The sequence below is a fragment of the Pseudomonas sp. C 49-2 genome (genome assembly GCF_003970195.1).
GTDB classification, from domain to species: domain Bacteria; phylum Pseudomonadota; class Gammaproteobacteria; order Pseudomonadales; family Pseudomonadaceae; genus Aquipseudomonas; species Aquipseudomonas canadensis.
Genome location: NZ_RXYG01000001.1, coordinates 286,466 through 342,503 on the forward strand (window position 1 = coordinate 286,466; position 56,038 = coordinate 342,503).

Below are 56,038 nucleotides of genomic sequence, written 5' to 3' on the forward strand. Positions count from 1 at the left end.
CGCTGCCGTGCGAAGGCAACATGGTGTTTCGTTACGCCTACGTGTTGGCCCAAGGCACCCTGGATGACCGCGAGATCAGCCTCGGCTACCCCTTTGCCGAAGGCGAGGCGGGCTATCAGCAGTCATTCATTTCCGGCTACCGCCGCGACTTCATCAATGGCCAGTTCACCCTCAAGGACCTGCCCAAAGACTGGAACAAAATCATCGCGCCGTTGATGCCGAAAACCGACGCCAAGACTCCGCTCAAGCCGATGCTGTACTTCATCGGCAAGTACGAAGTGACTGCACGCCAGTACGCCCAGGTGATGTCCCAGGCGCAGTCGTTGGCCAGTGGTGAACCCGCGCCTGCGTGCGACGCACCCACCGGCATGGCCGGGCGCTTGCCCAAGGTGAAGCTGTCGCGCTTTGAGGCCGAGCGTTTTTCGGCGGTGTACAGCGCCTGGTTGATGAAATACCACCGTGAGTTGCTGCCGGTCAGCGGACGCGGCTCTTCGGCGGACGACGGCGGCTTGGGTTTTGTGCGCCTGCCCACCGAAGTGGAGTGGGAATTCGCCGCGCGTGGCGGTCATGCCGTCAGCCGCCAGGACCTGGAAGGGCGGCTGTTCCCGCGCCGTACCGAAGGCAGTGACAGCGACGGCCCGCTCGGCGATTACGCCGTGTTCAACCAGGTCGCCGGCGGTACCGGCCAGGCCGCGCGCCTGATGCCTATCGGCACCAAATTGCCCAACCCGATCGGTCTGTTCGATGTGATCGGCAACGCGGCGGAAATGGTCCAGGAATCCTTCCAACTGGTGCACGCCGGGCGTCGTCAGGGCACCTACGGCGGCTTTGTGGTCAAGGGTGGCAACTACCTGGAAGGCGAGGGCACGCTGTTCACCGGCATGCGCCGCGAGTACCCGCTGTTCGCCGCCGACGGCACCGAGCAAAGCAACGAGACCACCGGGTTCCGCGTGGCGATTGGCGCCTTGTCGGCGCCGCGTTCACGTTACAAGGAGTTGTTCGCCCAATGGCAGAAAGAAGGTCGCCTGGCTTCGCTGACCGACGCCATCGACGATGCCCAGGACCCGACCAAGCGCCTGGACAGCATCATCGCCGCCAGCGCCGACCCCAAGCTGCAAGCCGAGCTGGGGCTGGTCAACGAAGAACTCAAGCGCAACGTCTCGCTGATCGCCCAGCAACGCGAAGAGGCGGCGGGCAACCTGATCCAGTCGGCCGCGTTGGTTGCCGAAACCATCGCCAACTACAACATCCGACTGGCCAACCTGCAGAAGAGCCGCCAGCAGTCCCTGGACAACAAGGACGAGGCCAGTGCGCAGCTGTTCGACATGGCGATTGCCAATGGCCGTAGCGCGCTCGATGGCGCCGTGGCGATCTATATCGACAACCTGGCCACTGGCACGCGTTACACCGATGCGGTGATCCAGGCGCAGTTTCAACGGATCAAGGAAGAGTTGGATCGCAAGCCGGTGCTCGGTAAGAGCCTGGTGACGCGCGCAACACTGTTCGTTCGCCATGTCGGCAACTACCGCAAGCAACAGCGGGCCGACCCGGCAACGATCTTGAAGGAATTGCTCGCAGCGAGCGGTCAGCGATGAGCGCTGGCTGTATGGCGAGCTTGGAAGGGACTCAGGCGGCGGTGGGCCGTGCTGGGCAAGTCAAACTTAAACGAGAACACACTTATGCTTTTTTCCCGTAAGGCGGTTTCCAAGCGTCACTTGCTGCTGATCGCGGCCGGTTTCAGCACTGTGTTGACCGGTTGTGCCACGTCGCCGGCCTCTAAGGTCGCGTCGAGCACCAAGGTCGAGTACTACCCGAACTGCTATGAGCCGGTGCAGCACCTGCGTGCGACTGACTCGGACATGACCAAGTCGGTCGTCACCGGCGCAGCCATCGGCGCGGCCGGCGGTGCACTGCTGGGCGCCCTGACCGGCGACTCCGACAAGCGCGGCCGTAACGCCGCCATCGGTGCAGCGGGCGGCGCCCTGGCCGGCGGCGCGGCGGGTTACTACACCGAGCGCCAGAAGCAGATCAGCGATGACAACCAGCGCATTGCCTCCTACTCCACCGACTTCAACAAAAGCGCCTCCGACATCGACCGCAGCACCGCCTATGCCAAAGCGTCGCAACAGTGCTACCAGAGCGCGTTCACCAAGCTGGTGGCCGACCGCAAGGCCAAGACCGTCAACGACACCGAAGGCCGCAAGCGCCTGGCGGAAATCGTGGCGGGCCTGAAGGAATCCAATGACCTGATCGTCGCGGTCAACGGCAAAGCCAGCGAAGACCTGAACAACTACACCCAGGCCTACGAAAAAGACCTGCAACAAGTGGGTGTGCACCGTAACGACGTAGTGACCGTGGCCCAAGCCGAAGTAGCGCCGCCAGTTGTACCGGCCAAGAAAGGCAAGAATCCGCCGAAAGTCGCGAAGAAGAAAGACTTGCCAGTCGTGCCTAAAGAAGCAGTCACCACCGAGAAGAGCATCCAGACCGTGCAGGCCAAGCAAGCTGAAAGCAAGCAGGTCGCCAGCGCCGGCAAGGCCCAGCTCGAAGGCAGCTGCCGCGATCCGAACCTAGCCGACTGGGCACCGGTACCTTGCCCTAACGTTTAAGTAACATGCTGCTATAAGCGTCAAACGCCAGCCGATCTTCCGCTAATGCGCAAGATCGGTGGCGTTCTTTTTGCAAATCGTTAAACTGCTGCGGCCACTCAATAATTACACCGAGGCCGTGTGCATGAAATTTCGTCTTCTCCTGTGGGTGCTGGGCCTGATGATGGGCAAAGCCAGCCGCACCAATCCTGCCTTCCAGCAACAGTTGGGCGATAAAGACCTGGCATTCCAGTTGCAGACCCTCGACGGCAAGGTTGCCCGTCACTTCATCGTCAAAGACCAGCGCATCACCAGCCGTTCGGGTGTTCACCCGTCGCCGGCGTTCGCCATCGCCTTTAAAGATGCGGCCTACGGCTTCGCCACGATGCAGGCGAAGAACAAGCAATTGGCGTTCATGACGGGGATTCAGGACAAGTCGATCCAGATCAAGGGAAACCCGGCGCTGGTGATCTGGTTCCAGGGGTTGACCAAGTATTTGAAGCCGAAGAAAAAGAAGTAGATTTTCAGTCAGACCGAGGTGAATTCATCGCAGGCAAGCCAGCTCCCACAGTTGACCGGGTTCCAACCTTGGAATGCAGTCTCTGTGGGAGCTGGCTTGCCTGCGATAGCGGTCTGACAGGTGACGGATTTATCCCTGGCTGAACTGGGACGCCAGCTCCCGCAACAACACCTCGGCATCCAACACTTTCCCGACCACTTCTTCAGCCTTGTCACGGCTCAACCCCAACCGCTCCAGCAGCGCATCCGGAATCGCCTCATCCGGCCCGGAGCCAATCCCACGGCTGCGCAACAAGCGTACCGCCAGACACACCAGGTTCGGGTATTCAGCGTACTGACCATCGTAGGTCGGATCGTGCTGGAAGCGCAGGGCAGTGGACAGTTCATCCGGCATGTCCCAGTAGCGCATCAGCCACGCACCGATTTGCTCGCGGCTGATGCCCAGCAGGTGTTGCTCGACATAGCTGTGGCACAGGTGCGGGTTGACCTCCAGGTGACGGCAGATCAGCGAAAAGTGCGGCGGGAACACGTGAGCCAGCAGCAGGTAACCGAAGTTGTGCAGCAGGCCCGCGAGGTAGGTCAGGCCGGCTTCCGGGCGCTGGGCACGGGGCATAGCGCGGGTCAGGCCTTCGATCACGGCGGCGGTGTAGATTGACTGGTGCCAGTAGGGTGTGGACTGGTGCGGGTGATCCTTGGGCAGGCTCAGGGTCTTGCCCAATGCCAGGCCCAGGGCCAGGTTGATCACCAGGTCAAAACCCAGCACGCGCACGATGGCGTCTTCCACGGAGCGGATCTTGCCCGGCGACGCGTAGTAGGGCGACGCGGCCCAGCTCACGACTTGCGCGGCCAAAGCGGGGTCGGTTTCGACCACGCCGGTGATGTCATCAATGGTGGCATTCGGGTCGACACGCAGCTTGATGATCTTCTGCGCCGTGTCGGCCAGCGGTGGAATCTCGATGGTCGCTTCCAGGCGTTGCTGGATGCGGCGGGCGGTGAATGCCTGCATCGCCTGGGTAATTTCCTCGCGGTCATCATTCGGGCGGTCAAGGTTGGGGCGGATGTTGCTCAGCGGCTCGCCGAAGTGGCCGGCGCTGGCCTTGGTCAGCATCGTCTTGAACGTGTCGGTCGGTATTTCCAGTAGCAGCCCGGCTTCGCCCGAATGCACCAGCAGGCTCGGCTCGTTGAGCAGGCTGCCTTCGTACAGGCACGGCGAACTGGTGAGCGGCGGCAGGCCTGGCAACAGGCTCAGTTCGTGCTTGCCCAGCATGCGTTCGACGCGATCCGGCGACACTGCCGTGAGGCGGCGACCGGTGAGTTCGGCGAGGCGGTTGAGGTCGAGCAATTGGTTCTGCGGGAACAGCACCATCAGTGCGCCCACCGCGTCTTCCAGCAACACGGCCTGGACCTTTCGCGCAGGATTCAGGCCCGGTAGGTCGGTGACTTCCGTGTAGGGGATGGCGAGTTTTGCGAGCAGAGCCCGAATGACCGGCGGGGCGGTCAGTGGGGCTGTGGCGAGGGCAACTTCTGACATGGCCTGATCCAATTTCTTACAGTCCACGAAGTATAACCAGCTTGATACAAGTGTTGGTCGACTAAGTGAGTCAGGCGTCACACTTGGCCGTATTGCTGCCCATGGCGTAGCCAGCGGTCCAGCAATGGGCTGACATGATCCGGCCAACGTTCGAGCAGCGCTTGCGCCGCATCGCGCACGGCCGGCAGCAGGTCAGCGTCGCGCATCAGGTCGGCGACCTTGAATTGCAGCAGGCCGGTCTGGCGGGTGCCGAGCATTTCACCGGGGCCGCGCAGTTCGAGGTCTTTTTCGGCAATGATAAAACCGTCGTTGGTTTCACGCATGATGCCCAGGCGCTGGCGACCAATCTGTGACAGCGGCGGGTGGTAGAGCAGCACGCAATGGCTGGCGGCGCTGCCCCGGCCGACCCGGCCGCGCAACTGGTGCAGTTGCGCCAGGCCAAGGCGCTCGGGGTTCTCGATAATCATCAAGCTGGCGTTGGGTACGTCCACACCGACCTCGATCACCGTGGTAGCCACCAACAGTTGCAGGTTACCGGCCTTGAATTCGGCCATCACGGCGGCTTTTTCTGCGGGCTTCATGCGGCCATGGATCAAGCCGACCTTGAGCTCGCCCAAGGCGCTGGTAAGGTCCTCAAAGGTGGTCTCGGCAGCCTGGCAGGTTAGCTCTTCGGACTCTTCGATCAGCGTGCACACCCAGTACGCCTGGCGCCCTTCGGCACAGGCGCCGCGCACGCGCTCGATCACTTCGACACGTCGGGTGTCGGTGACCAACACGGTGTTGACCGGCGTCCGGCCGGGCGGCAGTTCGTCGAGGATCGAGGTGTCGAGGTCGGCGTAGGCGCTCATCGCCAGGGTGCGCGGGATCGGCGTGGCGGTCATGATCAACTGGTGCGGGTTCATGCGCCCGCCCACGCCTTTCTGGCGCAGGGCCAGGCGTTGCTGCACGCCGAATCGATGCTGTTCGTCGATGATCACCAGCGCCAGATTCTTGAATTGCACTTCATCCTGAAACAGCGCGTGGGTGCCCACCACCATGGGTGCTCCACCGGCAATCTGCTCCAGTGCCGCTGCGCGTACCTTGCCCTTGAGCTTGCCGGCCAGCCACGCCACTTCCAGGCCCAGCGGCTCGAGCCAGCGCTTGAAGGTGATGAAGTGCTGCTCGGCAAGAATTTCGGTGGGCGCCATCAACGCCACTTGGTAACCGGCTTCCAGCGCTTGCAAGGCGGCGAGAGCGGCGACCACGGTCTTGCCTGCGCCCACATCGCCCTGGATCAGGCGCAGCATGGGTTCCTGCTGGCTTAAGTCGTAGGCGATTTCATTACCGACGCGTTGTTGGGCGCCGGTCGGCGCAAAGCCCAGGTTGGCCAGGTATTGCGCGGGCAAACGCGTGGCCTTGGGCATCGCCGGCGCACGCAGGGAACGCATGCTTTCGCGCAGGCGCTGCTGGGACAGTTGGTGGGTCAGCAGTTCTTCAAACGCCAGGCGGTGCTGGGCCCAGTGATGACCCAGCGCCAGCTCGTCGACATCGGCATCGGCAGGCGGGTGATGCAAGTAGCGAATCGCATCGTCCAGCGACGCCAGTTGATAGTCGCGGGCCAGCTCCAGCGGCAGCCAGTCGGGCAGGCTTTTCGGGCCGAGCATCGTCAGCGTCTGCATGCACAGCTGGCGCAGGCGTTGCTGGGTCAGGCCTTCGGTGAGCGGGTAGATCGGTGTGAGCGTGGTGTCGACTGGCGGCGGTTCATCGCCGGTAATGGCGCGGTATTCCGGGTGATAGATCTCCAGGCCCGATGCACCAGGCCGCGCTTCGCCGTAGCAGCGTACGCGGGTGCCGCGTTTTAGGCCTTCTTTCTGTGCGTTGCTGAAATGGTAGAAGCGCAGGCTCAGGCCACCGGTGCCGTCCTGCAGACGCACCACCAGGCTGCGACGCTTGCCCATCACCACGTCGGCGCCGCTGACCGTGCCTTCGACCACCGCGTCCTGCCCAGGGCGCAACTGGCCGATGGGCACCACGCGGGTGCGGTCCTGATAGCGCAGGGGCAGGTGAAACAACACGTCCTGGAGGTTTTCCAGGCCGACCTTGGCCAACTTCTCGGCCATGGCTTCACCGACACCCTTGAGTGCCGTCACCGACACCTGCGACAGCTCAGTCATACCGTTGCTTAGCTCGCAGTCGTCGGCTTGGCCACCGAGCACAGGCGGATCGAATCGGCGAGGATCTCAATCGCTTTCGGTCGTGGGAAGCTGGCGCGCCAGGCGATCGCTACGGTACGGAACGGCACCGGCGGCGTCAGTGGGCGCACTTCGATCACGCCGGGGGCGTAGTGGTGGCTGTCCACCGCCGACAGCGGCAGGATCGAAATGCCCAGGCCGGAGGCGACCATGTGCCGGATGGTTTCCAGGGAGCTGGATTCCACGGTGGTGTGCTTGGCGCCGTCGTTGCCCTTGGTCAGGGTCGGGCAGGCTTCCAATACCTGGTCACGGAAGCAGTGGCCTTCGCCCAGCAGCAGCAGGCTCTTGTCGTTGAGCAGGCCGGCGTCGATGGTGTCCTTTTGCGTCCACGGGTGGGAAGCGGGCATCAAGACGTAGAACGGCTCGTCGTAGAGCGGCAGGGTCAACACGTCCGCTTCGTTGAACGGCAGGGCGATGATGATCGCGTCCAGCTCGCCGTTGCGCAGTTTGTCGCGCAGCACGTGGGTGAAGTTTTCTTCGATATATAACGGCATCTGCGGCGCGACGCGGTGCAGTTGCGGGATCAGGTGCGGGAACAGGTACGGGCCGACGGTGTAGATGGCGCCGACTTTCAGCGGTGCGGTCAGCTGGTTCTTGCCGGCCTGGGCCAGTTCGCGAATGCTCTGCGCCTGCTCCAGCACCTTCTGGGCCTGGGCCACAATGCCTTCGCCCACAGGCGTTAGGCGCACGGCGCTCTTGCTGCGCTCGAAAATCAGCACACCGAGTTCGTCTTCAAGCTTTTTCACGCCCACCGACAGCGTCGGCTGGCTGACATGGCAACGCTCGGCCGCGTGGCCGAAGTGCTGCTCTTGGGCGAGGGTAACGATGTAGCGTAATTCTGTAAGAGTCATAGCGGGCGTCCATGAGGTTGCGGGCCAAGCATACCGGCTGCAATCGATAGACGCACGTTATCAGAACTTTACTGGGGATTGAGCGGGGAGTTACGCAGATTTTGCTGAAGGTGGTAAGGGTTGCCCCTCACCACCTTCATTTTTCAGCGACGACGCTTCTCGATGTTGTACACGAACGGTGCAACGATCTCGATGCTGCCACCTTTGAGCATGTCTGCCGGTGGCTTGGGCAGCGGCTGGGCGCGACGGATCATGTCCAGCGTGGCGCGGTCCAGGTCGGCGTTGCCGGAGCGGCCCACCAACTCGTAGGACAGCACGTTGCCTTCGGCATCCACCACGAACTTCAGGCGGTTCAGGCCTTCCTTGCCACGGGCCTGCGCGCCTGGCGGGTACTTTTTGTACTTCTGCAAGTGAGCCAGCAGCGTGCCTTCCCAGGAAGCCTTCGCTGCGATTTGCTGCGGAGAAGGGCCTGGTACAGGTTGGGCCGATTTCTCAGCCGGTGCTTGGGTCGGCGGAGCGTCGCTCGGCGGATCCTCGGAGGGTTTCTCCTTGGGCGGCTCGATCTTCTTCTCCACAGGCTTCGGCGGCTGCGGTTTAGGCTTGGGCTTGACCGGCTTGGGCACCTGGATCGTTGGCTTGGGTGCCTCGGCCAGTTTCGGCAGGGGCAGCTCTTCCACCGGTGCAGGCGGTTGCGGCGGCGTTACCACCTTGGGCGGCGCTGGCGGCGGCGGGGCTGGCATCGGTGCCAGGTCGATGACCATGGCAGCCGGCGGCAACTGCACCGTGCGCGGCGCGGACCAATGAAGCGCGATAGCGATCGCGACGGCATGCACGCCCAGTACGACGGCGAGGCTGGTGCCATAACGCGTCAGTTTGTGGCGCGTCGTGATCATTTCTTGGCTGCCGTCTCAAGTCCGACCAGGCCGACCTTGAGGTAGCCGGCTGCCCGCAGGGCATCCATCACGCTCATCAGGTCGCCGTAGTCCACGCCCTTGTCAGCCTGGAAGAAGATCGTCGTGTCTTTCTTGCCTTGGGTCTTGGCGTCGAGCACGGGGCCCAGGGTTTCAGCTTTGACTTCTTCTTCGCCCAGGAACAGGCGTTGGTCCGCCTTGACGCTGAGGAAGATCGGTTTCTCTGGCCGTGGCGCAGGTTTGGCGCTGGACGCGGGTAGGTCGACCTTGATGTCCACGGTCGCCAACGGTGCCGCCACCATGAAGATGATTAGCAGCACTAGCATCACGTCGATAAACGGCGTGACGTTGATTTCGTGGTTCTCGACGAGTTCGTCGTCGCCTTGATTCAAATGCAGGCCCATGGCCGATTACCCCACTTTCACCATGTGCGGTTGCGAGCTGCGCTCGGTAGGCAGGTGATCGAGGTCGCGGCTGACCAGCAGCAGGACTTCTGCCGACGCGTCCGATACCTGGGCTTTGTAGCCGGCAATCGAACGGGCGAAGACGTTGTAGATCACCACCGCAGGAATCGCGGCAACCAGGCCCAGGGCGGTCGCCAGCAGGGCTTCGGCGATGCCAGGGGCAACGACGGCAAGGTTGGTGGTCTGGGTTTTGGCGATGCCGATGAAGCTGTTCATGATGCCCCACACGGTACCGAACAAGCCGACGAACGGCGCGGTGGAACCGATGGTCGCCAGCACGCCGGTGCCGCTGCTCATGTTACGACCGCAGGCTGCCACCAGGCGCTCCAGGCGGAAGGCCACACGTTCCTTGATGCCTTCTTTTTCGCGGGTGTTGGCCGACAGGCGCATTTCTTCCAGCGCATCGTGCACCAGAGTGTTGGCAAGGGTGCCCTTCTTGGTCGCGCTTTCGCTGGCTTCCTTGAGGGTGGTAGCCTTTTTCAGGTGGACGATTTCAGTGCGCAGACGACGTTTGGCGCCCAGCAGCTCGAAGCCTTTGGCGATCCAGATGGTCCAGGTGATGATCGAGGCGATGGCCAGGCCGATCATCACGGCTTTCACCACCACGTCAGCGTTCTGGTACATGCCCCACGGCGACAGGTCATGGGCCATGCCCAGGGTGTTGTCTTCTTCCAACACCACACCGGTGTCTTCGGCGGAGGCTGGGTCAGCCGCCAGGGCCGGGTCGGTGGCGGCCGGCGCAGCCACTGGAGCTGCCGGTGCCGCGGCATTTTGCTCGGCGGCAGCCGGGGTGGCGGGTGCGGTGGCGTCAGCGAAGGCGGCGGTCGGTGCCAGCAGTACGCTGAACAGCAGCGCAGCAATCGCGCGCCAGGCGCGGGATGGGCTGTGAAGCTTGGTTGGCGAAGCGGGGGTTGTATTACGTGTCATGCTGGCCGGACCTGAGAGAAAAAATGAGTGATCGTCCTTCCAGACCCAAGGGGTCGAGGACAAATGGGCGGTTATTATTGCAAGTAATTCTTGTTAACAGAAGTAATACAGTTACTTTATTTGCCCTTTTTCTGGCCGTCGGTCACTCGCGAGGGCTAACCTAGACCTTTCAGTACGGAGTTTTGTGATGTCTGCGCCTTCTGTTGTGATTGCCGGCTGTGGCGATGTAGGGAGCCGGCTGGCCAGCCAGTTGCTCGCCTCGGAATGGGAGGTTCATGGCCTGCGCCGAGATATTTCGCGGCTGCCCGACGGGGTGGTCGGTATTGCCGGTGACCTGTTCAACAAGGATTGCCCTGACACCTGGCCGATCGGCGGGGTGGATTACCTGGTGTACTGCGCTGCTGCGACGGACCACGACGAGGCTGGCTATCGCGCTGCTTATGTTGAAGGGTTGAAACATGTGCTGGAGTGGCTGGGCGACTACGGGCAGGAGCCTAAGCACCTGCTGTTTGTATCCAGCAGCAGCGTTTACGGGCAGCAGAATGGCGAGTGGGTCGACGAAACGTCGGAGACTCAGGCGAAGGGATATTCCGGGCAAGTAATGTTGGAGGCTGAGCAAGTTGCGCTCGACAGTGGCATCCCCGCCAGCATTGTGCGTCTGACTGGTATCTATGGACCGGGCCGCGAATGGCTGTTGACTCAGGTTCGCCAAGGCTACCGCGTGGCAATCGACCCACCTTTATATGGCAACCGCATTCACGCAGATGACGCAGCGGGTTTGCTGGCGTTTTTGTTGCATCATGTGGAAAAAGGCGGCTCGCTGGAGAAGGTCTACATCGGCGTCGACGATGCGCCTGCGCCGCTGGCCGAGGTGGTGGATTGGTTGCGTGAGTATCTGGGTGTGACCGAATGGGCTGATGACGCGAGTGTGCGGCGTGCTGGCAGCAAGCAATGCAGCAATGCCCGAGCCAAGGCGTTGGGTTGGGTGCCGACGTACCCGACTTATCGGGAAGGCTATGCGGCGATCCTCGAAGGCCAGCGTTAAATGAAAAAGGAGCCCAAGGGCTCCTTTTTTATCATTGTTTTTCCAGCAGCCACTGGCGAGGCCCTGGCGTAAACGAAGGCACCTCATCCGCCTGTGCGGTATTGATCGCCTGGAAGATCTCCAGCTGCTTGCCTTTGCGCACAAAGATCCACGGGTTGCCCTGGCCGTTCAACTGCAGCCAGATACTGTCGTAGCCACCGCTCATGGACGCGCAATCGCCCGCCAGGCACAGCGAGTACTGATCGACATTCGGCAGGCCGGCGACCTTGCCGTTGGCCTGGAATTGCACGATGGCGCCGCTTCCGAAGCCGTCGAGGATCTTCCAGTCACCCCCCATATAAGCGGCGTACAGCGCACGCTCGAAGTTTGCGCCCAGTGGCGCGCCTTCCGGTGCGGGCTCTTTGGGGCGGGCGAACAGCTGTTCAGGCTCGTTGTCGTTGGCCACTTGCAGCAGCTGTTTGCCTTTGCGCTTGAGTTCGGTGGCGGAGCTGCCGTAGAAATCCACACTCCACGCGCCGGACTTTTCACCCAGCAATTTGCCTTCCGCTACTTCAAAACCGTTGTAGTAGCGTGCCTGCGAGGCCTTGGTATTGACCTCCCATTCGAGGTTCGGGCCAAAGCTCTGCAGGGCTTCACGCAAAGGGCCGCCTTTGGCTGCCGCATCGATGGCGACCTGGTTGATCCAGGTGCCGCTCACATCCCGGTCGGCAGGGTTGCTGGCGCAGCCGCCGAGCAACAGGGCGAGCAGTGATGAGGCTACAAGCGCTTTGCGCATCATGAAATCCTTTTAAAACGAAGTCGGCGCAGCCTATGGGGGCTGCGCCGGGTGTTTTACTCGATGACCAGAATCGCGTCCATCTCAACCTGTGCACCCTTTGGCAGGGCGGCAACGCCGATGGCGGCGCGGGCTGGGTAAGGCTGTTCGAAGTACTTGCCCATGATCTCGTTGACCTTGGCGAAGTGGCTCAGGTCGGTGAGGAAGATGTTCAGCTTGACGATGTCTTTGAACGAACCGCCGGCAGCCTCGGCCACCGACTTGAGGTTTTCGAAGACCTGCACGGTCTGTGCTTCGAAGCCTTCAACCAGTTCCATGGTCTTTGGGTCCAGTGGAATCTGGCCGGACATGTAGACGGTGTTGCCTGCCTTGATCGCCTGGGAGTAAGTGCCGATGGCGGCCGGGGCTTTATCGCTGGTGATAACAGTCTTGGTCATGAATGACTCCTTGTAATGTGGCTTAGGCGCGCATGCGAGTGATGCGGATCACACCCGTCAAGGCACGCAGTTTCTTGATCACGCGGGCCAGGTGCACGCGGTCGTGAACGCTGACCACCAACTGGACCACGCTGATGCGACCATCGCGTTCGTCCATGCTTATCTTCTCGATATTGCCGTCGGCTGCGTTGACGCTGCTGGCGAGCAGGGCGATCAGGCCGCGCTGGTGTTCCAGCTCCACCCGCAACTCGACGTTGAATTCGCCGGTGACATCCTTGGCCCACGAGAGCTGGATGCATTTTTCCGGGTTGTGGCGGATTTCGGTGATGTTGCGGCAGTTGTCCAGGTGCACCACCATGCCTTTGCCCGCCGACAAATGGCCGACAATCGGGTCGCCCGGGATCGGCGTGCAGCACTTGGCGTAGCTGAGTACCAGGCCCTCGGTGCCACGAATCGCCAGCGGACCTTCGGGGCTTGGCAATTGTTCGCCTTCGCCGAGCAGGCGGCGGGCGACCACGTAGGCCATGCGGTTGCCCAAGCCGATATCTTCCAGCAGGTCTTCGATGGTTTCCTGGCGATACTCGTGGAGCATCGCTTGCACGCGCTCTGTAGGAATCTTGTCCAGGGCGCTGTCGAAACCGTTGAGCACCTTGTTCAGCAGGCGTTCGCCCAGGCTGATGGACTCGGAGCGGCGCTGCAGTTTCAAAGCGTGACGGATGTGCGTGCGCGCCTTGCCGGTGACCACAAAGTTGAGCCATGCCGGATTCGGGCGTGCGCCCGGTGCGCTGACGATCTCGACCGTGGAGCCGCTTTGCAGTGGCTCGGACAGCGGTGCGAGACGACGATTGATCCGACAGGCGATGCAGCTATTGCCCACGTCGGTGTGCACGGCGTAGGCAAAGTCGACCGCCGTGGAGCCTTTGGGCAGCTCCATGATCCGGCCTTTGGGCGTGAACACGTAGACCTCGTCCGGAAACAGGTCGATCTTCACGCTTTCGATAAATTCGAGGGAGTTGCCGGCACGTTGCTGCATTTCCAGCACGCCCTTGACCCACTGGCGGGCACGGGCATGGGTGCCTTTTGGCTGCTCGTCGCCGCTGGATTTGTACAGCCAATGGGCGGCGATGCCGTTGTTGGCCATCTCTTCCATTTCGCGGGTGCGGATCTGGATCTCGATCGGCACCCCGTGCATACCAAACAGCGTGGTATGCAGCGACTGGTAGCCGTTGGCCTTGGGAATCGCGATGTAATCCTTGAAGCGCCCCGGCAGCGGTTTGTACAAATTATGTACAGCGCCCAGCACGCGGTAGCAGGTGTCGACCTTGTCGACGATGATCCGGAACGCATACACGTCCATGATCTCGTTGAAGGCCCGACGCTTGCCGCGCATCTTCTTGTAGATGCCGTAGATGTGTTTCTGCCGGCCGCTGACCTCGCCTTCGATCTCGTCGATCGCCAGGCAATGGCTCAGGGACTCTTCGATCTTGTTGACGATTTCCTTGCGGTTGCCCCGGGCGCGCTTGACCGCCTGGTAGATGCGCGCCGAACGCATCGGGTGCATGGCTTTGAAACCGAGGTCTTCGAATTCGATACGAATGGCGTGCATGCCCAGCCGGTTGGCGATGGGCGCGTAGATTTCCAGGGTTTCCTTGGCGATGCGCCGGCGTTTTTCGCCGGACAGCACTTCCAGCGTGCGCATGTTGTGCAGCCGGTCGGCCAGCTTGACCAGAATCACCCGGATATCGCGGGCCATGGCCATGGCCATCTTCTGGAAGTTTTCCGCCTGGGCTTCAGCCTTGGTCTCGAAGTTCATCTGGGTCAGTTTGCTGACCCCGTCGACCAGTTCGGCCACGGTTTCGCCAAATTGTGCGCTGAGCGCTTCCTTGGCGATGCCGGTGTCTTCGATCACGTCATGCAGCATCGCGGCCATCAGGCTCTGATGGTCCATGTGCATGTCGGCAAGAATATTTGCCACCGCAAGAGGATGGGTGACATACGCCTCACCGCTACGCCGGCGTTGGCCGTCGTGGGCTTGTTCGGCGTAGAAATACGCTCGGCGGACCAGGTTGACCTGGTCTGGGCCGAGGTAGGCCGATAAGCGATCGGCGAGGGCGTCTATGCTCGGCAAAGTGTGAACTCCTGCCGTTGGCTGTGACCCCGCGCCGTGCTACGTCGACCAGGCATAGGCTTAGACGGCCTCGTTGGACTCGTCCTCGAACGCTGCAAACAGCGGTTCGTCTTCAACGATTTCAGCGTTGGCGATGAACTCGTAGCTCATCAGGCCTTCAGCGATTTCACGCAGGGCTACAACGGTAGGCTTGTCGTTTTCCCACTGGACCAGGGGCTCTTTGCCGCCAGTGGCCAGTTGACGGGCACGCTTGGTAGAGAGCATGACCAGCTCAAAGCGGTTATCCACGTGTTCTAGGCAGTCTTCAACGGTTACGCGGGCCATGGTATTCCTCGGAGCGAATGCAAGATGCGCGCTGCCCGGTTGGGCGAGCGGACTAAACAGTTTAAAAAATCACCAGCGTTTAGGGAAGCGCTGATTTTTCGCAGGCCCTCGCAAAACCGCTACAAGTGCCAATGTAAAGCCCTTGCAGCGGTTTTGGGAAGAGCCAATCAACCGAGCAGTTCGGCCAGTAATTTGCCGAAACGCTGTTGCTGGCGCTTTTGCTGGAGCTGATTGGTGCGGAAAATCGCCTTCAAATCGTCCAGTGCGTGGGCAAAATCGTCGTTGATGATCAGGTAGTCGTAGTCGACGTAGTGGCTCATTTCGCTGACGGCTTCACGCATACGACCTTCGATGATCTCGTCACTGTCCTGGCCACGGTTGGTCAGGCGTTGGTGCAAGGCTTCCAGCGAAGGCGGCAGGATGAAGATCGAGCGCGCCTGGGGCATCAGCTTGCGCACTTGCTCGGCGCCCTGCCAGTCGATTTCCAGGATCAGGTCGTGGCCTTCATCCAGAGTCTGCTGCAGGTGGCTTTGCGAGGTGCCGTAGAGGTTGCCGAACACTTCGGCACGCTCCAGGAAGTCGCCGTGTTCGATCATCTTGACGAACTCGGTGCGCTCGACGAAGTGATAGTGCACGCCGTTTACCTCACCCGGACGCATGGCGCGGGTGGTGTGGGAAACCGAAATGCGGATCTGCTCGTCAGCGTCGGTCAGGGCCTTGACCAGACTGCTCTTGCCCGCGCCCGAAGGGGCGGAAATGATGTACAGGGTGCCGGTGCTGTGGGTCATGGAGGTTGCCTTACTCAATATTCTGTACTTGTTCGCGCATCTGCTCGATCAACACTTTGAGGTTGACCGCCGCCGTGGTGCTGCGCGGGTCGAACGCCTTGGAGCCCAGTGTATTGGCTTCGCGGTTGAGTTCCTGCATCAGGAAGTCCAGGCGCCGACCGGCGGCACCGCCGGACTTGAGCACGCGGCGCACTTCGAGGATGTGGGTGCTCAGGCGATCGAGCTCTTCGGCAACGTCGCTCTTCTGCGCCAGCAGGACCATTTCCTGCTCCAGGCGAGTGGGGTCGAGGTCGGCCTTCATGTCGGTGAAGCGGTGGAGCACCTTCTGGCGCTGGCTGGCGAGCATCTGCGGCACCAGTTCACGCAGGGTGACAACGTCTGCTTCAATGGCGGTCAGGCGCTCGCTGATCAAGCGCGCCAGCTCGGCGCCTTCGCGCTCGCGGCCGGCTTTCAGCTCCTTGAGGCCTTGGTTGAACAGGGCGAGCGCTTCGGCGTTAAGGGTTTGCGGGTCGGTGGCGTCGGCCACCAGTACACCGGGCCAGGCCAGCACTTCCAGTGGGTTGAGCGCGGCCGGCTGCTTGATCAGGCCGGCGATGGTTTCGGCTGCGGCGACCAGTTGCGCGGCGCGGTCGCGGTCAATCTGCAAGGCCTTGCCGGTGGTTTCTTCGGTAAAACGCAGGGTGCATTCCAGCTTGCCGCGGGAAATACCCTGGCGCAGTGCTTCACGCACGGCGCCTTCGAGATCGCGGAACGACTCCGGCAGGCGCAGGTGCGGCTCCAGGTAACGGCTGTTGACCGAGCGCAGTTCCCAGCTCAGGGTGCCTTGGACGCCGGCTTTTTCGACGCGGGCGAAGGCGGTCATGCTGTGCACCATGGAGGTACCTCGCGTTGCAGCCCGCAAACACGGGCTGATGATTAAGAAGGCGCAGGATTGTAGCGCAGTGGGGCGGACACGCCCAAACCCGAGCATTCGTAACCGAATTTTTTAGCAGTGCCCCGAAACGGCTCGCGGCTCTATAATGCTCGGCAGTTTTTCGTCCTCAGTACAGGTGTCTCCCTATGAAACGTCCAAGTGGTCGCGCTGCCGATCAGCTCCGCTCGATCCGCATCACCCGCAACTACACCAAACACGCCGAGGGTTCTGTACTGGTCGAGTTTGGAGATACCAAGGTCATCTGCACCGTCAGCGTCGAAAACGGCGTGCCGCGTTTCCTCAAAGGCCAGGGCCAGGGTTGGTTGACCGCCGAGTACGGCATGCTGCCGCGCGCCACCGGTGAGCGTAACCAGCGTGAAGCCAGCCGTGGCAAGCAGGGCGGCCGTACACTGGAAATCCAGCGTCTTATCGGCCGCTCCCTGCGCGCAGCCCTGGACATGTCCAAGCTGGGCGACGTGACCCTGTATGTCGACTGCGACGTGATCCAGGCCGACGGCGGCACCCGCACTGCGTCCATCACCGGCGCCATGGTGGCCCTGGTTGACGCGCTGAAAGTGATCAAGAAACGTGGCGGCCTGAAAGGCGGTGACCCGCTCAAGCAGATGATTGCTGCGGTATCGGTAGGCATGTACCAGGGCGAGCCAGTGCTGGACCTGGACTACCTGGAAGACTCGGCTGCCGAGACCGACCTGAACGTGGTCATGACCAGCACCGGTGGTTTCATCGAAGTGCAGGGCACCGCCGAAGGCGCGCCCTTCCAGCCGGCCGAGCTGAACGCCATGCTGGCCCTGGCCCAGAAAGGCATGACCGAAATCTTCGAACTGCAGAACGCCGCCCTGGCTGACTGAGCCCGTTTCAAGGAGAAACGCCATGAATGACAACAGCCAAATGCCGGTGCCTACGCCTTCCTACGAAGTGCGCCAGGGGGCAATGTTGTGCCATCTCGCGGCGTTTCTGGGCTTCGTGTTCCCCTTCGGTAGCGTCGTGGGGCCGCTGATCCTGTGGCAGATGAAGAAAGAAGTGGACCCGTTCATTGATGATCAGGGCAAGGAAGCGCTGAACTTCCAGATCACCGTGGCCATCGCCTGGATAGCTTGCATCGTGCTGGCTTTTGCAGTGATTGGCTTTTTCCTGATGGTTGCCCTGGCGATCGCCACGGTGGTGCTGACTATCATTGGTAGCATCAAGGCCAACAAGGGGATTGTGTATCGCTACCCCTTGACCTGGCGCCTGATCAAATAATGAACGCCCACAAAAAAACCGACAGCGATGTCGGTTTTTTTGTGCCTGGAAAAAGACCTTAGATGGTCAGTGTCCAGTCGTAGTCCACGATCAGCGGCGCGTGCTGCGAGAAGCGTGGCTGGCGCGGCAGGCGGGCGCTGCGCACGAACCGGCGCAGACCTGGGGTGAGCAACTGGTAGTCGAAACGCCAGCCCAGGTTAAGCATCTCAGCCTGTTCGTTGTCCGGCCACCAGCTGTACTGGTCGCCTTCGCGGCTGACTTCGCGCAGGGCATCCACATAGCCCATGTTGCCGACAATCTCGTCCATCCAGGCACGTTCCGGCGCCAGGAAACCCGGGGATTGCTGGCTGTCGCGCCAGTTCTTGATATCCAGCTTCTGTTGCGCCACGTACAGCGAGCCACAATAAATGTACTCGCGACGTTTGCGTCGCTGTTTATCCAGGTAACGGGCGAAATCGTCCATTAGCTTGAACTTCTGGTTCAAGTCTTCATCGCCGTTCTGCCCCGAAGGGAGCAGCAAGGTCGCGATGCTGACCTTATCGAAATCGGCTTGCAGGTAGCGCCCGTAGCGGTCGGCTGTCTCGAAGCCGAGGCCGCTGATGACCGCCTTGGGTTGCAACCGCGAATACAAAGCCACGCCACCTTGGGTGGGCACTTCGGCATCGCAGGCATAAAGGAAGTAGCCATCCAGTTGGAAGGCTGGGTCGTCCAGTTCAAAGGCGGAGGCGCGGGTATCCTGCAGGCAGATGACGTCGGCATTCTGGGCTTGCAGCCAACTGAGCAAACCACGCTCGACTGCAGCCTGAATACCATTAACGTTCACACTGATGATCCGCATAAATGGCCCCAAAAATCGCGTGCGTGTATGATACACGCCGTCCACCTAATTAGCTAAATCCGTGGTATCTGAGGCTTTTTTCATGCAGGCGTATCAACGCGATTTCATTCGTTTTGCCATCGATCGCGGCGTTTTGCGCTTCGGTGAGTTCACTTTGAAGTCCGGGCGCACCAGCCCGTACTTCTTCAATGCAGGCTTGTTCAACTCGGGTTCGGCCCTGGCCCAGCTGGGTCGTTTCTACGCGGCAGCCATCGTTGAAAGCGGTATTTCCTTCGACGTGCTGTTCGGCCCTGCCTACAAGGGTATCCCCCTGGCGGCGGCAACGGCCGTGGCTTTGGCTGAGCATCATGGGCAGGACCTGCCATGGTGTTTCAACCGCAAAGAGGCCAAGGCCCACGGCGAAGGCGGCAGCCTGGTCGGGGCTCCACTCAAGGGCGACGTGCTGATCATCGACGACGTGATCACCGCCGGTACTGCGATCCGCGAAGTCATGCAGATCATCGCCTCCCAGGATGGCGCCAAGGCTGCCGGCGTGCTGATCGCGCTGAACCGCCAGGAACGTGGCAACGGTGAATTGTCGGCCATCCAGGAAGTGGAGCGCGATTTCGGCATTCCGGTGGTGAGCATTGTGTCGTTGAACCAAGTGTTGCAGTTCCTGGAAGACGACCCGCAGCTTAAACAGCATCTACCCGCCGTGCGGGCGTACCGCGAGCAGTTCGGTGTCTAAATAAAAGGCCCTGTGAAAACAGGGCCTTTTTTTGGAATAAGGGTCAGGGTTGCTATGGCGCTCATTAGCGTTGAAACACGGCAGCCCGACTGGCGGTTAACCCAATTTCCGCCATTTATCGATCAGTCGCACGACGAGCCAGGCATTGAACAGCGCAAACACCAGCAATGCCAGGACCACTAGCACGTACAGCGTGCGATCCACGTCGAAGTTCCACAGGTCCAGTGTGCTGCTGTTCATGACACGGACCGCAGTGGGCAGGTTTACGTAAAACAGCGCCATGAAAGTACTGGTCATGGGCAGTGCGCAGGCAAGCAAAATATTGATGACTTTCGTCCTGCTACGTTTCCTGGCCTGCGCGCCTGATTGGTTCTCATCCATCGCTAATGCATCATGTACCTTGGGCCACGCCCAGTTGAACATGAAGGTGGTCAGGGTCAGCAGCAGGCCGCTGACCGCGACGATGTCACCCAACGGCATTCAGGCCCAGCGTCTGGCATAACAGTGCTTTGGCGATGCGTTATAGCGCGCTTGCAATTTCGCTGTCGGAAATTTTTAGGGTTTTTTTGACCGGCTCCCACCGTTATTGGGAAGGCTGGTTCGGGTACGGATCTTCGACAGCGTCACCCTGGCCGGTGAGGATATTCCAGCCTTTCAGGAGGTGCGGGCTTGCTTTGAAATTTGGGCAGGGTGGAAGGGAAGTCTTCGACTGATTGCTGTAGTGGCGTCCGCAGTCGGCACACTCATAGGTGCCTGCCGATACGTCGCTGCCGTAGGGGGTGTAGGTTTTTTGCATGGGGAAGATCTCCTGTGGATTTAAGGAAGATCCTAAGCAGATGTATGCCGGCAAGATGTCGGATGCTTCGATCATTGCGGTAGGGCATTTCCCTCTCGCATAAAAAAGACCGCAGATTTCGTCGATTCTTTCGGAGGTTTCGTACATAGGTACGTGTCGCCGAAAGAACCGTCGAAAACTACGGTCTATTCAAGACTTTTACATCATGGACGCTTGCGGTTGCTGATCAGCGTACCCACACCGGTATCGGTGAAGATTTCCAGCAGGATCGCGTTCGGCACGCGACCATCCAGGATCAGTGAGCTGCCCACGCCGCCTTGCACCGCTTCCAGCGCGCAACGGATCTTCGGCAGCATGCCACCGTAGATGGTGCCGTCAGCGATCAACTCGTCCACTTGTTGCGTGGTTAAGCCAGTCAGCACTTTGCCTTCCTTGTCCATCAAGCCGGCGATGTTGGTCAACAGCATCAGCTTTTCAGCCTTCAATGCTTCGGCCACCTTGCCGGCCACCAGGTCGGCGTTGATGTTGTAGGACTCACCGTTGGCGCCCACGCCGATGGGCGCGATCACCGGGATGAAGTCACCTTTGACCAGCAGGTTCAGCAGGTCGGTGTTGATGCCGATCACTTCACCCACCTGGCCGATGTCGATGATTTCCGGCTGGGTCATTTCCGGCGTCTGACGGGTCACGGTCAGTTTTTTCGCGCGGATCAGCTCCGCGTCCTTGCCAGTCAGGCCAATGGCGCTGCCGCCGTGACGGTTGATCAGGTTGACGATGTCTTTGTTGACCTGGCCGCCGAGGACCATCTCCACCACGTCCATGGTCTGCGCGTCAGTGACACGCATGCCATCGATGAAGTGACTCTCGATCGACAAGCGCTTGAGCAGGTCGCCGATTTGCGGGCCGCCGCCGTGCACTACCACCGGGTTGATCCCCACGGCTTTCATCAACACGATGTCGCGGGCAAAGCCGGTTTTCAGCTCTTCGCTTTCCATGGCATTGCCGCCGTACTTGATCACCAGCGTCTTGCCGACATAGCGTCGAATGTAAGGCAACGCTTCGGACAGGACCTTGGCAGTGTTGGCAGCGGCTTCGCGTTCGAGGGTCATTCAGGGCTCCGGTAAAAAATCAGAACGGTAATTGGAGATCAGGGGCAACACGTTTCAACTGGGCGTGGAACACGTCCTTGATGCGCTGCAACTCAGCCTCGGTATCCGCCTCGAAACGCAGGACCAGCACCGGCGTGGTGTTGGACGCGCGAACCAGGCCCCAGCCTTTGGCGTAATCGACTCGCACACCATCAATGGTGGTCAGGTTGGCACCTTCGCCCCATTGCGCATCGTGCAGTGCGTCAATGATGCTGAATTTGCTCTCCTCGGTCACATGGATATTGATCTCTGGCGTAGAAATATCGTTCGGGAAGGTCTGGAATAGCTCTTCGGCGGTGGATTTTTCCTTGCTGAGGATCTCCAGCAGGCGCGCAGCGCTGTAAATACCGTCGTCAAAGCCGAACCAGCGCTCCTTGAAGAACACGTGGCCGCTCATTTCGCCGGCCAACAGCGCGCCGGTTTCCTTCATTTTCTTTTTGATCAACGAGTGGCCGGTCTTCCACATTAGCGGGCGACCGCCATATTCCTTGATCAGCGGGGTGAGGCGGCGGGTGCACTTCACGTCGAAGATGATCTCGGCGTTGGCATTGCGCGCCACCACGTCACGGGCAAACAGCATCAACAGGCGATCCGGGAACACGATTTCTCCGGTCTCGGTCACCACACCCACGCGGTCGCCGTCGCCGTCGAAGGCCAGGCCCACATCCGCCCCGGTTTCCTTGACCTTGGCGATCAGGTCCACCAGGTTTTCAGGCTTGCCCGGGTCCGGATGGTGGTTGGGGAAGTTGCCGTCGACCTCGCAGAACAACGGAATCACTTCGCAGTTCAAGGCTTCGAGCAACTGCGGGGCGATCACGCCGGCCGCGCCGTTACCGCAGTCCACCACCACTTTGAGGCGGCGTGCGAGTTTGACGTCACGGGTGATTTCATCAGAGTAGCGTTGCAGGATGTCGACTTTGGTGATGGTGCCCTTGCCGCTGGTCAGATCGTTGTTTTTCAGGCGGTCGTGCAGGGCCTGGATCTGTTCGTTGGCCAGGGTGTCGCCAGCGATGACGATCTTGAAACCGTTGTAGTCCGACGGGTTGTGGCTACCGGTGAGCATCACCCCGGACTTGCCGGCCAGTACGTTGGCGGCGTAGTACAGCGCGGGCGTTGGCACCAGGCCCACGTCGCTGACATGGCAACCACTGTCGGCCAGGCCCTGGATCAGTTGTTCCACCAGCTCCGGGCCTGACAGGCGACCGTCACGGCCGACCGAAACGTTGGGTTCATCCTGGGCCAGGCTCTGGGAGCCGATGGCGCGGCCAATCCAGTAGGCGGTTTCGGCCGTCAGGGTCTTGGGCACTACGCCACGGATGTCATAGGCGCGAAAGATACTGTCGGGGAATGCTGGGGCTACGCGGGCTGCGGTACTCATCGCGGGGGGAAACTCCATCTGAAGGGGGCAAGGCTGGCCTTAATGTGGCTGGCCGGCAGGCTCAAACTGAAGGGTATGACGGTGTTTTCGGCAGAGAGTTCGTGGTGCAAAAATGCCATCGGAGCGCTGGCTCCGTGTTTATGTCTGCGTAATGCTTTGATTTCTATGGGGAAATCTCGCTGATAAAATCCGCGCATTCTTCGTCCTGAAAAGCCTTGCGGTGGCGTCGGGCCGGGCAACAGCGCCCGGCCAGAATTAGCTTAGTCAGTGACTGCCGGAATGCCCAAAACCGCCTGCGCCGCGTTGGGTTTCATCAAACTCCTGTACCAGTTCGAAGTGCGCCTGCACCACCGGCACCAGTACCAACTGGGCAATGCGTTCGCCGACAGCGATGTTGAACGCGGTCTGGCCACGGTTCCAGCATGACACCATCAGTTCGCCCTGGTAGTCCGAATCGATCAGGCCGACCAGGTTGCCCAACACGATGCCGTGTTTATGGCCCAGGCCAGAGCGCGGCAGGATCAGCGCTGCCAGGCCAGGATCGCCTACGTAGATCGACAAGCCGGTCGGAATCAGAATGGTCTGGCCCGGCTCAAGGACAGTGTCTTCCTTGAGCATGGCGCGCAGGTCGAGGCCGGCGGAGCCTGGGGTGGCGTAGGCCGGCAGTGGGAATTCGTTGCCGATGCGTGGGTCGAGGATCTTGGCTTGCAAAGCGTGCATGGAAATTAAACCTGGTTCAGCCGTTGGGCGATAAAAGAGATCAGTTGGCGGGCAATCTTGCCCTTGCTGGTCTGGGCGAAAAGGGTGGCATGCAGGTCGCGGTCGATCACGCTGCAGGCATTTTCCTCGCTGTTGAAGCCGATGCTCGGGTTGGCGACATCATTAGCAACGATCAGGTCGAGGTTTTTGTCTTTCAATTTGCGTGCGGCGTAGTCCAGCAGGTGCTCGGTCTCGGCGGCAAAGCCGACACTGAACGGACGGTCTGCGCGGGTGGCAATGGTGGCCAGGATGTCTGGGTTGCGCACCATTCGCAGGAGCAGGCCGTCGCCGCTTGTAGGGTCTTTCTTGAGCTTTTGCGGGGCGACCACTTCCGGGCGGTAGTCTGCAACTGCTGCCGAGGCGATGAACAGGTCGCACGGAATGGCCGCCTCACAGGCCGCCAGCATGTCGCGGGCGCTGACTACGTCGATTCGTGTGACCCGATCCGGGGTCGGCAAATGCACCGGGCCGGTGATCAGGGTGACGCGCGCGCCTGCCTCGACCGCCGCTTCAGCCAAAGCGAAGCCCATTTTTCCTGAGCTATGGTTGGTGATGTAGCGCACCGGGTCGATGTTTTCCTGGGTCGGGCCAGCGGTGATCAGCACATGCTTGCCGGTCAGGGCCAGGTGCTGGAAGCACTCGGCCGCACACAGCGCCAGGTCGGTGGCTTCGAGCATGCGGCCCATGCCGACGTCGCCGCAGGCCTGGCTGCCGGATGCCGGGCCGAACACCTTGAGGCCACGGCTTTGCAGGAGTTGGGTGTTGGCCTGGGTGGCTGGGTCGCGCCACATGGCTTGGTTCATGGCCGGGGCGATGGCGACGGTGGCGTCTGTGGCCAGTACGAGGGTGGTCAGCAGGTCATCGGCGATGCCTTGGGCCAGACGGGCGATCAGGTCGGCGGTGGCCGGGGCGATCAGCACCAGGTCGGCCCATTTGGCCAGCTCGATATGGCCCATGGCGGCTTCGGCTGCCGGGTCCAGCAGGTCCAGGTGAACCGGGTGGCCGGACAGCGCTTGCATGGTCAGTGGGGTGATGAACTCACTGCCACCGCGGGTCATGACCACGCGCACTTCGGCGCCTTGGTCCAGGAGCCTGCGAACCAGTTCTGCGCTCTTGTAGGCGGCAATGCCGCCGCCAACGCCGAGAACGATGCGTTTCCGATACAGACGCTGCATTGGTTTGCCTTTCCAGTTCAGTGATGCCAGTTCAGTGACGCCTGCGATGCCCCCTCCCCAGGGGAAATCGCCTGCAAAAAAGAGGGCCTACGATAACACAGCGTCCGCTAGGCAACAGCGGCGCACATGCCACGGCGCGTATGGAGAGGGAGGTGAGATGAGTATTCGTGATTGGCCGGTGGCGGAGCGGCCCCGGGAAAAGCTTTTGGAAGGGGGCGCGGCGAGCCTGTCGGATGCGGAGCTGCTGGCGATCTTCCTGCGTACCGGGGTTTCCGGTCGGAGCGCGGTGGACCTGGCGCGCCATCTGTTGGCGCAATTTGGCGGCTTGCGCCCCTTGCTGGAGGCCAGCCAGGCGCTGTTCAGCCAGCAATTGGGGTTGGGGCCGGCGAAGTTTGCCCAGTTGCAGGCGGTGCTGGAAATGGCCCGGCGCCACATGGCCGAACGCTTGCGCCAGGACTCGGTGCTGGAAAGCCCTGTGGCCGTGCGGGATTACCTCAAGGCGTTGTTGCGGCACGAGCCTCATGAGACCTTCGGTTGCCTGTTTCTCGACTCAAAACACCGGGTGCTGGGGTTTGAGGCGTTGTCCCAGGGCACCATCGATGCGGCGATGGTCTATCCCCGGCAAGTGGTCAAGCGCGCCCTGGCGTACAACGCGGCGGCGTTGATCCTGTGCCACAACCATCCTTCCGGCAGCCTTGAGCCGAGTGCGGCTGATCGAAAATTGACCAAGTTGCTGCAAAAAGCCTTGGAAGTGGTGGATGTGCGGGTGCTGGATCACATCATCGTGGGGGATGGCGACCCGTTGTCGATGGCGGAGTATGGGTGGATGTAGGAGCCGACTTGCCGGCGATCAGGTCCGCAAGATCGCGATGGACTTCGCTGACGCCATCGCTGGCAAACCAGCTCCTACAAGGGTTATTTGACGCTGACTTTGGAGAAGTCCTGGCGCCCGAATGGGCTCACCTGGTAGCCCTCGACGTTCTTGCGGGCCAGGGCAAACGCGGTCGGGTGCGCGAGCGGCAACCACAGCGCCTGTTGCTGGATCTGCGCCTGGGCCTGCTGGTAGAGCTTGGTGCGTACGCCTTGCTCGCTGGTGGTCTTGCCAGCGCTGATCAGCTTGTCCAGCGCGGGGTCGCAATAGCGGGCGAAGTTGGTGCCGGATTTCACCGCTGCGCAGGAGAACTGCGGGGTCAGGAAGTTATCCGGGTCGCCGTTGTCGCCGGCCCAGCCCATGAACAGCAGGTCGTGTTCGCCGGCCTTGGCGCGGCGGATCAGCTCGCCCCATTCGATCACGCGGATCTCGGCCTGGATGCCGACCTTGGCCAGGTCAGCCTGTAACAGCTGTGCACCAAGGTTCGGGTTAGGGTTCAGCAGGCTGCCGGTGGGGCGTGTCCAGATAGTGGTCTTGAAACCATCCTTGAGCCCGGCGCGGTCCAGCAGTGCCTTGGCCTTGGTGAGGTCCTGTGGATAACCCGGCAGCTCCTTGGCGTAACTCCACGTGTTGGGCGGGAAAGGTCCGTTGGCGGCTTCGGCGGTACCTTCAAACACAGCCTTGAGGTAGCTGCCTTTGTCGAACGCCAAGTTGATTGCCTGGCGCACTTCGGGCTTGTCCAGAGGCGGGTGCTGGCTGTTGATGGCCACGAAGGCGGTCATGAATGCGGCGGTTTTTTCCACCTTGAGTGCCGGGTCCTTTTCGGCTTCGCCCACATCCAGCGGTTTGGGGGACAGGGCGATCTGGCATTCGTCGCGATGCAATTTTTGCAGGCGCACGTTGGCGTCCGGGGTGATGGCGAAGATCAAGTTATCCACAGACGGTTTGCCGGCGAAGTAGTCCGGGTTGGCCTTGTAGCGCACCACGGCATCTTTCTGGAATCGGCTGAAGATGAACGGCCCGGTGCCGATTGGCTGGCTGTTGAGCTTCTCCGGCGTGCCGGCCTTGAGCAGCTTGTCGGCATATTCCGCCGGGTAAATCGAGGCAAAACCCATGCTCAGGGCGGCGAGGAAGGTAGAGTCGGCGTGATCCAGGGTGAAACGCACGGTCAGCGGATCAAGGGCGTCGATTTTCTTGACCAGCGTCGGCAGTTGCAACGATTGCGCATGGGGGAAGCCACTCTGGGCGATCTTGTGCCAGGGGTTGGCCGGGTCGAGCATGCGCTCGAAGCTGAAGCGCACGTCTTCGGCGGTCAGGGTACGGCTAGGGGTGAAGTATTCGGTGCGGTGGAATTTCACATCCGGGTGCAGCTTGAAGGTATAGGTCAGGCCATCCGGCGAGACTTCCCAGCTGTCCGCCAGGCTGGGCACCAGTTTGCCGCTGGCCGCGTCGTAGTCCACAAGGCGGTTCATCAGCACGTCGGCCGAGGCGTTGGTGGTGGTCAACGAGTTGTATTGCACCACATCGAACCCTTCGGGGCTGGCCTCGGTGCAGACGCTCAAGTTGCTGGCGGCAGAGGCCAGCGGCGCGATAAAGAGAGGGGCGAGCAATAGCGGTAGGGCAGCGAGGCGCATGTTCGGTTTCCTTTGCAGATCGAAGGCCCATCTGCGAGTGCAGTCTGGAAAAGTCCTACCGTAGTGGTCTGATTGGTAAATGACTAGCCCATTTTTGCCTGTGCTTTTGCCCCAAATGCTGTTTTGATGGCACCTCAGCGCATTTTGCCGAGCACTTAATGGTGCGCGCGGGCGCTGTAAATCATTCTGTGCGACGAGCGGTCGGCTGCGACAGCGGCCCCTCCTGGCAACGGTTCAGGCGTCTGCCGCCAAGATTTACGCCAGTAAAAACACTCGGGCTGTTGTTGCACCTGGGTCTTTCTGGTATAAAGCAGCGCTCTTTTCTAGGGGCCCGGTTCCTTCGCTTGTAGGTGTAGCCGGTAAGACCCTAAAGAAACGCGGCGCCTGGCGCCAAATGACTGAGAGATTAAGCGGCCAACCCATGCCGGGTTGGGCATGTGGTTTTAGAGGGCTGAGGCATGTCGAGAGTCTGTCAAGTTACCGGTAAGGGTCCGGTGACTGGGAATAACATTTCCCACGCAAATAACAAAACCCGTCGTCGTTTCCTGCCGAACCTGCAGCATCACCGCTTCTGGGTTGAAGAAGAGAAACGTTTCGTCCGTCTGCGCGTATCTGCTAAAGGCATGCGCATCATCGACAAGCGTGGCATCACTGTCGTGCTGGCTGAATTGCGCCGCGCTGGCACAATCTAAGGAGCTATATCATGCGTGAATTGATTCGAATGATCTCTAGCGCCGGTACTGGTCACTTCTACACTACCGACAAGAACAAGCGTACTACCCCGGACAAGCTCGAAAAGAAAATGTTCGACCCGCGCGTTCGTAAGCACGTGATCTACAAAGAAGGCAAAATCAAGTAATTGATTTTCCTCCTTGTGAAAAAAAGCCCGTATCTCACGATTCGGGCTTTTTTTTGCCTGCGATTTACCGGTCAGGCTTTCTGTTCGAATACCACGTAGATCTTACGGCACGGCTCCAGCACTTCCCAGGTGCCGCTGAACCCGGCCGGGATCACGAAACGGTCGCCGGCGCGCAGGGTCTTGGCGTTGCCATCGGCATCTCGTAGCACCGACACGCCCTGCACAATCTCGCAGTATTCGTGTTCGGTGTAGCTAACCTTCCAGTGCCCGACTTCACCTTCCCACACGCCCGCGCTCATCTGGCCGCAGGGGCTGTTGTAGTGGTTGTAGATCGTCTGTTCGGGATCGCCCTTGAGGATTTTTTCGGCGGCAGGGCGGTAGCGCTCGGCGGCGGTCTTGGCTTGGCTGAAGTCGACGATGTCCTGGATGCTCATGTGCGTGTCCCGTCTGGCCTGCGGTTGGAGAGCCCAAAGTCTATGTTTATTAAAATGAACATCGCAAGGGCGTTTACTGGCGTTATGTCAAATATATTGAAACATCCCCAGCCGCTGGTTTAGGGTGGCAGCTGCCTTGCGCCGAACCATTGGCTGGCGGGCAAGAATTCTTTGAGGCTGCCGTGGGACATCCCCTGGCCCTTGTATTCAATAAGAGGAGGACACTCGCATGACCACCCTGACCCGTGCCGATTGGGAACAACGCGCCAAGGATCTGAAGATCGAAGGCCGCGCCTACATCAATGGCGAGTACACCGCCGCCGCTTCCGGTGACACCTTCGAATGCATCAGCCCGGTCGACGGCCGCCTGCTGGCCACCGTTGCCAGCTGTGACGTGGCCGACGCCCAGCGCGCCGTTGAAAACGCCCGCGCCACCTTCAATTCCGGTGTGTGGTCGCGCCTGGCGCCGGCCAAACGCAAATCCGCCATGCTGCGTTTCGCAGCCTTGCTCAAGGCCAATGCCGAAGAGCTGGCGCTGCTCGAAACCCTGGACATGGGCAAGCCAATCAGCGACTCCCTGAACATCGACGTACCCGGCGCGGCGAATGCCCTGAGCTGGAGCGGCGAGGCCATCGACAAGATCTACGACGAAGTTGCCGCCACCCCGCACGACCAGTTGGGCCTGGTGACCCGCGAGCCGGTTGGCGTGGTTGGCGCCATCGTGCCGTGGAACTTCCCGCTGATGATGGCCTGCTGGAAGCTCGGCCCGGCGCTGTCCACCGGTAACTCGGTGATCCTCAAGCCGTCCGAAAAATCCCCGCTGACTGCCATTCGCATCGCGGCCCTGGCCGTTGAAGCCGGTATTCCAAAAGGTGTGTTCAACGTGCTGCCAGGTTATGGCCACACGGTCGGCAACGCGCTGGCGCTGCACATGGACGTCGACACCCTGGTGTTCACCGGCTCCACCAAGATCGCCAAGCAGCTGTTGATCCGCTCCGGCGAATCGAACATGAAGCGCGTGTGGCTGGAAGCGGGCGGCAAGAGCCCGAACATCGTGTTTGCCGATGCACCGGACCTGCAAGCTGCTGCCGAATCCGCCGCTGGCGCTATCGCGTTCAACCAGGGCGAGGTCTGCACCGCCGGTTCGCGTCTGCTGGTCGAGCGATCCATCAAGGACACATTCCTGCCGCTGGTGATCGAAGCCCTCAAGGGCTGGAAGCCCGGCAACCCACTGGACCCGGCCACCAACGTCGGCGCACTGGTGGACACCCAGCAAATGAACACCGTGCTGTCCTATATCGAAGCCGGTCATGCCGATGGCGCCAAGTTGGTCGCCGGTGGCAAGCGCACGCTGGAAGAAACGGGTGGTACTTACGTCGAGCCGACGATTTTCGACGGCGTGACCAACGCCATGAAAATCGCCAAGGAAGAGATCTTTGGCCCGGTCCTGTCGGTGATTACCTTCGACAGCGCCGAAGAAGCGGTCGCCATTGCCAACGACACCATCTACGGCCTGGCCGCAGCGGTTTGGACGGCGGATATCTCCAAGGCCCACCTGACTGCCAAGGCCTTGCGCGCCGGTAGCGTATGGGTCAACCAGTACGACGGCGGCGACATGACCGCGCCGTTTGGTGGCTTCAAGCAGTCGGGCAACGGTCGCGACAAGTCGCTGCATGCGTTCGACAAGTACACCGAGCTGAAGGCGACCTGGATCAAGCTCTAAGCAACACGCTGATTCCTGTAGGAGCGAGCTTGCTCGCGAAGAACTAGAAGGCGCCGCGTTTATCCAGGATAGGCGCGTCATCGTTAACGTTTTTCGCGAGCAAGCTCGCTCCTACAGTTCGTTTTGCACTCCCTGAAAATTATCCACAGGAGCGTGGAAATGCGTTGGGCGACTTATTTCGCCGTCCTGGCTTCGGTGCTCAGCGTCGGTTTGGCCCTGGGCGTCAGTATGCCGCTGGTGTCCCTGCGCCTCGAAAGCTGGGGCTATGGCAGTTTCGCCATCGGCGTGATGGCAGCCATGCCGGCCTTTGGCGTACTGCTCGGCGCGAAAATCTCCAGCCGCATGGCCTCATGGCTCGGAACCGCCAATCTCATGCGCCTGTGCCTGTGGGCGGGCGCGGTGTCCATCGGCTTGCTGGCGATCCTGCCGAGCTACCCGGTCTGGTTGGTGCTGCGCCTGATGATCGGCGTGATTCTGACCATTGTGTTTATCCTTGGCGAAAGCTGGATCAACCAGTTGGTGGTGGAGCAGTGGCGCGGCCGGTTGGTGGCGCTGTATGGCTGCAGTTATGCCTTGAGCCAACTGTCAGGCCCGTTGCTGCTGGGCTTGATCGGCACCGACCATGATTACGGTTTCTGGGTAGGCGTGGGCTTGTTGGTGGTGGCGCCACTCCTGTTGCTGGGCCGCTCCGGCGCGCCAAGCGCCGAGTCCTTCAGCGTGACCTTCGCGCAACTGTGGCGCTTCTGCCTGAGCCTGCCGGCGATTGCCTGGGCAGTGGCGTTATTCGCCGCCTTCGAGGCGATGATTCTGACGTTGTTGCCGGTGTATTGCCTGCAACAAGGCTTCACTGCTGAGATTGCCTTGGCGATGGTCAGCACCGTAGTGGTCGGCGACGCGCTGCTGCAGCTGCCCATCGGCGCACTGGCCGATTACCTGCCACGGCGCACGTTGTTCCTGGCGTGTGCAGTGCTGTTGCTGGCGTCGAGCCTGGCCATTCCGTTGTTGATGCATACGCCGCTGATCTGGCCGGTGTGGGTCGTGTTCGGTGCGAGTGCGGGTGGCTTGTTCACGCTGTCGCTGATCCTGATCGGCGAGCGTTACCGCGACGATGCGCTGGTGCGTGCCAATGCGCATGTGGCACAGTTGTGGGGGATCGGTTGCCTGATCGGCCCACTGGTGGCGGGCGCCGGCAGCCAGTGGATCAGCGGGCATGCATTGCCGTTGCTGATGGCCGCGGGGGCGCTGGGCCTGGTGCTGCTGTTGCTGCGCCAAGGCGCATTCGGTGCAACACAGCCGGCCCTGTAGGAGCTGGCTTGCCAGCGATTGCGGTGTGTCAGCCAGCAAGTTGATCAACTGACACGGCGCAATCGCCGGCAAGCCGGCTCCTACAACATGCGTTCCAAGCCTACTGAGGTGGCGAACCAGGCATTGAACCGTCGCCACCAACTGCCCGGCTCACGGGTCAGGGTGTGCAGTTGGCCGTTGTCTTCGGTCACCCACACTACTTGACCGTCCTGCAGTCTCGCCTCATAGCTCAAGGGGGGCGCCATGCCTTGCAGCGCTAGGTTGCGCACGTGCTCTGCCAGCTCCGGGCTGTCGACCAGTACACCCACTTCGGTATTCCACAGCACCGAGCGCGGGTCGAAGTTGAATGAACCGATAAACGACTTCTCCCGATCAAAGATCATCGCCTTGCTGTGCAGGCTCGAATCCGAGCCCCGGAAGGTGCCGCGACGAAACAGGTGTGGGCCGCTGCCGCCACTGGGGTCGCCCGGTTGGCGGCGCAGCTCGTAGAGTTTCACGCCGTGCTCCAGCAGCGCCTTGCGATAGGGCGCATAACCGCCGTGCACGGCAGGCACGTCGGTAGCTTCCAGGGAATTGGTCAGCAGGCTCACCGACACACCGGCATCGGCGCGCCCGGTCAGGTACACCAGCCCCGGTTGCCCTGGCACGAAGTACGCCGAGATCATCATCAGCTCATGGTTGACGCCTTCCAGCTCCGGCGCCAGTTGCGTGGTGAGCAACAACCGAGGGTCCGGATCGGCCTTGGCCAGCACCTTGCTTGGCGCGTCCCACAGCGCCTGGTTCCAGGCCCAGATCAGCTCGCGGCGCCAGGTGTCCATGCGCGGTTGGGTCTGATAGGTGCGCAAGCGGTTGTACAGCGCGTGGTTCTGTTGGCGCGACTCGGCCAGGGACGCTTCCAGGCGCACGCGCGCGGCGGCCAGGTCGCCTTTGGAGGGCGTATTGGAGACGAAGTCGTCAATCGGCTTGCTCAGCGCGCTGTTCCAATACTGGTCGAAACTGTGACCCAGCTGTTCGGCCACCGGGCCCACGCTGAGCATGTCGATGTCGGTGAAGTTCAGGTTGGGCTCAGCGTCGAAATACTCATCCCCCAGGTTGCGCCCGCCGACGATGGCCACACTGTTGTCCGCCAGCCACAACTTGTTGTGCATGCGCCGATGTTGCAGCGACAGGTTGAACAACCGGCCCATGGCTCGCGTAACGCCTGTGCTGCGCCCCAGGTGCAAGGGGTTGAACAGGCGGATCTCGATCCTGGGATGGGCGGCGAGGGTAGCGATGATCTGGTCGAGGCCGTCGCTGGTAGTGTCGTCCAGCAGGATGCGCACGCGCACGCCGCGGTCAGCAGCCTTGAGCAGTTCGTCCACCAGCATGCGCGTGCTGATGCCGTCGTGCACGATGTAGTACTGCAGGTCGAGGCTGGTCTGGGCGTTGCGGATCAGCTCGGCGCGGGCCATGAAAGCCTCGCTGCTGTTGGGCAGCAGGCGAAAGCCGGAGCGGCCCTGATACGGCGCCGCCTGGGCCTGGATCGAGCGGCCGAACGACGATTGCGCGGCGGGCAAGGCGTCGCTGGGGATGCGCGGCGTGCTCACCGTCGCGCAGCCGCCCAGAGCCAGGGCTCCCAACAGGAAAAACGGTAATAGCCGTTGAATCATCAAGGGAGTTGCTTCCAGATCAGGACGGTTGTCGGCATATGACGGCAAATTCCCGTGAAAGGTCAGTCGGCGGCCTCGGCCAGCATCTTGATTGCAGCAGTGCCCACCTTGCGCACGGCTTCTTCAATCTGCGGGGTTGGTTTGGCAGCGTAGTTCATGCGCAGGCAGTTCCGGTATTTGCCCGACGCCGAAAAGATGCTGCCGACGGCCACCTGTACGCCTTGCTCCACCAACACGCGGTTGAGCTTGAGCGTGTCGAAGCCTTCCGGCAGCTCGATCCAGAGCATGAAGCTGCCTTGAGGCCGGCTGGCGCGAGTGCCTGCCGGGAAGTAGCGGCTGACCCAGTCGAGCATCAAGTCACGATTGCGCTGGTATTGGGTGCGCATCCGCCGCAAATGCGGTTCGAAGTGGCCACCTTTGAGGAACTCGGCGATGGCAATCTGCGGTTGTGTTGCGGTGGAGCCGGTGCTGATGTATTTCATGTGCAGCACCCGCTCCAGGTAGCGACCCGGCGCGACCCAGCCGATGCGCAAGCCCGGCGCCAGGGTTTTCGAGAATGAGCTGCACAGCACTACACGGCCGTCCTCATCGAAGGATTTGATAGTGCGCGGGCGTGGGTAGCTGTAGGCCAGTTCGCCATAAACATCATCTTCGATGATCGCCACGTCAAAGCGTTGGGCCAGGGTCAGCAGCGCCTTTTTGCGCGCCTCGGGCATGATGTAGCCCAGGGGGTTGTTACAGTTGGGGGTCAGCTGGATGACTTTGATCGGCCACTGTTCCAGCGCCAATTCCAGGGCTTCAAGGCTGATGCCGGTGATCGGGTCGGTGGGGATTTCCAGGGCTTTCATGCCCAGGCCCTTGAGGGTCTGCATAGCGCCGTGGAAACTCGGCGAGTCCACCGCAACGATGTCGCCAGGCTCGCAGATCGCATGGATGCTGGCGGACAGCGCCTCATGGCAGCCGGTGGTTATTACGATGTCCTCGGCCGTCAGTTGGCAGCCGGAGTCCAGTGACAGTCGAGCGATCTGCTCGCGTAACTCCATACAGCCGAGGATATTGTCGTAATACAGGCCCGGCAGATCCTGGCGGCGGCTCACGCGAGCCAGGCTACGCAGTAGCGGCTTCATGGTGGGCGACAATACATCCGGCATGCCGCGCCCCATCTGTATGACATCTTTGCGCGGGACTGCGCGAACCAGCTCCAGTACCTGGTCCCACTGGGATATCTCCACAGGCCGCTGTGCCGGACGGCCAACTTCGGGCAGGGCCGGCAACTCGCGGCCGACTGGCACGAAGTAACCGGATTTCGGCTTCGGCATTGCCAGACCGTTGTCTTCCAGCAAGCGATAGGCCTGCTGCACGGTGCTCAGGCTGACCCCGTGTTCCACGCTTAAAGCCCGTACAGAAGGCAGCCTGTCTCCAGGGCGATAGAAGCCCTGTTCGATGCGAGTGCCCAGTAATTCGGCGAGGTTCATGTACAGGGTCATGGCGGTCGCTCCCGAGAAACCATTACAGATCGCCCGAAAATACAGGATTCAGCCGCCGATAGGCAGTATCTGTATGGATTTAATAAAGTCGGGTTGAATCTGTAATGGTTTATGCCCTGCGCCCATCCTTGTCACTCAAGGCAACAAGGCAAATGAGGGGCGGCAAAATGAACGGCATGAGCGATGTGCGGCTGGCGCTACACGGTCAGGAACTGCAGGCAGGGCAAGAGCGGGCGACGGCGCCGCGCGATATCAGCCGCTGGGGTCTGTTCTGGCACCGTCGTCACACGCGCAAGGCGTTGCTGCATCTGACCCACGAACAACTGCGCGATGTCGGTTTGACCGCCGAACAGGCGCGCCAGGAAGGTCTCAAGCCCTTCTGGCGCGACTGAATCACACCAGCTCTTTGAAGCGATGCCAGAGCATCCCCAGTGCCAACAGCGGCGAGCGCAGGTGCTTGCCGCCGGGGAAGGTGATGTGCGGCACCTGGGCGAACAGGTCGAAGCGCCCCTGTTGCTGGCCACTGATGGCTTCGGCCAGCAACTTGCCCGCCAGGTGGGTGGCGTTGAGGCCATGGCCGGCGTAGGCCTGGGCGTAATAAACGTTGGGTTGGTCGGCCAGGCGGCCAATCTGAGGTAAACGGTTGGCGCCGATGCCGATCATGCCGCCCCATTGATAATCGATTTTAACGTCAGCCAATTGCGGGAAAACCTGGAGCATTTTCGGACGCATGTAGGCGCCGATGTCCTTCGGATCGCGACCGGAGTAGTGACAAGCGCCGCCGAACAGCAGGCGACGGTCGGCGGACAGTCGGAAGTAATCCACGGTGACACGCTGGTCGCACACCGCCATGTTCTGCGGCAGCAGGTGGGCAGCCTGCACTTCGCTCAACGGCTCGGTGGCGATGATGTAGCTGCCGGCGGGCAACACTTTGCCGCTCAGGTGTGGGTTGAGGCCATTGAGGTAAGCATTGCACGCCAGCACCAGGGTCTTGGCGCGCACGTTGCCCTGGGCGGTGTGCACGTTGACTTCGGGGCCGTAGTCGATACGGGTGACTTCAGACTGCTCGAACAGCTTCACGCCTAGTTGCTGCGCGGCGGCGGCTTCGCCAAGGGCCAGGTTCAGCGGGTGCAGGTGACCGGAACCCATGTCGATCATGCCACCCACGTAGCGGTCCGAACCGATTACGCTGCTCATCTCGTTGGCTTGCAACAGGCGTACTTCGTGGCGATAACCCAGGCCACGCAGCTCTTCGGCGTCTGCGGCCAGGCCTTGCAGGTCGCGAGGCTTGTTGGCGAGGTCGCAGTAGCCCCAGGTCAGGTCGCAGGGAATCTGAAAGCGTTCGACGCGCTCACGCACGGTCTCCACGGCTTCCAGGCCCATCAGCTTCATCTGGCGCACGCCATCGGTGCCGATCACATTTGCGAACTGGTCCAGGCCATGGCCGACGCCACGGATCAACTGGCCGCCGTTGCGTCCGCTGGCGCCCCAGGCGATCTTGCGCGCCTCCAGCAACACCACGCTGAAACCCCGCTCGGCCAGCTCAAGCGCCGTGTTCAGCCCGGAAAAACCGCCGCCCACCACGCATACATCGGCCGTCACTTCGCCGGTCAGCACTGGGTAATCGGGTTGCGGCACGCTGCTGGCGGCGTAATAGGACGGGGTGTGCCGGGCGCTGGCAGTCATGGGGAGCATCCCTGTTTGGAAAATTTGACGCAGGATACAGTGGTCGGATGAAGCTGTCTGCGCAGGGCGTTTTGCGGCAGAATCCACGCCTATTCGCCGTTCGGTATGTGTTTCGATGAGTTGCAACAGTCAGAAAATCAGCGCGCTGCGTCGGCAGATTCCTTCGTTCGAGTGCGTCCCCGGTTGCCACGACTGCTGTGGGCCGGTGACCACGTCACCCGAGGAAATGTCGCGCCTGCCGCGCAAGACCGCCGCCGAGCAAGACGCGGCCATGGATGAGCTGAACTGTGTGCACCTGGGCCCCAACGGCTGCACGGTGTACGACGAGCGACCGTTGATCTGCCGGCTGTTTGGCACCACCAAGGCCTTGCCGTGCCCGAATGGGCGGCGCCCGGTGGAGCTGATTCATCCGCGGGTGGAGAAGCAGATCCATGAGTACATGGCGAGCACGCGGCAGGTTTTGGTTTAGCCCGCTCTTCAGTCCGGAATCGGCAGGTTAAGGCTTTCCTTCACCTCTTCCATCACGATATAGCTCTTGGACTCCCGTACATGGGGCAGTTTGAGCAGGATATCCCCCAGCAGTTTGCGGTACGACGCCATCTCGGAAATCCGTGCCTTCACCAGGTAATCGAAGTCGCCTGATACCAAGTGGCACTCCAGCACATGGGGCAGTTTCAGCACCGCGCGGCGAAACTCCTCAAAGGTGTCGCCGGACTTGTAATCGAGGCTGATCTCGACAAATACCAGCAGACTGCCCTTCAAATGCTGCGGGTTGAGCCGCGCGTTGTAACCCATGATGATCCCTTCGCGCTCCAGCCGGCGCACACGTTCGGTACAGGGCGTGGTCGACAGCCCGACTTTTTCCCCCAGCTCCGTGAACGAAATACGCCCATCGGTTTGCAGGATGCGCAGGATGTTGCGGTCGATCTTGTCCAGCTCCCGCTTGGTCTGGGTGTTGGTACGCATAGGGGATACGCCTCTGTGAAAAGGGTTTTTGCCGAGAATTGTCGCCAAATATAGGCAGTTATATAGTGAAATGCACTGGCAATTGTTTTTTAAACTGCGCTCATCATTGCTCGAATAACACACGTCAGCGGCCATGCCCGCGATGAGGATATAAAAATGCGCGTTCTGGTCTTGGGTAGCGGCGTCATTGGTGTGACCAGTGCCTACTATTTGGCGCGGGCCGGCTTTGAAGTGGTGGTCGTCGACCGTCAGCCCGCCGCTGCCATGGAAACCAGTTTCGCCAACGCCGGCCAGGTGTCCCCAGGCTACGCGTCCCCATGGGCTGCGCCGGGCGTGCCGCTCAAGGCCATCAAATGGCTGTTGCAACGCCACGCCCCGCTGGCGATCAAGGCCACCGCCGATATCGACCAATACCTGTGGATGGCGCAGATGCTGCGCAACTGCACCGCCAACCGTTATGCCGTGAACAAGGAGCGCATGGTGCGTCTGTCCGAGTACAGCCGCGACTGCCTCGACGAACTGCGCGCAGAAACCGGCATTGCCTACGAAGGCCGCAGCCTCGGGACGACCCAACTGTTCCGCACCCAGGCGCAGCTGGATGGTGCGGCCAAGGACATCGCTGTGCTGAAGGAGTCCGGCGTGCCGTTCGAAGTCCTCGACCGCGCGGGCATTGCCCGCGTCGAGCCGGCCCTGGCCAGCGTCACCGATATCCTCGCGGGCGCCTTGCGCCTTCCGAACGACCAGACCGGCGACTGCCAGATGTTCACCACCCGCCTGGTCGACATGTGCAAGCAGCTGGGCGTTGAATTCCGTTTTGAACAGGACATCCAGCGTCTCGACTACGCCGGTGACCGCATCAACGGCGTGTGGATCGATGGCAAGCTGGAAACCGCCGACCGCTACGTGCTGGCCCTCGGCAGTTACTCGCCGAAATTGCTCAAGCCGCTGGGGATCAAGGCGCCGGTGTACCCACTCAAGGGTTACTCGCTGACCGTGCCGATCACCAACCCGGCGATGGCGCCGACTTCGACCATTCTCGACGAGACCTACAAGGTCGCGATCACCCGTTTCGACAACCGCATCCGCGTCGGTGGCATGGCTGAAATAGCCGGTTTTGACCTGTCGTTGAATCCACGTCGGCGCGAAACCCTGGAGATGATCGTCAACGACCTTTATCCTCAGGGCGGCGATTTGACCGAAGCCAGTTTCTGGACCGGTCTGCGTCCGACCACGCCCGACGGCACGCCGATTGTCGGTGCCACCCCGTTCAAGAACCTGTTCCTGAATACCGGCCACGGCACCCTCGGCTGGACCATGGCCTGTGGTTCCGGTCGCTTGCTGGCCGACCTGATGGCGAAGAAAACCCCGCAGATCAGTGCCGAAGGCCTCGATATTTCCCGTTATGGCAACCACCAGGAGTCCGCACAACATGTCAATCCAGCGCCAGCTCACCAATGAGCGCATGAGCCAGATCGTTGTCCACAGCGGTACCGTGTATCTGGCCGGGCAAGTCGGCGACGACATGAACGCCGGGATTGAGCAGCAGACCCGTGAAACCCTGGCCAATATCGAGCGTTTGCTCGACCTGGCTGGCACTGACAAGAGCAAGCTGCTGTCGGTGACGATCTACCTGAAAGACATCGACGCGGATTTCGCCGGCATGAATGCGGTGTGGGACAAGTGGCTGCCCAAGGGTGTTGCGCCCGCCCGCGCCACCGTTGAAGCCAAGCTGTGCGAACCGGAAATCCTGGTAGAGCTGTCCGTCGTGGCGGCCTTGCCTTAAACCCAGATCCCTCTCCCGGTGCCGACGTTGTCGGTCGGTGCCGGTTTTTCTTCACTTTGCCGCCTAGAAGCCTGCCGCCATGCGTCCTGCCCGTGCCCTGATCGACCTCCAAGCCCTGCGCCACAACTACCAATTGGCCCGTGAAGTCACGGGGGCCAAAGCCCTTGCCGTGGTCAAGGCCGATGCCTACGGGCATGGCGCCGTGCGCGTGGCCCAGGCGCTGGAAGGCGAAGCGGATGGGTTTGCGGTGGCGTGTATCGAGGAAGCCCTGGAGCTGCGTGCCGCCGGGATTCGTGCGCCGGTGCTGTTGCTGGAAGGTTTTTTCGAGGCCGACGAACTGCCACTGATCATCGAGCATGACTTCTGGTGCGTGGTGCATTCGCTGTGGCAGTTGGATGCGATCGAACAGGCCAAGCTGAGCAAACCGCTGACTATCTGGCTCAAACTCGATTCCGGCATGCACCGTGTTGGCCTGCATCCGAAGGATTATCAGGAGGCTTACCAACGCCTGCTGGCCAGTGGCAAAGTCGCCAAGATCGTTTTGATGAGCCACTTCGCGCGCGCCGATGAACTCGACTGTGTGCGCAGCGATGAACAGGTAGCGGTGTTCGAGGCGGCGCGACAGGGCTTGTCGGCTGAGGTCAGCCTGCGCAATTCGCCATCGGTGATGGGCTGGCCGAATGTGTCCAGCGACTGGGTGCGCCCCGGCATCATGCTTTACGGCGCCACGCCGTTTGGCGAAGACCAGGCCGTGGCCGCGCGTTTGCAGCCGGTGATGACCTTGGAGTCCAAGGTGATCTGCGTGCGTGAACTGCCGGCTGGTGAGCCGGTGGGTTACGGCGCCAAATTCATCACGCCCAAGCCGATGCGCATCGGCGTGGTTGCCATGGGTTATGCCGATGGCTACCCGCGTCACGCGCCGACCGGTACGCCGGTATTGGTGGCGGGGCAGCGCAGCCATTTGCTGGGCCGCGTGTCCATGGACATGCTGTGCATCGACTTGACGGACGTGCCTCAGGCGGGGCTCGGTTCCACGGTGGAGCTGTGGGGTAAAAACATCCTCGCCAGTGACGTCGCGGTCGCCGCCGAGACCATTCCTTACCAGCTGTTTTGCAACATGCGCCGAGTGCCAAGGCTCTATTCCGGGGCTTGATCGTCCGGTACGAACACAACCGCCCGGGATTTAGGCCCAAGTGTTGTAAATACTGAACGCTGTCGCCATGATAACGCTCAATTACAACAAAGCCTGAATCCTAGGAGGCTCCTGCATTGGACGTCGGCGAACGACTGCAATCCATCCGTAAACTGAAGGGTCTTTCCCAGCGCGAGCTCGCCAAGCGTGCGGGTGTCACCAACAGCACCATTTCGATGATCGAAAAAAACAGCGTCAGCCCCTCGATCAGCTCCTTGCGCAAGGTGCTGGGCGGTATCCCCATGTCCATGGTCGAGTTCTTTTCCGAGGAGATCCTCCAGGAAATACCGACTCAGATCGTCTATAAAGCCAATGAGCTGATCGACATCTCTGACGGCGCCGTCACCATGAAACTGGTAGGCCGGGCTCACCCCAGCCGGGCGATTGCGTTTCTCAACGAAATCTACCCACCGGGCGCCGACACGGGCGAAGAAATGCTCACTCACGAAGGCGAAGAAACCGGGATTCTGGTGGAAGGTCGCCTGGAGTTAGTGGTCGGTCTTGAAACTTTTGTGCTTGAAGCGGGCGATAGCTACTACTTTGAAAGTACCAAGCCCCATCGTTTTCGCAATCCGTTCGACGTGCCGGCGCGACTAATCAGCGCAGCCACACCCGCGAACTTTTAAGAAAAGAGGCGTCCTGCCAGCGTTGCAGAGACTCCCGTAGTTGTATCCGTGAAGCCGAATCTCCCTTTATTTAATAGGGTTGTTTCGGCCGGGCGGGCTAACCGTTATACTTTCGCCGCCTGCGAAACCGTGGCCGCAGGCGTGAATAGCCACCATTGAGGGTGAACGCGTGAACCTAATTATGAAAATGCTGGCTGCACCAGCAACCGTACTGGCCCTATGGGCTGTCAGCGCTCAAGCTGCGACCAATGATGACATTGCCAAGCGCCTGGAGCCTGTCGGCCAGGTGTGTGTCCAGGGCCAGGAGTGCAAGGGCATGGAAGTGGCGGTCGCCGCAGGCGGCGGCGCTGCGAAGACGCCGGATGAGATCATCGCCAAGCATTGCAACGCTTGCCACGGCACCGGCCTATTAGGTGCGCCAAAAATCGGCGACACCGCTGCCTGGAAAGAACGCGCCGACCATCAAGGCGGCCTGGATGGCATCCTGGCCAAGGCGATTACGGGCATCAATGCCATGCCACCCAAAGGCACCTGCTCCGACTGCTCAGATGACGACCTCAAAGGTGCGATCGAGAAGATGTCCGGCTTGAAATAAACCGATCTTCGCCAAAAAGCCGCTTTCGAGCGGCTTTTTTGTACCCGTGATTTGTGTTTCAGCGCTGTTCTTTGCAGCAAAGACCCGGCAAGCTCGGTCCAACCCCTAATCATGGAATGTTCAGGAGGGTCGGATGGTGCAGTTGTGTTCAATCGAGCAAGCAGTTGACGATGTACTGGAACGGTTGCCGGCGCATATCCATATGGGCATGCCGTTGGGCTTGGGCAAGCCGAACCTGTTTGCCAACGCGCTGTACCGGCGCGTCGCCAAGTTGCCGGAGCGGGCACTGACAATCTACACCGCGCTGAGCCTGGGCCGGCCGACGATGGGCGATGGTTTGCAGAAGCGCTTTCTCGAACCCTTTATCGAGCGGGTGTTTGGCGATTATCCCGAGCTGGATTTTCTGGCCGACCTGCACAAAGACAGCCTTCCGAAAAATATCCATGTGCAGCAGTTCTTCATGCAGCCCGGCAGCTTGCTGCACAGCGAGTCGGCGCAGCAGGATTACGTGAGCAGCAACTACAGCCACGCTGCCCGCGACATCAACGCAGCGGGCCTGAACCTGGTCGCGCAGCTGGTCGCCAGCAGCAGCGAACACCCGGATCGCCTGAGCCTGAGCTGCAACCCGGATATCACCCTTGACCTGTTGCCGATGATCGCCAAGCGCCGTGATGCCGGTGAAACCGTGCTGATCGTCGGCCAGGTCCACAGCGATTTACCCTATATGCCTGGGGACTCCGAGCTGGGCATGGATGCTTTCGATTACCTGATCGATGAAAAAGACAGCACCACATTGTTCTCCACGCCGAACATGCCCGTCGGCTTCCAGGACCACTTTATCGGCCTGCATGCCAGCACCCTGGTGCGTGATGGCGGCACCTTGCAGATTGGTATTGGCTCCATGGGCGATGCGCTGACCGCCGCGCTGCTCGCGCGCCAGGCGGATAACGAAGCCTATCGGTTGTTGCTGACTGACCTGGACGTCTACCAGTGGGCGCCGCTGATCAGTCACGAAGGCGGCGTCGACCCGTTCGCCCGTGGCCTTTACGGTTGCAGCGAAATGTTCGTCAACGGCCTGCTGGTGCTGGCGGACGCAGGGATTATCCGCCGCAAGGTCTACCCCGACGTGGCGACACAGGAACAGGCCAATGCCGGATTACTGAATGACGCCGCACAGCCGGATGGCATTTCGATCCACGGTGGTTTTTTCCTCGGCCCGAGAAGTTTCTATCAGCGCCTGCAGGAAATGACCCATGCCAAACGCCTCGAATTCAACATGACCCGCATCAGCTACATCAACGAACTGTACGGCCAGGAAGAACTCAAGCGCCTGCAGCGCGTGGATGCGCGCTTTATCAACAGCGCGATCATGGTGACGTTGCTCGGCTCAGGCGTGGCCGATCAGTTAGAGGATGGCCGTGTACTCAGCGGCGTGGGCGGGCAGTACAACTTCGTTGCCCAAGGCCATGCGCTGGAAGGTGCGCGTTCGATCCTGATCCTGCGCAGTTGGCGGGAGTCGGCGGGGGAGGTCAGCTCCAATATCGTCTGGGACTATGGCCACTGCACGATTCCTCGGCATCTGCGGGACATTGTTATCACCGAGTACGGCATTGCCGACTTGCGCGGGCAGACAGATGCCAAGGTGATCGAGGCGTTGCTCAATATCACCGACTCACGCTTCCAGGATGATTTGATCGAACAGGCGCAGAAGGCCGGCAAGTTGCCCAAGGATTTCAAGCTGGACCCGCGTTTTGCCGATAACACGCCCGAGCGGCTACAGGCGATTCAAGCGCGCCATCGTCGGCTGTTTCCGGAGTATCCGCTGGGCAGCGATTTTACGGATGAAGAGCGGGATTTGTTGCGCGCGCTGAACTGGCTCAAGAGCAAATTCAAGCTGACGGAGATTTTGGAGTTGGGCAAGGCGGCGTTGGATGCGCCGGAGCCGGAGGTGTTTCCCAAGCATCTGGAGCGGATGCGATTGGATAAGCCCGATGGGCTAAAAGAAGATTTGTATCAGCGGCTGTTGCTCGCTGGCCTGCAGGCCACCGCGAATTAGCCAGCAGCGCCGGGCTTTTGTGGTGAGCGGGCTTGCCCCGCGCGAGGCAAGCTCGCTCACTACAAAAATACCGCCAGGCGTGATTATTCGATGAAGGTCACTACGCCACCGGCCAGGGATTTGACCCGTGCCAGGGATTCCACTCGGTATCCCTGCGCGTCCAACTCCGCACGACCACCCTGGAACGACTTCTCGATCACAATCCCCAAACCGGCGACGGTCGCGCCGGCCTGCTTGATGATCGAGATCAGCGCCTGGGACGCCTTGCCATTGGCCAAGAAATCATCGATCACCAGCACGCGGTCGCTGCTGGTCAGGTGGCGAGGGGAAATCGCCACGGTGCTTTCGACCTTCTTGGTGAAGGAATACACCGTCGCCGACAGCAGGTTTTCCGTGAGGGTCAGGGATTGCTGCTTGCGTGCAAAAATCACCGGTACGCCCAGGTTCAGGCCCGTCATGATCGCCGGGGCGATGCCGGAGGCTTCGATGGTGACGATCTTGGTGATGCCCGAATCCTTGAACAGTGCGGCGAATTCGTCGCCGATCAGTTTCATCAGTGCCGGGTCGATCTGGTGGTTCAGAAAGGCGTCGACCTTGAGTACCTGATCGGAAAGCACGATGCCTTCTTCGCGAATTTTCTTGTGCAGTGCTTCCACGGAAAGCTTCCTCTAATGGCGCGGTGCGCGCCGAAAGTAGATTAAAAAGTAGTCGATTCTAGCGCTTTAACATCGCGCGTATATCCGCCAAGGCGGTGTTGCCGCGAACGGCCTTCACCTCAGTCGGGGTGTCGTCATTGCCTTCCCAGGCCAGGTCGTCCGGCGGCAGTTCGTCCAGGAACCGGCTGGGGGCACAATCGATGATTTCGCCGTATTGCTTGCGCTTGGCGGCAAAGGTGAAGGCCAGCGTCTGACGCGCGCGGGTAATGCCCACGTAGGCCAGGCGGCGTTCTTCTTCGATGGTGTCGGCTTCGATGCTGGAACGGTGCGGGAGGATTTCCTCTTCCATGCCCATGATGAACACGTAGGGGAATTCCAGACCCTTGGACGCATGCAAGGTCATCATCTGCACGCCTTCGGCGCCGTCTTCCTCTTCCTGCTGGCGCTCGAGCATGTCGCGCAGCACCAGCTTGCCGATGGCGTCCTCGACGGTCATTTCGCCGTCTTCGTCTTTTTCCAGGGTGTTCTTCAGTGCTTCGATCAGGAACCAGACGTTGCTCATGCGGTAATCCGCGGCCTTGTCGCTGGAGCTGTTGGTGCGCAGCCAATTTTCGTAGTCGATGTCCATGACCATGCTGCGCAGGGCGCTGATCGGGTCTTCGCCGGCGCACTGCTCGCGCACCTTGTCCATGAAGCGCTTGAAGCGCGACAGGCGATCGGTGAAGCGCGTGTCCAGGTGTTCGCCCAGGCCGATTTCGTCGGTGGCGGCGTACATCGAGATCTTGCGTTCGGTGGCGTAGTTACCGAGTTTTTCCAGGGTGGTGGAACCTATCTCACGGCGCGGCACATTGATCACGCGCAGGAAGGCGTTGTCGTCGTCCGGGTTTACGATCAGGCGGAAGTAGGCCATCAGGTCTTTCACTTCCTGGCGTCCGAAAAAGCTGTTGCCGCCTGACAGGCGATACGGCACCTGGTGATGCTGTAACTTCAGCTCGATCAGCTTGGCCTGGTAGTTGCCGCGGTACAGGATCGCGAAATCGCTGTAGGGCCGGTCGGTGCGCAAGTGCAGGCTGAGGATTTCCACGGCCACGCGCTCGGCTTCGGCGTCTTCGTTGCGGCAGCGGATCACGCGGATCTCGTCGCCGTGGCCCATCTCACTCCACAGTTGTTTTTCAAACTCGTGGGGGTTGTTCGAGATCAACACGTTGGCGCAGCGCAGGATGCGGCTGGTGGAGCGGTAGTTCTGCTCCAGCATCACCACTTTCAGGGACGGGTAATCGTCCTTGAGCAGCATCAGGTTTTCCGGGCGGGCGCCGCGCCAGGCGTAGATCGACTGGTCATCGTCGCCGACCACGGTGAATTGGTTGCGCTTGCCGATCAGCATTTTCACCAGCAGGTATTGGCTGGCGTTGGTGTCCTGATATTCGTCCACCAACAGGTAGCGCACCTTGTTCTGCCATTTTTCGAGGATGTCGGCGTGTTCTTCGAACAGCTTCACCGGCAGCAGGATCAGGTCGTCGAAGTCCACCGCGTTGAACGCCTTGAGCGTGCGCTGGTAGTGGGTGTAGACGATGGCGGCGGTCTGTTCCTTGGGGTTGCGTGCGTTTTCCAGCGCCTGGGCGGGCAGGATCAGGTCGTTTTTCCAGGCGCCGATCATGTTCTTGATCTCGTCCACGCCGTCGTCGCCTGCGTACTCTTTTTGCATGATGTCGGTCATCAGCGACTTCACGTCGGTCTCGTCAAAGATCGAGAAGCCCGGCTTGTAGCCCAACCGCACATGCTCCTTGCGGATGATGTTCAGCCCCAGGTTGTGGAAGGTGCACACAGTGAGGCCACGGCCTTCGCCACCCTTGAGCAGGGTGCCGACGCGCTCTTTCATTTCCCGCGCCGCCTTGTTGGTAAAGGTCATGGCGACGATGTACTGGGCGCGGATGCCGCACTGCTGGATCAAGTGCGCGATCTTGCGGGTGATCACGCTGGTCTTGCCGGAGCCTGCACCGGCGAGCACCAATAGAGGGCCGCCGACGTAGTTCACGGCTTCTTGCTGCCGGGGATTGAGTCGGGACATACGGAATTTCAGGAGTCGTTGTTCAAAAGGGCGGGCATTTTAACAGGCTCGCAGGATTCTGCTCTGTCAGAACGACAGTGTGACGTACCGCTCGATCTAAATTTGCCGGTTTTGATACTTTGCCGCAGGATGTCGGGGTTGTTTGCGACTAATGTTTACAGTTCGCGTGTTTGATAACCCCTATCATTGGTGATTATCCGGCCGCGCGTCATAATGCCCGCCGCCACGAAATTTTGCAGAGTCTAGGGAGCTAGCTTGTCTACGCCTGTCGAACCCTTGCGTTTGCTGCTGCTGGCCGATGAGCCGGCGTGGGCAGCGTTGTTGCGCGAGTGCCTGGCGCCGATGGGCGATGGGGCTGTGCTGATCAGCGCACCAAATTGGGAGTCCGTGAGCCGTCTGTTCGATGACGACCACAGCGCCGTGCTATTGACCACGCCCAGCCTGCAACCCGGCCCTGGGCGCTGCAGCCTGCCGTGCATATTGCTGTTGGAGCAGGAACCGTTGGTTGCGCCGCTTGGCGTCAGCGATTGGCTGGTACGGGATGTATTGGACGCCGATACAGTGCGCCGCTGCCTGCGCCACGTCCGCGAGCGCGGTGTGCTGGAAAACACCCTGCAACGCCTGGCCGAACAGGACCCGCTGACCGGCATCGCCAACCGCCAGGGTTTTCAGACCTTGCTCGCCGCGCGGTTGGCCGAGAACGAAGGCCGTGGCCTGGCCCTTGGTCACCTGGACCTCGACAATTTTCGCCACGCGAACGATGCCCTCGGCCACCAGGCCGGCGACCGGTTGATCCTGCAAGTGGTTTCGCGGCTCAAAAGCCAGCTTGAGGTCGGGGACCAACTGGCGCGCCTGGGTAGCGACGAATTCGCCCTATTGATCGACACCCGCCGCGCGCCCCAGCGTGCCGAGTGGATGGCCGAGCGCATCACCGAAGTCATGGCCGAACCCTATTGGGTGGATGGCGAAAGCCTGCTGATCGGCTGCAGCCTGGGCGTGGCCCATGCCCGCGCCCGTGCCGGTGCCGACCCGCTGATGTGGCACGCGCATATCGCCATGCAACAGGCCAAGAGCACCCAGGGCTGCACCTTTCATATTTTCAACGAACGCATCAACCGCAACGCGCGCAGCCTGGCCGACCTGGAAAGTGAATTGCGCCGCGCCTTGCGGCGTGACGAACTGGAGCTGCATTACCAACCGCGCCTGGACCTGGACGACGGGCATATCGTCGGCCTTGAAGCCCTGGTGCGCTGGCGGCATGGCGAGCGCGGCCTGCTGCCGCCGAGTGAGTTCGTGCCCCTGGCTGAGCAAAGCGGCCTGATCGTGCCGTTGGGCTACTGGGTCATCTCCCGCGCCCTGCGCGATATGCAGGACCTGCGCGAACGTGGCCTGCCGCCGCTGCACATGGCGGTCAACCTGTCGTTCCGCCAGTTCCAGGACAGCCAGTTGCTCTCCACCCTCAGTCGGCTGATTGCCGAGCGGGGCGTGGAGGCGCAGTGGCTGGAGTTTGAACTCACCGAAACCGCCGTGATGCGCCGCAGCGATCTGGTCAAGCAGACCATGGACGCCCTCGGCCGCCTCGGCGTGCGGTTTTCCCTGGATGACTTTGGCACCGGCTTCTCATCGTTCGTGCACCTCAACAGCCTGCCGATTGCTCTGTTGAAGATCGACAAGAGCTTTGTCGGTGGCATGGAAGAGCGTGAAGAGAACCGCAAGTTGGTGCACGCGATGATCAATCTGGCGCACAATCTCAATCTGGAAGTGGTTGCCGAAGGTGTGGAAACGCCGGAGCAGTTGGCGTTGTTGAGGCTGTTTGGTTGTGACCAGGCCCAGGGTTACCTGATCAGCAAGCCGCTGCCGCTACCGGAGTTGGTGGAGTACCTGACGTTCGGCAATGGCCAACAAGCCGTGCTCGGCTAGAAGTGTGGGAGGGGGCTTGCCCCCGATGACGGAGTGTCTGCCAGCTCATCTGTTACTGACCCACCGCTATCGGGGGCAAGCCCCCTCCCACATTTCCTGCCCAGGCGGCTCTTGCCGAATCATCCGCTTCATTTTCGCTTCAAACGCCCAGGTCAGGCTGACTGCCGCGCACGCCAGGCCCAGGGCCAAGCCCCACCATACGCCGGTCGGCCCCCAGCCCAGGGTGAAGGCCATCAGCCAGGCCGACGGTGCCCCAATCAGCCAATAGCAGCCCGCCCCGATCAGGAAGGTGGTCTTGGCGTCCTTGAGTCCGCGAATGCAGCCCATGGCGATGGTTTGCACGCCGTCGAACAACTCGAACCACGCCGCCACGGCCAGCAGGCTGACGGCCAGGACGATCACGTCGTGGAACGCCGGGTCGTTATGGTCGATGAGCAGTCCGATCAATGGGTCGGAATAAAGCCACAGCATGGCGGCAAATCCCAACATCACCGCTGCGCCAAATCCTATGCCGACACGCCCGGCCAGGCGTGCCTGCAGCAACTGCCCGGCGCCGTAATGCTGGCCGATGCGCATGGTCACCGCGTAAGACATCCCCGCCGGCACCATAAACGCCACCGACACAATCTGCAGCGCGATCTGGTGCGCCGCCAACTGCGTGCTACCCATGGTGCCCATGCACAGCGCCGCAAAGGCAAACAACCCGACCTCCACCGCATAGGTGCCACCAATCGGCAGGCCCAGGCGCCACAACTCGCGCAGGTACTGGGTATTGAGGCGCATCAGGCCGGGGGCCAGTGGGTAGGCGGCATAGGCGCGGTTGCTGCGGATGTACCACATCAGCGCCAGTGCCATGCCGTTCGCGACGATGGCGGTGACCAAGCCGATGCCCATCAGGCCGAGCTTGGGCAGGCCGAACATGCCCTCGATCAGTGCGTGGTTGAGCAGATAATTCAGTACTGTGCCGCCGAGGCTGATGACCATCACCGGAGTGGCTTTGCCGATGGCGCTGGTAAAGCCGCGCAAGGCCATGAAGCTCAAGTAACCGGGCAGCGCGAACGGCAGGATCGTCAGGAATTGCCCGGCCGACTGCACGTTGGTTTCCGTCTGGCCGAACATCAGCAGCAGCGGCTTGAGGTTCCACAGCAGCAAGCCAGCCGCCAAGGCCATCAGCCAGGCGAGCCACAGTCCGGCCTGGGTAAGGCGGGTAGCCCCTTCGATATCACCGGCGCCGTGACGGATGGCGACAAGCGTGCCCACGGCGGCAATCACGCCGATGCAGAAAATTGACACGAACGAATAGCTCGCTGCGCCCAGGCCACCACCGGCCAGGGCTTCGGGGCTCAGGCGCGCCATCATCAGGGTGTCGGTCAGCACCATCAGCATGTGCGCCAACTGTGAGGCAATCAACGGCCCTGACAACCGCAGAATAGCCCAGAGTTCGGTACGTGCCGGATGTTGCATGATCATCACACTCGAGAAATCGGAGGATTGGGGAAGGGTTGATTCTCGGCGCTCTCAGCACATTGCACAAAGGGATAAATGCGATCGTTCACATGATTAAAACTCATACCTGTTCGATTCTGGTAGGGTTTGCGCATTGCGCTGTCGGAGCCTTCCCTATGTCCCGTCGTCTTCCTCCTCTTTACGCTTTGCGGGCTTTTGAGGCCGCTTCCCGGCACAACTCCTTCACCCGCGCGGCGGAGGAGTTGTCGATCACGCAAAGTGCGGTGAGCCGACATATCCGCACGTTGGAAGAGCACTTCGCCTGCCGCCTGTTCCAGCGCAGTGGCCGCACCTTGCAGCTCACCGAAGCGGCGCGCCTGCTATTGCCCGGCGTGCGCGAAGGTTTCGCCGCGCTGGAGCGGGCCTGCCATACCTTGAATGCCGAAGACGACATCCTGCGCATGAAGGCGCCGTCCACCCTGACCATGCGTTGGCTGTTGGCGCGGCTCAGCCGTTTCCGGGCGTTGCAGCCAGGCAACGAAGTGCAACTGACCAGCGCCTGGATGAGTGTGGACGAGGTGGATTTCAACCAGGAGCCGTTCGACTGTGCGGTGCTGCTGAGCTACGGGCATTTTCCGGCGGATTGGGAGGCCAGTTATCTTTTCCCGGAATTGCTGATCCCCGTAGGTGCGCCAAATCTGCTGGAGGATGGGCCCTGGGATGCGGCGCGCCTGGCCACCGCCGAACTGCTGCACCCCACGCCTGACCGTCGCGATTGGCGCAACTGGCTGGAGCGCATGGGCTTGTCATCCCAGGTGTCGCTCAAGGGCGGACAGGTGTTCGACACCCTCGAACTGGGCATGATCGCCGCCGCGCGAGGTTACGGCGTCTCCATGGGCGACTTGCTGATGGTGGCCGAAGATGTGGCGCAGGGGCGGCTGAGCCTGCCCTGGCCGACGGCGGTCGCCAGTGGCGAAAATTATTACCTGGTGTGGCCGAAAACCCGCCCAGGCGGCGAACGATTGAGGCGTTTGGCGGAGTTTCTGCAGGCCGAGGTCAAGGCGATGGAACTGCCGCCAGTCGAACGCCTCGATTGAGTGCTCGCAGACCGTTCGTGCAATCGTTTGCGCGATACCCCTGTGATTCGCTCAAGTATTGTCTCGGCCCGCCGAAGTAGGTGTGTTGGAACCATCGTGCACCAACGCTTCCCACTAGATAATTTGCCGAGCAGCGCTATGAGATCAGGATGATCCTGGCCTCGGCCAGGAGCTGTCATGTCTCAACCTCGTGCTCGGATTGCCTCCCAGTTAGGCCTCGCGTTAGCCGTGATTCTGGCTGTCGTCATCAGCGGCAGTACGGTGTTTGCCTTGCGTTCTCTCGACTCCGCCAACCTCGCGACTCGTGAGGAGCATCTGGCCAGTGAGGCGCGCTTGCTCGCCGACCAACTCAATACCTTCCACAGCACCTTGCGCGAAAGTACCCAGCGTTTGAGCGGGCTGTTTGAAAAGCGCTTCGGCGCGGGCTTGAGTGTGCATGCAGACCAGCCGGTGACTGTGGCTGGGGTACAGACCCCTAGCCTGTACCTGGGCAGTGAAGTGCTGAACAACAACTTCGATGAAGTGGATGAGTTCAAACAGATGTCCGGTGGCGTGGCCACGGTGTTTGTGCGCAGCGGCGAAGACTTCATCCGCATCAGCACCTCCTTGACCAAGCAGGACGGCAACCGTGCCATCGGTACGGTGCTGGATCGTCAGGGGCCAGCCTATCAGCGCGTGCTCAGCGGCCAGACCTACATCGGCCGTGCGGTGTTGTTCGACCGCTCCTACATGACCCAGTACAGCCCGGTGCGTGACAGCAGCGGCCAGGTCATCGCCGTGTTGTTCATCGGGTTTGACTACACCGATGCGCAGAATGCCCAGTTCGAGAATCTCAAGCGCTTCCGTATTGGCCAGACCGGCTCCCTGGCGTTGCTGGACGAGCAGAAGCGCTGGCTGGTGCCGCCGGCTGGTGTGCAGGCGCTGGACCAGGCGATCCCAGTGATGCTGGACCTGGCCAAGGCGCCGGGTTCGGGCCGCTTCTGGGCGGACAAGAACGAAGATTTCTACAGCGTCTCGGTGCCCTTCGAAGGCGGGCCATGGGCAGTCGTCGCGAGCATGCCCAAGGCTGAGATTCGCTCGGTGACGTGGGACGTCGGCATCCGCCTGGTGATCGGTAGCGTCCTGGCCATGTTGCTGGCGGTCGGCGCAACGGTTTGGCTGCTGCGTAGCAAATTAGCGCCGTTGGGCGACCTGGTGCGCCAGGCCGAAGCCTTGGGTGCGGGTGACTTGAGCGCACGCCTGAATGTGTCCAGCCATGACGAAATCGGCCAACTGGCGCGCAGCTTCAACCAGATGGGTGAAGCGCTGTCGACCATGGTCTCGCATATTCGCAAGGCGGCCGAAGAGGTCAACAGCCGCGCCCAGGCGTTGTCCGGGTTGTCCGGTGGCGCGTATGAAGGCATGGAGCAGCAGTCCGGCGAGATCACCAGCATGGCCGGCGCGGTAGAAGAGTTCAGCGCCACCTCGCTGAACATCGCCGACAATATGGGCAGCACCGAACGGCTGGCCCAGGAAAACGCCCAGCAAACCCGTATCGGGCGCAACTCGATGCAAGAGGCTTCGTCGTCCCTGGAACACATCGCCACCGCCCTGAACAGCACCGCCACGGTGATCAACACTCTCGGCCAGCGCTCCCAGGAAATCGGCGGGATCGTCGGCGTGATCACCTCGATTGCTGAACAAACCAACCTGCTGGCACTCAACGCCGCCATCGAAGCCGCACGCGCGGGTGAGCAAGGCCGTGGCTTTGCCGTGGTCGCCGATGAAGTACGCAACCTGGCGTCGCGTACCCGAGAGGCCACCGACGAGATCTCCGGGATGATCCAGAGCATCCAGCAGGAAACCGGCAACGCTATCAGCACCATGGAGCGCGGCAATGTGTTGATGCAGGAAGGCCTTTCGCGTAACGCCGACGTGGCGTCGGCCCTGGCGCGCATCGACGAGCAAAGCCGCTCGGCTGGTCAGCAGTTCGCGGCGATCACCACCGCCACCCAAGAGCAGAGCAGCACCGCAACCTTGCTCAGCAGCAACCTGCAGAGCATCGCGCTGGCCAACAGCGAGCAGCGCGAAGTGGTGTCGAACCTGGCGATCACCGCCAAGGAACTGGAGACCCTGGCGGCAGGCTTGCGACATGAGGTGGATCGGTTTCGTTGAGACCTAGCGGTCGCCCAGCCCTGGGTCCACGCGCTTGCCGATGTCCTTGAGGCGCGCCAGTTGGTCGACCATGCCTGGGGCTTCGTCCATGCTGGTGACGAAGGTCCACAGGTAAGTCATGACCGCGTACACGTGACCGGCCTTGACGGCGGCGGACAAGGCCAGTTGGCTGATGGCGACCACAAAGAGCAAGGCGGCCAGCGTGCCGAGAAACAGGTACGCAGCCGCCTCGCGGTCTGACAGCCAGATCCGCAGGCGCGACAGCACCTGGTAATGGCGTCGCAAGGTCGGTGCACCGACTTTTTCCACCAGGCCGATTTCCTTTTCCAAGCGATTGTTCAGGCGCTCATGCAGCTCTTGGTTACGTAGGGCAAAGCGCGGCAACAGCGTGATGCACAGCACCAGTGCGCCCAAGCACGCGAGGCCGACCCAGGGCTCGATCACGATCAGCATCACCGCCGCGCCAATAATCGATACCAGCGCCGTGGCGATGATCGGCACGTGCTTCTCAAAGAAGTCGACGAATTCCCGTGCGAGCACCACCCGTGCCGCTGACTTGGAGGTGCTGTGGTTCTGCAGGCGCTGGTTCAGAATCACCGGCACCGCCAGGTCGGCGTAGATCCGGGTGAAGGTTCGTGTGTCCAGCGCCCGGCGTGCCGCACCGACGACCCAGAACGCCAGGACCACGGCGGCATAGAACAGAGCGTTGCTGGCATCGCCACGGATGATTGCATCCACCGCAAACCCGGCAAACAACGGGTATGCCAGCAGCAGGGCATTTTCCAGTGCGACCAATGACAGCGTGCCGAACAGCTTGCCGGGATAGGCTTTGGCGATCGCCTTGAGGGTCTGGCCGGCGGATTGCTGGCCGATTTTCTTGCTTTCTTCGATCAGGATTTGAGGAGTGACGGATGTCATGGGTGCACCAAAGGGATGATAGACGCTATTATTGAGCGACTGCTCAAGTGTCCTTGAGCGATCGCTCAAAAAGCAAGCGCCGCTTATCTGCCGGTGCCGAAAGGAATTGCCATGTCGCGTATCGACCGTAAAGACCAGATCATCGCCGCCGCCCTGGAGCTGTTTCGCAGCAAGGGGTTTGCCGATGTGTCCACCCGCGACCTGGCCGAACATGCCGGGCTGTCCCGTAGCCACGTTTATCACTACTTCAGTGATTGGAAGGAGCTGCGCCGCGAAGCCTTTGTGCGGTTTGCCAACGAACAGTTGGACGAAGTGCGGGCGCCTCTGGCAGAAGCACCACCTCTGGAAGCCTTCGTGGGTTTTCTGCGTGACTGCCTTCCGAGCACGGCGGATGCAGGCTGGGCGCTGTGGCTGGATGCCTGGGACGAAGCGATGCAAGACCCGCAAATGGCCCAGGCTTACCTGATAATCAATGCTCAATGGCAAGGCATGCTCGCCGAAGTGATCGAGCGAGGTGTCGCTGCCAATGTCCTGCGTTGTGACTCGCCACAACGCGCTGCCCGCCAGATCTTTGCCGTGGCGATGGGATACGCCGACGACTTGATGCTCAAACCCTCCACGGAATCGGCCGAGGCGGCCTTGGATGAAGTGATGGAAGTGGCGCGGTTGCTGCTGGACTTCCCCGCGTCACCCTAGCCAACAGCTGCAGGCCGATACTGCAACGCTTCCGCCAGATGTGCCCGGGTGATGCTATCGGCGTGCTCAAGGTCGGCTAAGGTACGCGCCACTTTGAGCAGCCGATGGGCTGCGCGCAGGGAAAGCGTCAGCCGTTCACAGGCGTTTTCCAGCCAGCATTCGTCGACCTTCGCCAGCTTGCAGTGCTTGCGTAGCCCCGGCAGATCAAGGAAAGCATTCGCACAGCCTTGGCGTTGCTGTTGTCGATCGCGGGCCTGGGCGACCCGTGCCGACGCCTCGGCCGTGTTATCGCCCGCCTGCCGGGTAGGATTCAACGCGGTGGTTTCTCGCGCCACAGTGAGGTGCAAGTCGATGCGGTCCAGCAGTGGCCCGGAGAGCTTGTTGCGATAGCGCTGGATCTGCTCCGGCGTGCAGCGGCAGCGTCCGCTGGGTTCGCCCATGTACCCGCACGGGCAGGGGTTCATGGCGGCCACCAGTTGGAAGCGCGCCGGGAAACTTACGCGGTCGCGGGCGCGGGAAATTACGATATGCCCTGATTCCAGTGGTTCGCGTAGCACCTCCAACACTTTGCGGTCGAACTCTGGCAGCTCATCCAGGAACAGTACGCCGTGATGGGCCAGGGTGATTTCTCCCGGTTGCGGCTTTGACCCGCCTCCCACCAGCGCCGGGCCCGACGCTGAGTGATGCGGCTGGCGAAACGGTCGGTGTGGCCAATGGCTCAGCGGCGCCAGGCTGACGACCGACTGAATCGCCGCCACTTCCAACGCTTCCTGCTCACTCAACGGTGGCAATAAACCTGGCAGCCGACTGGCGAGCAATGTCTTGCCGGTGCCGGGCGGGCCGCTGAACAGCAGGTTATGCGCCCCCGCCGCGGCAATCAGCAGTGCGCGCTTGGCAGCGAGCTGACCCTGTACTTCGCTCAAGTCCGGGTAAGGCTTGTTCAGGTACAGCAAACCGTCGGATTTGTAGGGCTCGATAGTCTGATGTCCGTTCAGGTGCGCCACCACCTGCAGCAAATGATCCACGGCGATCACTTTCAACCCCGACGCCAGGCAAGCTTCCTCGGCATTCGCCCGCGGCACTATCACGGTGCGTCCGGCCTTGCGTGCCGCCAAGGCCGCCGGCAGCACGCCTTTCACTGCCCGCACTTCGCCGGACAGTGCCAGTTCTCCCAGGCATTCCACGTCGTCGAGCGTCAACGCCGGCACCTGCGCGCTGGCCGCCAGGATTCCCAGGGCAATCGCCAAGTCAAAACGCCCGCCGTCCTTGGGCAGGTCGGCGGGCGCCAGGTTCAGCGTGATGCGGCGGGCAGGGTATTGCAGCGCAGAATTGAGAATGGCGCTGCGCACCCGGTCCTTGCTTTCCTTGACCGCCGTTTCCGGCAAGCCCACCAGCGTCAGGGATGGCAAACCATTGGCCATATGCACTTCGACGGTGACGGCGGGGGCTTCCACGCCAATCTGGGCGCGGCTGTGGACGATGGCGAGGGACATGCTCGTTCCTTGAACAATGGAGACCGCTTCCTGCGGTTTCTCAAAGGTAGTCGAGGGAACGGAAGTACAACGAATCAGACTTTTACAGGACGTATCAACGTGCAAAGGCGCCGGGATACTTATCCAGGTAAGCGCCGTTGAGTTGAGTGTCTGGGGTGCGCATAAAGGTGCGGAAATCGGGAATCAGGAACACCAGCAGTGACAACCCCAG

54 protein-coding genes and 1 pseudogene (2 of these 55 cut by a window edge) are annotated in these 56,038 nt (G+C 61.1%); 24 read left to right on the plus strand and 31 right to left on the minus strand.

What is annotated here, in order from left to right:
• The 3 genes from EJ576_RS01265 to EJ576_RS01275 all read left to right on the plus strand — a co-directional run.
• Positions 1-1,595 carry the 3' portion of an SUMF1/EgtB/PvdO family nonheme iron enzyme gene (locus EJ576_RS01265; RefSeq protein WP_122729887.1) on the plus strand. Its footprint begins 115 nt before the window's first position, so the window shows 1,595 of its 1,710 coding nt (coding positions 116-1,710); the start codon falls outside the window, past its left edge; it ends in the stop codon at positions 1,593-1,595.
• A gap of 84 nt (positions 1,596-1,679) precedes the next feature.
• Positions 1,680-2,606 (plus strand): type VI secretion system-associated lipoprotein TagQ, encoded by a 927-nt coding sequence (gene tagQ / locus EJ576_RS01270; protein WP_122729886.1) that lies wholly within the window; start codon positions 1,680-1,682, stop codon positions 2,604-2,606.
• A 124-nt stretch (positions 2,607-2,730) separates the two neighbouring features.
• Positions 2,731-3,105 carry a hypothetical protein gene (locus EJ576_RS01275; protein ID WP_010207528.1) on the plus strand — a complete coding sequence of 125 codons (375 nt, stop codon included), beginning with the start codon at positions 2,731-2,733 and terminating at the stop codon, positions 3,103-3,105.
• Positions 3,106-3,234: 129 nt separating this feature from the next.
• On the opposite strand, the gene EJ576_RS01280 is transcribed toward EJ576_RS01275, so the two are convergent.
• From EJ576_RS01280 to exbB, 6 genes are all read right to left on the minus strand, one after another.
• Positions 3,235-4,635: an aminoacyl-tRNA deacylase and HDOD domain-containing protein gene (locus tag EJ576_RS01280; RefSeq protein ID WP_122729884.1), complete on the minus strand. Its 1,401-nt coding sequence runs from the start codon at positions 4,633-4,635 to the stop codon at positions 3,235-3,237.
• A 77-nt stretch (positions 4,636-4,712) separates the two neighbouring features.
• Complete coding sequence (gene recG, locus EJ576_RS01285; RefSeq protein WP_025999713.1) at positions 4,713-6,788, minus strand: ATP-dependent DNA helicase RecG; 2,076 nt, start codon at positions 6,786-6,788, stop codon at positions 4,713-4,715.
• A gap of 8 nt (positions 6,789-6,796) precedes the next feature.
• Complete coding sequence (locus tag EJ576_RS01290) at positions 6,797-7,717, minus strand: hydrogen peroxide-inducible genes activator (RefSeq protein ID WP_126569450.1); 921 nt, start codon at positions 7,715-7,717, stop codon at positions 6,797-6,799.
• 143 nt (positions 7,718-7,860) lie between these two features.
• Positions 7,861-8,610: an energy transducer TonB gene (locus EJ576_RS01295; RefSeq protein WP_016975935.1), complete on the minus strand. Its 750-nt coding sequence runs from the start codon at positions 8,608-8,610 to the stop codon at positions 7,861-7,863.
• A complete protein-coding gene (gene exbD, locus EJ576_RS01300) occupies positions 8,607-9,032 on the minus strand; it encodes a TonB system transport protein ExbD (RefSeq protein ID WP_003195519.1) in 426 nt (141 codons plus the stop codon). Before exbD ends, EJ576_RS01295 begins: the two co-directional genes overlap by 4 nt.
• 6 nt (positions 9,033-9,038) lie before the next feature.
• Positions 9,039-10,019, minus strand: a complete 981-nt coding sequence (gene exbB / locus EJ576_RS01305) for a tonB-system energizer ExbB (protein ID WP_068937857.1) — start codon at positions 10,017-10,019, stop codon at positions 9,039-9,041.
• Positions 10,020-10,206: 187 nt separating this feature from the next.
• Between exbB and EJ576_RS01310 the strand changes: the two genes are divergently transcribed.
• Entirely contained in the window at positions 10,207-11,064 is an 858-nt protein-coding gene (locus tag EJ576_RS01310) for an SDR family oxidoreductase (RefSeq protein ID WP_122729882.1), read from the plus strand.
• Positions 11,065-11,095: 31 nt separating this feature from the next.
• On the opposite strand, the gene EJ576_RS01315 is transcribed toward EJ576_RS01310, so the two are convergent.
• The 6 genes from EJ576_RS01315 to EJ576_RS01340 all read right to left on the minus strand — a co-directional run bounded on the left by EJ576_RS01315 (position 11,096) and on the right by EJ576_RS01340 (position 16,390).
• Positions 11,096-11,839, minus strand: coding sequence for a hypothetical protein (locus EJ576_RS01315; RefSeq protein WP_016975932.1), 744 nt, complete (start codon positions 11,837-11,839; stop codon positions 11,096-11,098).
• Positions 11,840-11,895: 56 nt separating this feature from the next.
• A complete protein-coding gene (locus EJ576_RS01320; protein ID WP_003176922.1) occupies positions 11,896-12,276 on the minus strand; it encodes a RidA family protein in 381 nt (126 codons plus the stop codon).
• A gap of 22 nt (positions 12,277-12,298) precedes the next feature.
• Positions 12,299-14,404, minus strand: a complete 2,106-nt coding sequence (spoT, locus tag EJ576_RS01325) for a bifunctional GTP diphosphokinase/guanosine-3',5'-bis pyrophosphate 3'-pyrophosphohydrolase (RefSeq protein WP_016975931.1) — start codon at positions 14,402-14,404, stop codon at positions 12,299-12,301.
• A gap of 60 nt (positions 14,405-14,464) precedes the next feature.
• On the minus strand, positions 14,465-14,728 hold the full coding sequence (gene rpoZ / locus EJ576_RS01330; RefSeq protein ID WP_003176920.1) for a DNA-directed RNA polymerase subunit omega: 264 nt from the start codon (positions 14,726-14,728) through the stop codon (positions 14,465-14,467).
• A 167-nt stretch (positions 14,729-14,895) separates the two neighbouring features.
• Positions 14,896-15,516 carry a guanylate kinase gene (gmk, locus tag EJ576_RS01335; protein WP_016975930.1) on the minus strand — a complete coding sequence of 207 codons (621 nt, stop codon included), beginning with the start codon at positions 15,514-15,516 and terminating at the stop codon, positions 14,896-14,898.
• Positions 15,517-15,526: 10 nt separating this feature from the next.
• Complete coding sequence (locus EJ576_RS01340) at positions 15,527-16,390, minus strand: YicC/YloC family endoribonuclease (protein WP_126569451.1); 864 nt, start codon at positions 16,388-16,390, stop codon at positions 15,527-15,529.
• Between the two features lie 185 nt (positions 16,391-16,575).
• Between EJ576_RS01340 and rph the strand changes: the two genes are divergently transcribed.
• Complete coding sequence (gene rph / locus EJ576_RS01345) at positions 16,576-17,298, plus strand: ribonuclease PH (RefSeq protein WP_016975928.1); 723 nt, start codon at positions 16,576-16,578, stop codon at positions 17,296-17,298.
• A gap of 22 nt (positions 17,299-17,320) precedes the next feature.
• The gene (locus EJ576_RS01350; protein WP_025856354.1) at positions 17,321-17,692 is read left to right on the plus strand and encodes a DUF4870 domain-containing protein; all 372 of its coding nucleotides are present in this window, start codon (positions 17,321-17,323) and stop codon (positions 17,690-17,692) included.
• A 58-nt stretch (positions 17,693-17,750) separates the two neighbouring features.
• On the opposite strand, the gene EJ576_RS01355 is transcribed toward EJ576_RS01350, so the two are convergent.
• A complete protein-coding gene (locus EJ576_RS01355) occupies positions 17,751-18,530 on the minus strand; it encodes an exodeoxyribonuclease III (protein WP_003195493.1) in 780 nt (259 codons plus the stop codon).
• An 82-nt stretch (positions 18,531-18,612) separates the two neighbouring features.
• Between EJ576_RS01355 and pyrE the strand changes: the two genes are divergently transcribed.
• A complete protein-coding gene (pyrE, locus tag EJ576_RS01360) occupies positions 18,613-19,257 on the plus strand; it encodes an orotate phosphoribosyltransferase (protein ID WP_028618476.1) in 645 nt (214 codons plus the stop codon).
• A 96-nt stretch (positions 19,258-19,353) separates the two neighbouring features.
• Here the strand turns inward: pyrE and EJ576_RS01365 are convergent, their stop codons facing one another.
• The 6 genes and pseudogenes from EJ576_RS01365 to coaBC all read right to left on the minus strand — a co-directional run bounded on the left by EJ576_RS01365 (position 19,354) and on the right by coaBC (position 24,513).
• Positions 19,354-19,737: a hypothetical protein gene (locus EJ576_RS01365; protein ID WP_122729873.1), complete on the minus strand. Its 384-nt coding sequence runs from the start codon at positions 19,735-19,737 to the stop codon at positions 19,354-19,356.
• 103 nt (positions 19,738-19,840) lie between these two features.
• The gene (locus EJ576_RS01370; protein ID WP_028618475.1) at positions 19,841-20,053 is read right to left on the minus strand and encodes a hypothetical protein; all 213 of its coding nucleotides are present in this window, start codon (positions 20,051-20,053) and stop codon (positions 19,841-19,843) included.
• A 203-nt stretch (positions 20,054-20,256) separates the two neighbouring features.
• Positions 20,257-21,162: an acetylglutamate kinase gene (gene argB / locus EJ576_RS01375; RefSeq protein ID WP_017735763.1), complete on the minus strand. Its 906-nt coding sequence runs from the start codon at positions 21,160-21,162 to the stop codon at positions 20,257-20,259.
• Between the two features lie 19 nt (positions 21,163-21,181).
• A pseudogene (locus EJ576_RS01380) lies at positions 21,182-22,603 on the minus strand (phosphomannomutase/phosphoglucomutase); the annotation flags it as partial.
• Positions 22,604-22,843: 240 nt separating this feature from the next.
• On the minus strand, positions 22,844-23,299 hold the full coding sequence (gene dut, locus EJ576_RS01390) for a dUTP diphosphatase (protein WP_016975923.1): 456 nt from the start codon (positions 23,297-23,299) through the stop codon (positions 22,844-22,846).
• Positions 23,300-23,304: 5 nt separating this feature from the next.
• On the minus strand, positions 23,305-24,513 hold the full coding sequence (coaBC, locus tag EJ576_RS01395; protein ID WP_126569452.1) for a bifunctional phosphopantothenoylcysteine decarboxylase/phosphopantothenate--cysteine ligase CoaBC: 1,209 nt from the start codon (positions 24,511-24,513) through the stop codon (positions 23,305-23,307).
• A gap of 157 nt (positions 24,514-24,670) precedes the next feature.
• Here coaBC and radC point away from each other — a divergent pair, with 157 nt between their 5' ends.
• A complete protein-coding gene (gene radC, locus EJ576_RS01400) occupies positions 24,671-25,345 on the plus strand; it encodes a DNA repair protein RadC (RefSeq protein WP_122729870.1) in 675 nt (224 codons plus the stop codon).
• Between the two features lie 83 nt (positions 25,346-25,428).
• Here radC and EJ576_RS01405 read toward each other — a convergent pair whose 3' ends face one another.
• The gene (locus EJ576_RS01405) at positions 25,429-27,018 is read right to left on the minus strand and encodes an ABC transporter substrate-binding protein (protein ID WP_028618471.1); all 1,590 of its coding nucleotides are present in this window, start codon (positions 27,016-27,018) and stop codon (positions 25,429-25,431) included.
• Between the two features lie 458 nt (positions 27,019-27,476).
• On the opposite strand from EJ576_RS01405, the gene rpmB reads away from it, so the two are divergent.
• Positions 27,477-27,710 carry a 50S ribosomal protein L28 gene (rpmB, locus tag EJ576_RS01410; protein ID WP_010207494.1) on the plus strand — a complete coding sequence of 78 codons (234 nt, stop codon included), beginning with the start codon at positions 27,477-27,479 and terminating at the stop codon, positions 27,708-27,710.
• Positions 27,711-27,721: 11 nt separating this feature from the next.
• Positions 27,722-27,877 (plus strand): 50S ribosomal protein L33, encoded by a 156-nt coding sequence (gene rpmG, locus EJ576_RS01415; RefSeq protein ID WP_003176906.1) that lies wholly within the window; start codon positions 27,722-27,724, stop codon positions 27,875-27,877.
• Between the two features lie 71 nt (positions 27,878-27,948).
• Here rpmG and EJ576_RS01420 read toward each other — a convergent pair whose 3' ends face one another.
• Positions 27,949-28,311: a cupin domain-containing protein gene (locus EJ576_RS01420; protein WP_028618470.1), complete on the minus strand. Its 363-nt coding sequence runs from the start codon at positions 28,309-28,311 to the stop codon at positions 27,949-27,951.
• A gap of 229 nt (positions 28,312-28,540) precedes the next feature.
• On the opposite strand from EJ576_RS01420, the gene EJ576_RS01425 reads away from it, so the two are divergent.
• Both EJ576_RS01425 and EJ576_RS01430 read left to right on the plus strand, forming a co-directional pair.
• Entirely contained in the window at positions 28,541-30,034 is a 1,494-nt protein-coding gene (locus tag EJ576_RS01425) for an aldehyde dehydrogenase (RefSeq protein ID WP_028618469.1), read from the plus strand.
• A 159-nt stretch (positions 30,035-30,193) separates the two neighbouring features.
• Complete coding sequence (locus tag EJ576_RS01430) at positions 30,194-31,339, plus strand: MFS transporter (RefSeq protein ID WP_126569453.1); 1,146 nt, start codon at positions 30,194-30,196, stop codon at positions 31,337-31,339.
• 80 nt (positions 31,340-31,419) lie between these two features.
• On the opposite strand, the gene EJ576_RS01435 is transcribed toward EJ576_RS01430, so the two are convergent.
• Positions 31,420-32,988: a phospholipase D family protein gene (locus tag EJ576_RS01435; RefSeq protein WP_126569578.1), complete on the minus strand. Its 1,569-nt coding sequence runs from the start codon at positions 32,986-32,988 to the stop codon at positions 31,420-31,422.
• Positions 32,989-33,050: 62 nt separating this feature from the next.
• Positions 33,051-34,475 (minus strand): PLP-dependent aminotransferase family protein, encoded by a 1,425-nt coding sequence (locus EJ576_RS01440; protein WP_123474777.1) that lies wholly within the window; start codon positions 34,473-34,475, stop codon positions 33,051-33,053.
• Positions 34,476-34,642: 167 nt separating this feature from the next.
• Here EJ576_RS01440 and EJ576_RS01445 point away from each other — a divergent pair, with 167 nt between their 5' ends.
• Complete coding sequence (locus EJ576_RS01445) at positions 34,643-34,867, plus strand: DUF1127 domain-containing protein (protein ID WP_122729864.1); 225 nt, start codon at positions 34,643-34,645, stop codon at positions 34,865-34,867.
• Position 34,868: 1 nt separating this feature from the next.
• Here EJ576_RS01445 and EJ576_RS01450 read toward each other — a convergent pair whose 3' ends face one another.
• Entirely contained in the window at positions 34,869-36,161 is a 1,293-nt protein-coding gene (locus tag EJ576_RS01450; protein WP_126569454.1) for an FAD-binding oxidoreductase, read from the minus strand.
• A gap of 115 nt (positions 36,162-36,276) precedes the next feature.
• On the opposite strand from EJ576_RS01450, the gene EJ576_RS01455 reads away from it, so the two are divergent.
• On the plus strand, positions 36,277-36,630 hold the full coding sequence (locus EJ576_RS01455; RefSeq protein WP_028618464.1) for a YkgJ family cysteine cluster protein: 354 nt from the start codon (positions 36,277-36,279) through the stop codon (positions 36,628-36,630).
• A gap of 8 nt (positions 36,631-36,638) precedes the next feature.
• Here the strand turns inward: EJ576_RS01455 and EJ576_RS01460 are convergent, their stop codons facing one another.
• A complete protein-coding gene (locus EJ576_RS01460; RefSeq protein WP_003176896.1) occupies positions 36,639-37,127 on the minus strand; it encodes an Lrp/AsnC ligand binding domain-containing protein in 489 nt (162 codons plus the stop codon).
• Positions 37,128-37,283: 156 nt separating this feature from the next.
• Between EJ576_RS01460 and dadA the strand changes: the two genes are divergently transcribed.
• From dadA to EJ576_RS01490, 6 genes are all read left to right on the plus strand, one after another.
• Positions 37,284-38,585 carry a D-amino acid dehydrogenase gene (gene dadA / locus EJ576_RS01465; protein WP_016975912.1) on the plus strand — a complete coding sequence of 434 codons (1,302 nt, stop codon included), beginning with the start codon at positions 37,284-37,286 and terminating at the stop codon, positions 38,583-38,585.
• On the plus strand, positions 38,557-38,910 hold the full coding sequence (locus tag EJ576_RS01470; protein WP_028618462.1) for a RidA family protein: 354 nt from the start codon (positions 38,557-38,559) through the stop codon (positions 38,908-38,910). Before dadA ends, EJ576_RS01470 begins: the two co-directional genes overlap by 29 nt.
• Before the next feature lie 79 nt (positions 38,911-38,989).
• Entirely contained in the window at positions 38,990-40,063 is a 1,074-nt protein-coding gene (gene alr / locus EJ576_RS01475) for an alanine racemase (protein ID WP_126569455.1), read from the plus strand.
• Between the two features lie 116 nt (positions 40,064-40,179).
• Positions 40,180-40,728, plus strand: coding sequence for a cupin domain-containing protein (locus tag EJ576_RS01480; protein WP_003176893.1), 549 nt, complete (start codon positions 40,180-40,182; stop codon positions 40,726-40,728).
• A 181-nt stretch (positions 40,729-40,909) separates the two neighbouring features.
• The gene (locus tag EJ576_RS01485) at positions 40,910-41,323 is read left to right on the plus strand and encodes a cytochrome c5 family protein (protein ID WP_016975909.1); all 414 of its coding nucleotides are present in this window, start codon (positions 40,910-40,912) and stop codon (positions 41,321-41,323) included.
• Between the two features lie 133 nt (positions 41,324-41,456).
• On the plus strand, positions 41,457-43,379 hold the full coding sequence (locus EJ576_RS01490) for an acetyl-CoA hydrolase/transferase C-terminal domain-containing protein (protein ID WP_123474781.1): 1,923 nt from the start codon (positions 41,457-41,459) through the stop codon (positions 43,377-43,379).
• A gap of 83 nt (positions 43,380-43,462) precedes the next feature.
• Here EJ576_RS01490 and EJ576_RS01495 read toward each other — a convergent pair whose 3' ends face one another.
• Together EJ576_RS01495 and rep are read right to left on the minus strand one after the other, a co-directional pair.
• Entirely contained in the window at positions 43,463-44,035 is a 573-nt protein-coding gene (locus tag EJ576_RS01495; RefSeq protein ID WP_010207474.1) for a xanthine phosphoribosyltransferase, read from the minus strand.
• A gap of 58 nt (positions 44,036-44,093) precedes the next feature.
• Positions 44,094-46,103 (minus strand): DNA helicase Rep, encoded by a 2,010-nt coding sequence (gene rep / locus EJ576_RS01500; RefSeq protein WP_028618459.1) that lies wholly within the window; start codon positions 46,101-46,103, stop codon positions 44,094-44,096.
• A gap of 255 nt (positions 46,104-46,358) precedes the next feature.
• Between rep and EJ576_RS01505 the strand changes: the two genes are divergently transcribed.
• Positions 46,359-48,023 (plus strand): bifunctional diguanylate cyclase/phosphodiesterase, encoded by a 1,665-nt coding sequence (locus EJ576_RS01505; protein ID WP_126569456.1) that lies wholly within the window; start codon positions 46,359-46,361, stop codon positions 48,021-48,023.
• Between the two features lie 66 nt (positions 48,024-48,089).
• Here EJ576_RS01505 and EJ576_RS01510 read toward each other — a convergent pair whose 3' ends face one another.
• Positions 48,090-49,493 (minus strand): NorM family multidrug efflux MATE transporter, encoded by a 1,404-nt coding sequence (locus tag EJ576_RS01510; RefSeq protein ID WP_126569457.1) that lies wholly within the window; start codon positions 49,491-49,493, stop codon positions 48,090-48,092.
• Between the two features lie 152 nt (positions 49,494-49,645).
• On the opposite strand from EJ576_RS01510, the gene EJ576_RS01515 reads away from it, so the two are divergent.
• Both EJ576_RS01515 and EJ576_RS01520 read left to right on the plus strand, forming a co-directional pair.
• Positions 49,646-50,566 (plus strand): LysR substrate-binding domain-containing protein, encoded by a 921-nt coding sequence (locus EJ576_RS01515; protein ID WP_028618456.1) that lies wholly within the window; start codon positions 49,646-49,648, stop codon positions 50,564-50,566.
• A gap of 177 nt (positions 50,567-50,743) precedes the next feature.
• Positions 50,744-52,720, plus strand: coding sequence for a methyl-accepting chemotaxis protein (locus EJ576_RS01520; protein ID WP_016975904.1), 1,977 nt, complete (start codon positions 50,744-50,746; stop codon positions 52,718-52,720).
• 3 nt (positions 52,721-52,723) lie between these two features.
• Here the strand turns inward: EJ576_RS01520 and EJ576_RS01525 are convergent, their stop codons facing one another.
• A complete protein-coding gene (locus EJ576_RS01525) occupies positions 52,724-53,638 on the minus strand; it encodes an ABC transporter six-transmembrane domain-containing protein (protein ID WP_178083514.1) in 915 nt (304 codons plus the stop codon).
• A 111-nt stretch (positions 53,639-53,749) separates the two neighbouring features.
• Here EJ576_RS01525 and EJ576_RS01530 point away from each other — a divergent pair, with 111 nt between their 5' ends.
• Positions 53,750-54,334, plus strand: a complete 585-nt coding sequence (locus EJ576_RS01530; protein ID WP_122730149.1) for a TetR/AcrR family transcriptional regulator — start codon at positions 53,750-53,752, stop codon at positions 54,332-54,334.
• On the opposite strand, the gene EJ576_RS01535 is transcribed toward EJ576_RS01530, so the two are convergent.
• The gene (locus EJ576_RS01535) at positions 54,331-55,827 is read right to left on the minus strand and encodes a YifB family Mg chelatase-like AAA ATPase (RefSeq protein WP_126569458.1); all 1,497 of its coding nucleotides are present in this window, start codon (positions 55,825-55,827) and stop codon (positions 54,331-54,333) included. The two genes, EJ576_RS01530 and EJ576_RS01535, sit on opposite strands and share 4 nt — an antisense overlap.
• Positions 55,828-55,921: 94 nt before the next feature.
• Positions 55,922-56,038 carry the 3' end of an MFS transporter gene (locus EJ576_RS01540; protein ID WP_126569459.1) on the minus strand. 1,164 nt of this gene lie beyond the right edge of the window, so 117 of the gene's 1,281 nt are visible here — the last part of the coding sequence; its start codon lies off the right edge, out of view; its stop codon occupies positions 55,922-55,924.

Coding starts and splice junctions, on each gene's coding strand:
- tagQ (WP_122729886.1), top strand. CDS start 1,680: ATGCTTTTTTCCCGTAAGGCGGTTTCCAAGCGTCACTTGCTGCTGATC.
- EJ576_RS01275 (WP_010207528.1), top strand. CDS start 2,731: ATGAAATTTCGTCTTCTCCTGTGGGTGCTGGGCCTGATGATGGGCAAA.
- EJ576_RS01280 (WP_122729884.1), bottom strand. CDS start 4,635: ATGTCAGAAGTTGCCCTCGCCACAGCCCCACTGACCGCCCCGCCGGTC.
- recG (WP_025999713.1), bottom strand. CDS start 6,788: ATGACTGAGCTGTCGCAGGTGTCGGTGACGGCACTCAAGGGTGTCGGT.
- EJ576_RS01290 (WP_126569450.1), bottom strand. CDS start 7,717: ATGACTCTTACAGAATTACGCTACATCGTTACCCTCGCCCAAGAGCAG.
- EJ576_RS01295 (WP_016975935.1), bottom strand. CDS start 8,610: ATGATCACGACGCGCCACAAACTGACGCGTTATGGCACCAGCCTCGCC.
- exbD (WP_003195519.1), bottom strand. CDS start 9,032: ATGGGCCTGCATTTGAATCAAGGCGACGACGAACTCGTCGAGAACCAC.
- exbB (WP_068937857.1), bottom strand. CDS start 10,019: ATGACACGTAATACAACCCCCGCTTCGCCAACCAAGCTTCACAGCCCA.
- EJ576_RS01310 (WP_122729882.1), top strand. CDS start 10,207: ATGTCTGCGCCTTCTGTTGTGATTGCCGGCTGTGGCGATGTAGGGAGC.
- EJ576_RS01315 (WP_016975932.1), bottom strand. CDS start 11,839: ATGCGCAAAGCGCTTGTAGCCTCATCACTGCTCGCCCTGTTGCTCGGC.
- EJ576_RS01320 (WP_003176922.1), bottom strand. CDS start 12,276: ATGACCAAGACTGTTATCACCAGCGATAAAGCCCCGGCCGCCATCGGC.
- rpoZ (WP_003176920.1), bottom strand. CDS start 14,728: ATGGCCCGCGTAACCGTTGAAGACTGCCTAGAACACGTGGATAACCGC.
- gmk (WP_016975930.1), bottom strand. CDS start 15,516: ATGACCCACAGCACCGGCACCCTGTACATCATTTCCGCCCCTTCGGGC.
- EJ576_RS01340 (WP_126569451.1), bottom strand. CDS start 16,390: ATGGTGCACAGCATGACCGCCTTCGCCCGCGTCGAAAAAGCCGGCGTC.
- rph (WP_016975928.1), top strand. CDS start 16,576: ATGAAACGTCCAAGTGGTCGCGCTGCCGATCAGCTCCGCTCGATCCGC.
- EJ576_RS01350 (WP_025856354.1), top strand. CDS start 17,321: ATGAATGACAACAGCCAAATGCCGGTGCCTACGCCTTCCTACGAAGTG.
- EJ576_RS01355 (WP_003195493.1), bottom strand. CDS start 18,530: ATGCGGATCATCAGTGTGAACGTTAATGGTATTCAGGCTGCAGTCGAG.
- pyrE (WP_028618476.1), top strand. CDS start 18,613: ATGCAGGCGTATCAACGCGATTTCATTCGTTTTGCCATCGATCGCGGC.
- EJ576_RS01365 (WP_122729873.1), bottom strand. CDS start 19,737: ATGCCGTTGGGTGACATCGTCGCGGTCAGCGGCCTGCTGCTGACCCTG.
- EJ576_RS01370 (WP_028618475.1), bottom strand. CDS start 20,053: ATGCAAAAAACCTACACCCCCTACGGCAGCGACGTATCGGCAGGCACC.
- argB (WP_017735763.1), bottom strand. CDS start 21,162: ATGACCCTCGAACGCGAAGCCGCTGCCAACACTGCCAAGGTCCTGTCC.
- dut (WP_016975923.1), bottom strand. CDS start 23,299: ATGCACGCTTTGCAAGCCAAGATCCTCGACCCACGCATCGGCAACGAA.
- coaBC (WP_126569452.1), bottom strand. CDS start 24,513: ATGCAGCGTCTGTATCGGAAACGCATCGTTCTCGGCGTTGGCGGCGGC.
- radC (WP_122729870.1), top strand. CDS start 24,671: ATGAGTATTCGTGATTGGCCGGTGGCGGAGCGGCCCCGGGAAAAGCTT.
- EJ576_RS01405 (WP_028618471.1), bottom strand. CDS start 27,018: ATGCGCCTCGCTGCCCTACCGCTATTGCTCGCCCCTCTCTTTATCGCG.
- rpmB (WP_010207494.1), top strand. CDS start 27,477: ATGTCGAGAGTCTGTCAAGTTACCGGTAAGGGTCCGGTGACTGGGAAT.
- rpmG (WP_003176906.1), top strand. CDS start 27,722: ATGCGTGAATTGATTCGAATGATCTCTAGCGCCGGTACTGGTCACTTC.
- EJ576_RS01420 (WP_028618470.1), bottom strand. CDS start 28,311: ATGAGCATCCAGGACATCGTCGACTTCAGCCAAGCCAAGACCGCCGCC.
- EJ576_RS01425 (WP_028618469.1), top strand. CDS start 28,541: ATGACCACCCTGACCCGTGCCGATTGGGAACAACGCGCCAAGGATCTG.
- EJ576_RS01430 (WP_126569453.1), top strand. CDS start 30,194: ATGCGTTGGGCGACTTATTTCGCCGTCCTGGCTTCGGTGCTCAGCGTC.
- EJ576_RS01435 (WP_126569578.1), bottom strand. CDS start 32,988: ATGATTCAACGGCTATTACCGTTTTTCCTGTTGGGAGCCCTGGCTCTG.
- EJ576_RS01440 (WP_123474777.1), bottom strand. CDS start 34,475: ATGACCCTGTACATGAACCTCGCCGAATTACTGGGCACTCGCATCGAA.
- EJ576_RS01445 (WP_122729864.1), top strand. CDS start 34,643: ATGAACGGCATGAGCGATGTGCGGCTGGCGCTACACGGTCAGGAACTG.
- EJ576_RS01450 (WP_126569454.1), bottom strand. CDS start 36,161: ATGACTGCCAGCGCCCGGCACACCCCGTCCTATTACGCCGCCAGCAGC.
- EJ576_RS01455 (WP_028618464.1), top strand. CDS start 36,277: ATGAGTTGCAACAGTCAGAAAATCAGCGCGCTGCGTCGGCAGATTCCT.
- EJ576_RS01460 (WP_003176896.1), bottom strand. CDS start 37,127: ATGCGTACCAACACCCAGACCAAGCGGGAGCTGGACAAGATCGACCGC.
- dadA (WP_016975912.1), top strand. CDS start 37,284: ATGCGCGTTCTGGTCTTGGGTAGCGGCGTCATTGGTGTGACCAGTGCC.
- EJ576_RS01470 (WP_028618462.1), top strand. CDS start 38,557: ATGTCAATCCAGCGCCAGCTCACCAATGAGCGCATGAGCCAGATCGTT.
- alr (WP_126569455.1), top strand. CDS start 38,990: ATGCGTCCTGCCCGTGCCCTGATCGACCTCCAAGCCCTGCGCCACAAC.
- EJ576_RS01485 (WP_016975909.1), top strand. CDS start 40,910: ATGAAAATGCTGGCTGCACCAGCAACCGTACTGGCCCTATGGGCTGTC.
- EJ576_RS01490 (WP_123474781.1), top strand. CDS start 41,457: ATGGTGCAGTTGTGTTCAATCGAGCAAGCAGTTGACGATGTACTGGAA.
- rep (WP_028618459.1), bottom strand. CDS start 46,103: ATGTCCCGACTCAATCCCCGGCAGCAAGAAGCCGTGAACTACGTCGGC.
- EJ576_RS01510 (WP_126569457.1), bottom strand. CDS start 49,493: ATGATCATGCAACATCCGGCACGTACCGAACTCTGGGCTATTCTGCGG.
- EJ576_RS01515 (WP_028618456.1), top strand. CDS start 49,646: ATGTCCCGTCGTCTTCCTCCTCTTTACGCTTTGCGGGCTTTTGAGGCC.
- EJ576_RS01520 (WP_016975904.1), top strand. CDS start 50,744: ATGTCTCAACCTCGTGCTCGGATTGCCTCCCAGTTAGGCCTCGCGTTA.
- EJ576_RS01525 (WP_178083514.1), bottom strand. CDS start 53,638: ATGACATCCGTCACTCCTCAAATCCTGATCGAAGAAAGCAAGAAAATC.
- EJ576_RS01530 (WP_122730149.1), top strand. CDS start 53,750: ATGTCGCGTATCGACCGTAAAGACCAGATCATCGCCGCCGCCCTGGAG.
- EJ576_RS01535 (WP_126569458.1), bottom strand. CDS start 55,827: ATGTCCCTCGCCATCGTCCACAGCCGCGCCCAGATTGGCGTGGAAGCC.